This window comes from Streptomyces sp. SLBN-31 (assembly GCF_006715395.1).
Classification (GTDB): domain Bacteria; phylum Actinomycetota; class Actinomycetes; order Streptomycetales; family Streptomycetaceae; genus Streptomyces.
In genome coordinates, this window is record NZ_VFNC01000001.1 from 1,592,583 (window position 1) to 1,650,253 (window position 57,671).

Consider the following 57,671-nt stretch of genomic DNA (forward strand, 5'->3'; position numbering starts at 1 on the left):
CTGCCGGAGGGCGGCGCCCTGTGCTCCTACGGACGGGGACGGGTCAACCTGCGGGCCGTGGCCGAAGTGCTGGCGGGCGTCTGAGGGCGCCGCGCCAGGACAGCCGTACGGTCCTCGATGCCCCGCACCGCCAAGTGGCGCGTGTCGTCGGCCCGTCCGCCCGGCACCACCGCCGGACGCAACCACCATGGTCGGTGATGAACAGCGATGTGAACCAGGCAATCGGTGGATCGGGGTCGAGGTCGGGGCCGGGACCGGGATCGGATGTCGCTCCGGTGCCGGACCCGGCGCGAGAGCCGGGTGGGGGGCGAGGGCCGGTGACGGTGGTGGGGCTCGACGCCGGTGGCACCCGCACCCGCGCCGTGCTGGCCGACGCCGCCGACGGCGGCATCCTCGGCGAGGGCGCCGCCGGTCCGGGCAACGCCCTGACCGTCCCGCTGCCCCGGCTCACCGAGCACCTCGCGCAGGCCGTCGCCCGCGCGGTGCCGGAGTCCGCGCGGAGTGCCGTCGTGGCCGTGGCCGGAGGCTTCGCGGGCGCCACGGGCGGCGACGAGGACGACCCTGGGCGCCACAACGCCCTGACCGCCCTCACGGCCGCCCTGCGCCGTCTGGGGATCACCACCGGACGACTCACCGTGAGTAGTGACATCGAGGCCGCCTTCGCCTCCGCGCCCGGTGCCCCGGCCGACGGCCTGGCCCTGGTCGCCGGCACCGGAGCGGTCGCGATGCGCATCACCGGCCGCCGCCGCGCGTTCACGGTCGACGGCGACGGCTGGCTCCTCGGCGACGACGGCGGCGGCTTCTGGATCGGCCGCGAGGCGGTACGGGCCGCGCTGCGGATGGCCGACGGTCGGGGCCCGGCGACCGTACTGGCGGAAGCGGTGGGGCGGGCGCTGGGCCTGCCGGCACGGGTGCTGCCGGGGCCCGGTTCCGGCGCTCCCCACAATGCCGGCGTCGACGGTTCGTCCGCCTGTTCCGGGGCGGACGAACCGTCGTACTGCGGCTGGACGCGCGCCGGGCGGGAGGCCTACCGCGGGCATCTGCTGCCCGTCGTCATGGCCGAGCCGCCGACCCGGCTGGCCCGACTCGCCCCGCTGGTGGCCGACGCGGCCCGGGAGCGGGACACCGTCGCGCAGACGATCCTCGACCGGGCCGTCGATCAACTCACCGACACTGTGCGGGCGTTGGCGCCGCGGGCGGGGGAGCGGGTCGTCGCGACCGGTGGTCTGCTCGGCCCCGGCGGGCCGCTGACCGCTCCCCTCACCGCCCGCCTGGGCGCCCTCGGCCTCACCCTCGACCTGGTCGCCGACGGCTGCCCGGGTGCCGTGGCCCTCGCCCGTCTCTCCCTCTGACCGCACCCGTGAAGGAACCGCTCGCATGCTCAGGCGTGCGGGAGGGCTCACCTCGTCCGGCGTGACTTCACCGCGTGCTGCGGGGTGATGTGGTCGGTCAGCGCCAGGGAGGCGCTCGCGCGCTGGTAGGAGAGCTGGGCGACCCGGACGTACAGACAGTCGACGATCATCAGGACCGAGTGGCGGCCACCGATGCTGCCGGTGCGGAAGCTGGTCTCCGAGGTGGCCGAGATCAGCCGGATGCCGGCGGCCCGGGCCAGCGGCGAACGCGGGTCGGTGGTGATGGCGATCGTGGTGGCGCCGCGCTCGCGGGCCATCTCGAACGGCTCCAGGGTCTCGCGGGTCGCGCCGGAGTGGGAGATCCCCACGGCCACGTCGGCCGGGGTGAGCAGGGCCGCGGAGGTGGCCGCCCCGTGCACCTCGGTCCAGCCGCGCACCGCGCAGCCGATACGGAACAGCCGCGTCTCCGTCTCCTGCGCCACCGCGCCGCTGCCGCCGACGCCGTACACGTCGATACGGCGGGCCTTGGCCAGCGCCTGGGCCGCGCGTTCCAGCGCGTCCAGGTCGAGGCGGTCGACGGTCTGCTGGATCGCGCGCAGGTCCGCGCTGCCGACGATCTGGACGACCTTCTCCAGGCTGTCGTCGGGCGAGATCTCGGAGATGATCTCGGCGGAACCCCAGTCGGAGGCCTCGCCGCGGCCGCGCTCCTGCGCCAGCTCGATCAGCAGGTGCTGGTAGGAGTCGAGGCCGATCGCCCGGCAGAAACGGGTCACCGTGGCCTGCGAGGTTCCCGTTCGGCGGCCCAGCTCGGCGGCCGAGCAGTGGGTGACGCCGGCTGGGTCCGCCAGGATCAGCTCGCCGACCTTCCTCAGGGAGCCGGTCAGGCGCGGCAGCTCCGTGCGGATCAGTGTGGTGACGTCCGTGGAGGGCATGAGGAGAAGGTATCAGCCACCCTTGATGGCAAGATTTGAATACCAGGACCGGATCAAGGTGCGAGTCGTATGGCCCTTGCTGCCTCATTGTCCGCGAACTCGAGGCGTGTGATTTATTGATTCGCGAGTTGGGTACTACGGGGTGAATGAATCCACCACTGGGAATGAATCCACCACTGGGGAGTGTCGCGTGTCCGTCGAGTCCGTGAGCGCCGAGGGCTTCGCGCGAGAGGCGCTGGCCGTCCTGACGCAGATCACCGCCTCCGCGCGCGACGAGGTCGCGGGCGCCGCCGGGCTGATCGCCGACTGCGTGCGCTCCGACGGCGTCATCCAGGCCTTCGGCACCGGCCACTCCCAGGCCATCGTCCTCGAACTCGCGGGCCGCGCGGGCGGATTGGTGCCCACCAACCGCCTGAGCATCGCCGACCTCGTCCTCTACGGCGGCGAGGACCCCGCCGTCCTCGAGGACCCGCTCCTGGAGCGCCGGGCGGGGGTGGCCGAGCGGCTGTACGGCCTCGCCGCCCCACGCCCCCAGGACCTCTTCGTGATCGTCTCCAACTCGGGCGTGAACAACGTCGTCGTGGAGACGGCGCTGCTCGCCAAGGAGCACGGGCACCGGGTGCTGGCCATCACCTCGCTCGCCCACACCCGGTCCGTTCCGGCCGGACACGCCGGCGGGAAGAAGCTCGCCGACATCGCCGACGTCGTGCTCGACAACCGGGCGCCGCGCGGGGACGCGCTGCTGGAACTGCCCGGCGGCGGCTCGGTGTGCGCGCTGTCCACCCTGACCGGCGTAATGCTGGTGCAGATGGCGGTGGCAGAGGCGTCCAGGATGCTCCTCGACGCCGGTGAGCGGCCGCCGGTGTACGTCTCGGCCAATGTGCCCGGCGGGTACGAGGGCAACCTGGAGCTGGAGAAGCGCTACGCCGGACGGATCCGCCGCACGGCCGGTTGACTCCGCCGCCGGTGAGCGGTCCCGGGCCGGCTCCCGCGGGAGACCTCGCGCCACAGGTGTTCGGTGTTGTGGCGTGGGTCACACCGGGTCTAGGGTGAAACCGCTTGGAGGCCCCGCCGGGGGCGAGCCGATCGGCGGCGCGTCACCGGACCGGCTCCAGGCGAGGGAAGTGATCTCGTTGTCCGTCCCCTGGGACGACATCGGCGGGCTCGTCGATGCCCATGAACGATTCCTGACCGGTGCGCGCGTCGAGGCGGACGTACGGGGTCCGGTGCTCGACTCCTGGAAGCGGTGCCGCTCCGCCGGGCTCGAACCGGACCGGCTCCTGGTTCCCTACGCGCCCGGCCTGAGCCTGGACGAGCGGTTCCTGCGAGCGGCCGAGCCGGTGCTCGAGACGCTGACCGCCTCACTTGCCGAGGTGGGCATGGCCATCGCGCTGTGCGACGCGCGGGGCCGCATGGTGCGGCGGTTCGGCGGCGACCGGCAACTGCGCGACCGGCTCGACGCGGTGAGCTTCGCCCCCGGCTTCGACGCCTCCGAACCGGTCGTCGGCACCAACGGCGTCGGCACCGCCCTCGCCGAACGCGGCCCCGTCTACGTCGTCGGCCGCGAGCACTTCGCCGACTGCCTGCAGCCCTTCGCCTGCGCGGGCGCCCCCGTCCGCGATCCGCTCAGCGGGCGCATCGAGGCCGTCCTGGACCTGACCTGTCTGCGGGACGACGGCGACCCCACCATGCTGCGGCTCGTCCGCGAGGCCGCCCGCGACATCGAGGCCCGGTTGCTGGAGCAGGCGACACGACGCGAACGAGCGCTGCTCGCCGCGTACCGGCGGGCCGGGCCCCAGCCGGGCGGCGCGGGGCGAAGGGACGAGCGCGCTGCCACCGACGGCGAGGCCCTGGACCGCATCGACCTCGCCCTGCTGCGCGAACGCGCCGAGGAACTGCTCGCCTCCCCCCGCCGCACCCTGGACGAGGTCGCACTGCCCGACGGACGCGTGGCCACGCTGCTGCGACGCCTGGTCCGCAGCGCGGACGGGGAGTTGGGCGTGGCGGTCGAGGCACGTGTTTCCGGCGGGGCCCGTGTGACGGGACTGGGCGGAAAGGCGGTCGCGACGGACACGGGCGTCCGTGACGGGGTGCGCCCGCCGAAGCCGTCCGCCGTGTCCGCGCGCCTGGTCACCACGCCGGTATCCGCCGCTCCGGTCGCCACCGCGCCCCCGGAGACCGTCGGGGACATCCTCGGCGGTGACGGGAGCCGGCTGTTGCTGGTGGGGGAGCCCGGTGTCGGACGGCTGGCCGTGCTGGCGCGCAGGCGGCTGGAGCTGCTGCACGAGGCCGGGGTGCGCATCGGCACCACCCTCGACGTGGCGCGCACCGCCGAGGAGCTGACGGAGGTGACCTCCCCCGGATTCGCCGACTTCGTCGCCGTGGACCTGCCTGACGCGGTGCTGCGGGGCGAGGAGCCAGGACCGCTCGGCGCGCGGACTCGGCTGCGCCGGGTGGCCCTGGGCGCCGTACACGAGGAGTCGCATCTGTGGTCCGTGGGGGACCCCGTCGCGTACGTGGCGTCGACGCCGCAGGCCCGCTGCCTGGAGAGCGGACGGGCCGTGCTGGAACCCGTGCTCTCGGACGCGGGCGGCTGGAAGGCACAGGACCCCTCAAGGCTGGAGCGGACTCTCGCGGCCGGCATCCACTCCCTGATCACCGTGCCGCTGAGGGCCCGCGGCACGACCCTCGGCGTGGTCTCCTTCTACCGGTCCGAGAAACCCGCCCCCTTCGAGGACGACGACCTCTCCCTCGCCCAGGAACTGGCGAGCCGCGCCGCGATCTGCATCGACAACGCCCGCCGCTACACCCGCGAACACCACACCGCCCTCACCCTGCAGCGCAGCCTGCTGCCCAGGGGGCGGCCGGAACAGAGCGCCGTCGAGGTCGCCCACCGCTATCTGCCCGCCCAGGCGGGCGTGGGCGGCGACTGGTTCGACGTGATCCCGCTCTCCGGCGCGCGGGTGGCGCTGGTCGTCGGGGACGTGGTGGGGCACGGCCTGCACGCGGCCGCCACCATGGGCCGGCTGCGCACCGCCGTGCACAACTTCTGCGCCCTGGACCTGCCGCCCGACGAACTCCTCACCCACCTCGACGATCTCGCCGGGCGCCTGGACCGGGGTGAGGGCTGGGCGGTGGAGAGCGGCCTGGCCGACTCCGGCATCGTCGGGGCGACCTGCCTCTACGCCGTCTACGATCCGGTGTCCCGGCGCTGCACCCTCACCCGCGCCGGGCACCCCCTGCCCGCGGTGGTACGGCCGGACGGCACCGTCGAGTTCGTCGACCTGCCCGCCGGGGCGCCCCTGGGCCTGGGCGGCATGCCCTTCGAGACCGTCGAGCTGGAGCTGGCCGCGGGCAGCCAACTGGTGCTCTACACCGACGGGTTGGTCGAGGACCGGCTGCGGGACATCGACACCGGACTGGACCGGCTGCGCACCGTCCTGGCCGTTCCCGAACGGGCGCCGGAGGAGACCTGCGAGGCCGTCCTCGACGCCCTGCTGCCGGCCCGGCCGACGGACGACGTGGCCCTCCTCGTCGCCCGCACCCATGTCCTCGGCCCGGACCGGGTCGCCCAGTGGGACCTGCCCAGCGACCCCGCGGTCGTCTCCGCCGCCCGCGCCGCCGTCACCGAACAGCTCACCGCCTGGGGCCTGGACGACCTCGCCTTCACCACCGAACTGGTCGTCAGCGAACTGGTCACCAACGCCATCCGGCACGCCCACGGCCCCGTCCAGCTGCGCCTGTTGCGCGACCGGGCCCTGATCTGCGAGGTCTCCGACGGCTCCGGCACCTCCCCCCGCCTGCGCCGGGCCCGCACCGAGGACGAGGGCGGCCGCGGCCTGTTCCTGGCCGCCCGGCTCACCGAGCGGTGGGGCACCCGGTACACGCCGGAGGGCAAGGTGATCTGGACGGAACAGCCATTGCCGTGACCCTCACCAGCCCGTCAGCAGCAGGTGGTTGACGAGCAGGGCCAGCACCGCCTGGGCCGCGAGCCAGACGCGCGGGCGGGGCAGTGCCGCGCACGCCGGAAGCAGCCACACCGCGAACGGCAGCCAGATGCGCTCCGTCTCCGCCTTGCTCATCCCGGACACGTCGGCGACCAGCAGCGCGAGGAACGCGGCGGCCACGAGCGTCCCGAGGGCGTCGGCGCGCGACACCCGCGTCCGGCGCAGGCCCGCGACCGTCGCCGGACCGACGATGAACACCGTGCAGGCCAGGTTGGCCCACACCCAGTAGCCGTAGGGCCGTACGCCGCCCGCTCCTTGGCGGTAGCGGGTGACCAACAGGCGGTACGCCTCCCACCAGTCGAAGCCCAGCACGGTGAACACGACCGGGACGACGGCGAGTCCGGCGAGCAGGAACGGGAGGGGACGGGTGCGGTGCGCGCCGAGCAGGAGGACGGCCCCCGCGATCAGCGCGAAAAGCGTGAGGCCGTAGGACAGGTAGGCGGTCAGCCCGAAGAGGAGGCCCGAGGCGAAGCCGGCCGCGGCCGCACGGCGGCCGGTCACCGCCAGCGCCAGGAACGCCACCGCCCATGCGGCGACCGCGGTGAAGTACCCGTCGGCCGACGTGCCCACCCACACCGCGCCCGGCGTCAGCACCAGGAACGGCGCGGCGCGGCGGGCCCGGTGCTCGTCGGCGAGCGCGCGCACGGCGATCAGGACCGCCACCGCGGCCGTCGTACCGACCGTGATCACGAACGCGCCCGCCCAGCCGCCGCCGCGCAGGCCCGCGTGGTCCAGGAGGACGAAGGTGAGGGTGGCGCCCGGCGGGTGGCCCGCGACGTGGGCGGGCCAGTTGGCGGGCGCGTCGATCAGGATGTGCTGGTCGAAGTCCCGCAGCGCGCGCGGGATGTCGTGGAAGCGGTCGATCACCCGGAGGTACTCGTTGCGCGTCGTCAGCTGCTCGGCGACGCCCCGGTACCAGCCGTCGACGAGCGCGAGCGACCACGTCCAGGCCATCGACGCGCCCCAGACGGCCAGGAGCAGCGGACGCCAGGGGAGACGGGCGGCGAGCGCGGGGCCGTAGGCGATCGCCGCGACCGCCACGGCGATCGCGGCCGGGGTGCCGGGGCCCACATGCGGATCCCAGGTCGCCAGGAGCGGCGGCCACCCCACGCGGAGCGAGCCGTCACGGTGCTGGATCGCGGTGCCGATCGTCACCGCCGCCAGGACGAGGAGCACGGCCGCCGCGACGGCGTACAGATCACGGCGGGATGCGTGAGAAGGAGGTGGGGACACGCCGACGACGCTAGGGCGCGCAGCACCGCCCGGAGCGCTGACATGCGTGGACGTCAGAGTTTCGTCATGGTTCGCAAGCCCCTTCCCGGGGGCGCGCGGACCTACGGTCGGGGCATGGAACCGTCGCGTTTCTCTCCCTTCTCCCCCCGCTTCTGGCGCAGCCCGCTGCGGGGCCCCTGGCTCACCTCGGTGCTCGGTGTCGTCCTGCTCGTCGGGATCACCGCGCTCTTCGTGACCGGGCTGCTGTCCTACGCCGCGTACAACCCGGGCCTGGCCCCGGTGAACGACAAGACGCCCGACAAGGGCGTCCTCGGCTTCTACCTGTTCGCCTGGCCGACCCACCCGCACTGGCTGTACCGGCTCACCCAGGGCGTCCACGTCACCCTCGGGATCACCCTGATCCCCGTCCTGCTGGCCAAACTCTGGTCGGTGGTGCCCAGGCTGTTCACGCTGCCGCCGGCCCGCTCCCTGGCCCACGCCCTGGAACGGCTCTCCCTGCTGCTGCTCGTCGGCGGCGGCCTGTTCGAGTTCGTCACCGGCGTGCTCAACGTCCAGCTGGACTACGTCTTCCCCGGCTCCTTCTACCCGCTGCACTTCTACGGCGCCTGGATCTTCTTCGCCGCCTTCGTCGCCCACGCCGTGCTGAAGACGCCGGCCGCCTTGCGCAACCTGCGGCAAATGCGGGACGAGCGTGCGGAGCCGGCCGAGGTGACCGAGCGCGCCGAGCCCACCGGGCTGACCGCCCCGGACCCGGACCCGGCGACCGTCTCCCGGCGCGGCGCGCTCGGCCTGGTCGGCGGCGGCTCGCTGCTGCTGTTCGCCACCACGGCCGGGCAGAGCGTCGACGCGCTGCGCTGGACGGCGCTCTTCGCCCCGCACGGCCGCAGCGACCCGGGCGGCGGACCCGGCGGCTTCCAGATCAACAAGACCGCCGCCTACGCCGGGATCCGCCCCGCCGAGACCGGCGAGGACGCCTGGCGGCTGGTGGTGAAGGGGCGCGGCGGAACCGTCCGGCTCAGCCGCGCCGAGCTGCTGCAGATGCCCCTGCACAGTGCCGCGTTGCCCATCGCCTGCGTCGAGGGCTGGTCGACCTCCGACCAGTGGTGGCGTGGCGTACGGCTGCGGGACCTCGCCGCGCTCGTCGGCCACGACACCGATCCGCCCGACGTCCTCGTCGAGTCGCTGCAACGGCACGGCGCGTTCCGCCGGGCCGCCCTGCGGGCCAACCAGGTCGCCGATCCCCGTTCCCTGCTCGCCCTGTCCGTCAACGGCGAGGACCTCACCCCCGACCACGGCCACCCGGCGCGGATCATCGTGCCCGCGGCACCCGGTGTGCTCAACACCAAGTGGGTGGCCGCGCTGACCTTCGGAGACCTGTGATGCGCCCCAGGATCGTCATCGGCAGCCCGCTCCAACTCCTGCTGCTCGTCTGCTCGTTCGCGCTCGCGGTGTACGCGGGCGTGCGACTGCTGGACGGGGACTGGTTCGGCGTCGCACTGTGGTTCGTGGGCGCGGCGCTCCTGCACGACCTGGTGCTGCTTCCGCTGTACGCGGCGGCGGACCGCGCCCTGGTGAAGGGCGCCGGAGCGCGCGGGCGGCGGGCGGTGGCCTATGTGCGCGTGCCCGCCGCGCTCTCGCTGCTGCTCCTGCTCGTGTGGTTCCCGCTGATCAGCGGGCAGGTGGCAGGCCGTTACGGCCATGCCACCGGCCTGTCATCGGACGGCTATCCGGCCCGCTGGCTGCTGGTGAGCGCGGCATTGTTCGGCGGCTCGGCGCTGCTGTTCGTGCTGCGGGCGTCGCACCGGCGCAGGGCGACGAAGCAGCGGCCGCCGGCCGCCCACTGATCGACGGCACGCCAGCCCGCGCGCTCCGCGAGCCGCAGCAGGGCCGGCGTGCCGACCCGTGCCCAGGGAAAGGGGCTGCCGACGGCTCCCCGGGCGTCGGTGACCCGCACCCGCACCCGCTCGTCGACATCCGGACCGGGCACCGTCTCGGCAATCAACAAGCCGTTGGTGTCGAGGAGTTGGGCCGTCCGGTCGAGCAGCGCCTGCGGGTCGCCGCCGATGCCCACGTTGCCGTCGATCAACAGTGCGGTGCCCCAACGGCCCTCGCCGGGCAGGGACTCGAAGACAGAACGGCGCAGGGCCTGGCCGCCGAGCCGGTTCGTGCGCGCGACGGCCGCCGCGCTCACGTCGATGCCGAGCACCGGCCGGCCGAGGGCGCCCAGCGCGGCGACGAGCCGGCCCGGTCCGCAGCCGACGTCCAGCACGGCGCCCTCGCAGCGCCGCAGCACCGCCAGATCGACGGCGTCCGCCTCCGCACACCACCGCTCCACGTCCAACGGCAGCAGCCACCCGTCGGCCCGCTGCAGGAAGAGCGGACCCCGGCCGGTGCGCAGGGCGCGTGAGTAGGGGTCGTTTGACCAGCTGCCGGGGTCCGGGGCGGCGCCCGGTCCGGGTGCGGGGGTGTCGGGGCGCGGGACGGTGATGCGGGGACCGACGCCGCTGGTGCCCGTGATGCCCGTGCCCGGGGCGGCGGCCGTTGCGGCGGTGTCCGCCGGTCGCGGGCCGGGCAGGCGGGTGCGGGGACGTCGGGGTGGGGTGGCGGGGTCCGCCGGGCGGCCGATCCGAGCGGTGGCCTCCCGGGCGCCGCTCATCGGCGCACCGCCGCAAGGCGGGTGTGGGCGGCCGCGAAACGTCCGTCCGGTGCCGCTCTCGCGACCAGCTCCGCGTCGTCCGCCGTGTCCACGTCCCGCAACTCCGGCAGGTCCCGGACGCGCAGGCCGGTGAGGCGGGCGCGCTGGGCGGCGCCGGTGCGCGGCGTGGACATCGGAACGCCCCGCAGCAGGCCGGGGTCGGGTGCGGCCAGGCCGAGGGCCCAGAAGCCGCCGTCCGCCGCCGGACCGAAGTACGCGTCGCAGCCGGCGAAGTCGACGGTGAGGAGCGCGGGAGTGACCTGGGGGGTGTCCATGCCGATGAGCAGGGCCGGGCCGTCGCAGTGCGCGAAGGCGGCGGCCAGCCGTTCGTCCAGACCGCCCGCGCACTGCCGTACGACCTCGAAGCCGGGCGGCAGCCAGGGGCCGGGCGTGCCCTCCAGGACGAGCACCCGGCGGCGGGCCGGCGTACGCGCGACCACGTCCAGCGTGTCGGCGAGCGCCGCCTCGGCCAGCCCCGCGGCCTCCCGCGGGGTGAACGGCGGCGTCAGCCGGGTCTTGACCCGTCCGGGCCGGGGCTCCTTGGCGATGACGAGCAGGGTGACCGGTGACGTCACGGGCGGGCTCCTTCCGGTACGCGGGGTGCCACGGGCGGCTCGGCCAGCACCCGGCTCATGTCCCGCACCGCCTGCCAGGTGCCGCGCCAGGTGCCGGTCACCTTGGAGGCGCCGGTGCGCGGGAGGTAGGGGACGTCGTACTCGGCGACGCGCCAGCCGGCGTCGGCGGCGCGGACGACCATCTGCAGGGGGTAGCCGCTGCGCCGGTCGGTGAGGCCGAGGCCGAGCAGCTCCTCGCGCCGGGCGGCGCGCAGCGGGCCCAGGTCGTGCAGGCGGACGCCGGTGCGGCGGCGGAGCAGACGGGTGAGGGCGAGGTTGCCGGCGCGGGCGTGCGCGGGCCAGGCGCCGCGGCTCTCGGGGCGGCGCCGGCCGAGGACCAGGTCGGCCTCGCCCGCGGCGATCCGGTCGACGAAGGGCACCAGGTCGGCGGGGTCGAGGGAGGCGTCGCAGTCGCAGAAGCAGACGACGTCGGCCGTGGCGGCGGCCAGGCCCGCGTGGCAGGCGGCGCCGAAGCCGCGGCGTTCCTCGCGCACGACGCTCGCCCCGAGGGCGTGGGCGACGTCGGCCGAGCCGTCCGTGGAGCCGTTGTCGACCACGAGGGCACGCCAGCCGGGCGGGATGCGTTCCAGTACCCAGGGCAGGGCCTCGGCCTCGTCGAGACAGGGAAGGACGACGTCCACGGACGTCGTCGGGGGTGCGGAAGCGGATGGGCTCGTCACGGCTCTCACCCTACGATCACGAAACGGACGAAAAGGGCACCGGCTCCTTACGAAACGCGGACGTCGACAGGCGTGCGGCGGCGGCGAGTTGACCGCTCCGCGGGCTGCGGGGCCCGTCGGGCGGGGGGCGTCGGGCGGGTGTCCGGTCGCCCGAGCCGCGAGACCGTCGGCGGAGCGCGGATCCCCGGCGCGTGGGGGCATGGGCGAACGGCGGCCGGTCGGCTGCCTCGCGAGGCCGTTCGCGGGCCGGGGGTTCTTACGGAAGCCGGACGTTCGGGCGGTGGTGCGGCGGCTCGGGGCGGTGGATGCGAGGCTTGGCGGTATGGAGCTGCAGCAACACGGGCGGGGCGGGGCCCGGGTCCTCGTCGTCGACGACGACCCCACCGTCGCCGAGGTCGTCACCGGCTATCTCGACCGGGCCGGATACGTCGTCGACCGGGCCGGCGACGGCCCCGACGCCCTCGCCCGGGCCGAGGCCCACTGGCCCGACCTCGTCGTCCTCGACCTCATGCTGCCGGGCATGGACGGGCTGGAGGTGTGCCGGCGCATGCGCGGCCGCGGCCCCGTGCCGGTCATCATGCTCACCGCCCGCGGCGACGAGGACGACCGCATCCTCGGCCTGGAGGTCGGCGCCGACGACTACGTGACCAAGCCCTTCAGCCCCCGGGAACTGGTGCTGCGCGTGGAGTCCGTACTGCGCCGCACCCGCCCCTCCCAGCCCTCCGCCACCCTGCGCGCGGCCGGCCTCTCGGTCGACCCGTCGGCCCGCCGCGCCCTCAAGGACGGCACCGAACTCGCCCTCACCATCCGGGAGTTCGACCTCCTCGCCTTCTTCCTGCGGCACCCCGGGCAGGTCTTCAGCCGGGAGGACCTGATGCGCGAGGTGTGGGGCTGGGACTTCGGCGACCTGTCGACCGTCACCGTCCATGTGCGGCGGCTGCGCGGCAAGGTGGAGGACGATCCGGCGCGGCCGCGACTGATCCAGACCGTGTGGGGCGTCGGCTACCGCTTCGACGCCGCGGACCAGGGGGCCTGACCGTGCGCGCCAACCTGCTCATCGCCCTGTTCGCCTTCCTCGGCGCCGCCGTGGCCGGTCTGCTCGGCGCCGGTGTACTGCTGCTGATCCGGCGCCGCTCGCTCGCCCTGCACCTCGGCGTCGTCGCGGGCGTCGGCGTCGCCGCCATGTTCGCGGGCACGCTCGCGGTCGCCCAGGCCATGTTCCTGTCCGGGCACGACCTGAAGGTGGTCACGACCGTCGTCGCGATGGCCGCCGTGGTCTCCCTGGCCACCGCCGTGCTGCTCGGCCGCTGGGTCGCGGCCCGCAGCCGCGCCCTCACCCTCGCCGCCCGCTCCTTCGGCGACGGCGGCGACTTCACCTCGCCCGACGGGCCCGCCACCGCCGAACTCGCCGCGCTCAGCCGGGAGTTGGTGGCAACCAGCGCCAAGCTCGCCGAGTCCAGGGACCGCGAGCGCGCCCTGGAGTCCTCACGGCGCGAGCTGGTCGCCTGGATCTCCCACGACCTGCGTACCCCGCTGGCGGGCCTGCGCGCCATGTCCGAGGCCCTGGAGGACGGCGTCGCCGCCGACCCGCACCGCTATCTGAGGCAGATGCGCACCGAGGTCGAGCGCCTCAACGACATGGTCGGCGACCTCTTCGAGCTCTCCCGCATCCACGCGGGCGCGCTGGCGCTGAGCCCGAGCCGGATCTCCCTGTACGACCTCGTCGGCGACGCGCTAGCGGGCGCCGATCCGCTCGCCCGCGAGCACGGGGTACGGCTGGTCGGCGCCGGGGTGACGTCCGTGCCGGTCGAGGTGGACGGCAAGGAGATGAGCCGCGTCCTCGGCAACCTCCTGGTCAACGCGATCCGCCGGACGCCCGCCGACGGAACCGTCGCCGTCTCCTCGGAGCTGCGCGAGGACGGTGTCGTCGTGTCCGTCACCGACGGCTGCGGCGGCATCCCCGAGGAGGACCTGCCCCGGGTCTTCGACACCGGCTGGCGCGGCACCCACGCCCGGACGCCCCCAGCCGGCGCCGGGCTCGGCCTCGCCATCGTCCGCGGCATCGTGGAGGCCCACCAGGGCACGGCCACCGTACGCAACGTCCCCGGCGGCTGCCGCTTCGAGGTGGTGCTGCCCGCCGCCGCTTCCTGATTGACGGGCAACACCACCGGCTCGTGCGGGGCCCTCACGCCCCGCGAGGCGTCCACCCCCGGCGTCGGGCGCCGCTCGCCCGGCGAGGCTTCGCCCCCCGGCGTCCGGCGCCTTCCGCGTCAGGCGAGGCTTTCGGGCCCCCGGCGTCGAGTGCCGCTCGGCCCGGGAGGCTTTCGCCTTGGCGTACGGCGTGGATCGTCCCGTGGCGCTTCCGCCCCGGCGTCCGGCGCCTTCCGCGTCAGGCGAGGTTTTCGCTCCCGGGATCGGGTGCCGCTCGGCCCGGGAGGCTTTCGCCTTGGCGTACGGCGCGGATCGCCCCGTGGCGCTTCCGCCCCGGCGTCCGGCGCCTTCCGCGTCAGGCGAGGTTTTCGCTCCCGGGATCGGGTGCCGCTCGGCCCGGGAGGCTTTCGCCTTGGCGTACGGCGCGGATCGCCCCGTGGCGCTTCCGCCCCGGCGTCCGGCGCCTTCCGCGCCCCGCGGCGCTTCGGCCCCCGGTGCCCGGCGCCGCTCGCCCCGCGCTAGGACACGTCCCGCGCTAAGGCGCACCCCGGATCTGAGGCGCACCCCGGATCTGAGGCGCACCCCGGAGCTGAGGCGCCCCCCGCATCCCCGCCAGGGCGAACTCCTGCATGCCCTCCGTGAAGGAGACCTGTGCCTTCCAGCCCAGGTCCGCTCGCAGCCGTGCGGAGTCGGCCGTGATGTGGCGGACGTCGCCCAGGCGGTACTCGCCGGTGACGACCGGGTCGGGGCCGCCGTGGGCCGCGGCCAGGGCGTCGGCCATCTCGCCGACCGTGTGCGGTTCGCCGCTGCCCGTGTTGTACGCGGTCAGCGTGCCGCCGGCCGAATCCGCCTCCAGCGCCGCCACGTTGGCCGCCGCCACGTCCCGTACGTGCACGAAGTCCCGCCGCTGGCGTCCGTCCTCGTACACGGTGGGCGCCTCGCCGCGGGCCAGGGCCGAGCGGAAGAAGGAGGCCACCCCGGCGTACGGGGTGTCGCGGGGCATGCCCGGGCCGTACACGTTGTGGTAGCGCAGCGCCACCGCCGTGCCGCCGGTGGCGCGGGCCCAGGCGGCCGCCAGATGCTCCTGGGCCAGCTTGGTCGTCGCGTACACGTTGCGCGGATCGACCGGCGCGTCCTCGCCGACCAGCCCCGGCGCAAGCTCGGCGCCGCACACCGGGCACGGCGGTTCGAAGCGGCCCGCGTCGAGGTCGGCGACGGCACGCGGCCCGGGCCGCACGACGCCGTGCCGCGCGCACTCGTACCGCCCCTCGCCGTACACCACCATCGACCCGGCCAGCACCAGCCGCCGTACGCCCGCCTCGGCCATGGCGGTGAGCAGCACCGCCGTACCGAGGTCGTTGCGGGAGACGTACTCGGCCGCGTCCGCGAAGCCGGTGCCCAGACCGACCATGGCCGCCTGGTGGCAGACGGCGTCCACGCCGACGAGGGCGCGCTGCAGGGCGTAGGGATCCCGCACGTCGGACGGGGGCTCGGCGCGGGTGTCGTAGACGACGGGCTCGTGCCCGTGGGCCTCCAGCGCCGTCATGACATGGGACCCGATGAACCCGGCACCGCCGGTGACCAGTACACGCATGCGCTCAACGTAGGGCGGCGGGCGGCCCCGGCGGACCGGGCACGGCCGTCATGTCACCGCTCCGTAAGACCTTCCCCGTCCCCCGCCGGCAGCCGCACGGTGAACACCGTCGCCCCCGGCCCGCCGCGCAGCTCGATCGTGCCGCCGTGCGCGCGGACCAGCGCGCTCGCGACCGACAGGCCCAGGCCGCTGCCGCCGCGGTCACGGCTGCGGGCCTTGTCGACGCGGTAGAACCGGTCGAAGACCCGCTCCCGGTCCTCGGCCGGGATGCCGGGGCCGGCGTCCTCCACCCGGACCAGGGCCGAGTCACCCTCCAGTGCCACCTCCACCGACACCGGCGTACCGGCCGGGGTGTGCACGGCGGCGTTGGTGAGCAGGTTGTCCAGCACCTGCCGGACGCGGTGCGGGTCCAGGCGCAGCTTCAGCGGGCCCGGACCCATCCGCACGGTCAGCGGGCGGTCCGGACGGCTCGCCCGGAACGCGGCGGCCGCCTCCTCCACCAGGGCCACCAGGTCCGTGTCCTGCGGCCGCAGCGGAGCGTCCACCTCCGCCGCGTCCAGCCGGGCGAGCAGCAGCAGGTCGTCCAGGAGGACGCCCATGCGGGCCGCCTCGGCGCGCAGCCGGACCAGATGGCGGTCGCGATCCTCGGGGGCGTTGGCGGCGGCGTACTGGAAGAGGTCCGCGTAGCCCCGTACCGACATCAGGGGCGTGCGCAGCTCGTGCGAGGCGTCCGCGACGAACCGGCGCAGCCGCTGCTCCGCCTCCGCGCGCACCGCCAGCGAGTGGTCGATGTGCTCCAGCATGGTGTTGAAGGCGGTGCGCAGCTCCTCGACCTCCGGGCCACCGCCCCGCTCGTCCGCGCGCAGCGGCAGCCGCGCCGCCGACTCGGTCAGGTCGTGCGAGGCGATGCCGTGCGCGGTGTGCGCCATGTCGCTCAGCGGGTTCAGCCCGCGGCGCAGCATCCGCCGGCCGAACACCACCAGCGCCGCCAGCGCCAGCCCGAACGCCACCACCTGGACCGTGATCAGCCGCCGTACCGTCGCGTCGATGTCGTCCATCGGCGCCCCGCTGACCAGCACCACCCCCGGCTCGACCTCGCAGGCCCGCAGCCGGTACTCGCCCTGGCCCGCGAGGTTCGCGGTGCGCAGCCTCTCCGTCCTCGAGGTGGCCTGCGCCTCGGCCAGGGAAGTGAGGGGCGCGATGTCGGCGGGCAGGTCGCCGCTCTCCTCGGGCCTGCGCAGCACGGCCCGGCCGTCCGACACGTCGTACACCGCGTAGTACCAGCGGTAGTACTTCTTCCCGCCAGCGTGCCGTTCTCCGCGATGCTCTTGGACTGGGCGACCTGGGCGAGCCCCAGCTGGTCGTCGAGCTGGGCCGACAGATAGTCCCGCATGTACGTCGTCAGGGCTGTGCCGACCACCGCGAACACCACCAGCGCCAGCGCCCCGAGCCCGAGCGCCAGCCGGGTGCCGAGCCGCAGCCGCCGGTACGACCGCAGGAACCGGCCGATCACTCGGCCGCCTGCCGGACGACGTACCCGAATCCCCGTACCGTGTGGATCAGCGGCTCACCCGTGTCGTCCAGCTTGCGGCGCAGCCGGCTGACGACCAGCTCGACGACGTTCGAGCGGCCCCCGAAGCCGTACTCCCAAACGTGGTCCAGGATCTGCGCCTTCGTCATCACCGTCGGCGACTTGCGCATCAGGAAGCGCAGCACCTCGTACTCGGTGGGGGTCAGCGTCAGCAGCTTCTCGCCGCGGCGGACCTCCCGGGTGTCCTCGTCCATCGTCAGGTCCGCCACCCGCAGCACCGAGCGCTGGAAGCCGGGCCCGGCGCTGCGCCGCAGCACCGTCCGCAGCCGCGCCATCAGCTCCTCCACCGCGAACGGCTTGACCAGGTAGTCGTCCCCGCCGCGGGTCAGCCCCGCCACCCGGTCGGCGACCCCGTCCCGCGCTGTCAGGAACACCACCGGCACCATCGTGCCCGACCGCCGCAGCCGGTCCAGGACGCCGAAGCCGTCCAGGTCCGGCAGCATCAGATCGAGCACCACGATGTCCGGGTGGAACTCGCCGGCCAGCCTCAGCGCCTCCTCGCCGGAGTTCGCGGTGAGCGCGTCCCAGCCCTCGTAGCGGGCGACGGTCGCGACGAGATCGGCGATGGGCGGGTCGTCGTCGACGACGAGGAGACGTACTTTTTCCACCCGGTCATACTGCGGCACACCGCAGGTGGCCGGCTGCCCCGCGGCCGACGGTGAGCACATCGACAGGCACTTGTTAGGAGGCCGACAGGTTTTCGACAGCTCCCGCCAGCGAAGCTCGGGGCATCCGGATCACCGATCAAGGAGCTGCCGTTCCGTGACGACCGTCCAATCACCCCCTGCGCCCCCCACGGCGATACGCCCCAGGGTGGTGGCCCGCACGGGCCTGTACGCCGTGCTGGCCGCGAACGCGGCCGTGGTCGCCTACTTCTTCGCCCAGGCGGGCTTCGCCTCCAACGCGCTGATCGTCATCGGCCGCCTCGCCGGCCTCTACGGCGCCCTGGTCATGGCCTTTCAGCTGGTGCTGGTGGCCCGGCTGCCCTGGCTGGACCGCCGTATCGGCATGGACCGGCTGACGGCCTGGCACCGCTGGACCGGCTTCGCCCTGCTGTGGACGCTCCTCACGCACGCCGTCTTCATCTCCTTCGGATACGCCGACGGGGCCAGCGTCGGCCCGGTCACCGAACTCGTCGACCTCGCCGAGACCACCGAGGGTGTGCTGCGCGCGATCGTCGCGCTCGGCATCGTCCTCGCGGTCGGCGCGGTCTCCGCGCGCTGTGCCCGCCGCCGACTCGCCTACGAGACCTGGCACTTCATCCACCTCTACACCTACGTCGCGGTGGTCCTCGCCTTCACCCACCAGGTCGCGGTCGGTACGACGTTCACCTCGTCGTCCGCCGCGAAGACGTACTGGTACGGGGTGTGGGCCGTGGCGCTGGGCGCGGTGGCCCTGGGCCGCCTGGTGCTGCCGCTGTGGCGCAACACCCGCCACCGGTTCCGGGTGTCGGCGGTCGTCCCGGAGTCCGACAACGTCGTGTCGATCCACATCACCGGCAAGGACCTGGACAAACTGCCCGCGCGGGCCGGCCAGTTCTTCCTGTGGCGCTTCCTCACCCCCGACCGGTGGTGGCAGGCCAACCCCTTCTCCCTCTCCGCCGCCCCCGACGGCCACACCCTGCGCCTGACCGCGAAGGCGGCCGGCGCGGGCAGCGCCGCCCTGCGCCACGTGAAGGCCGGCACGCGCGTCTTCGCCGAGGGCCCCTACGGCGCCTTCACCACCCTGCACCGCACGAGGACCGAGTCCCTGCTCATCGCGGGCGGCGTCGGCGTCACCCCCATCCGGGCCATCCTGGAGGACATCGAGGGCCACGCGGTCGTCGTCTACCGCGTCGCCTCCGAACGCGACGCCGTCCTCTACGACGAACTGCGCGACCTCGCGCTCGCCAAGGGCGCCGAACTGCACCTGGTGACCGGGCCGCCGGTCCCCGACAAGCTCGCGCCGAGCGAACTGGCCCGGCTGGTGCCGGACATCGCCGAGCGGGACGTATTCCTGTGCGGACCGCCGCCGATGATGAACGCGGTGCTGCGCACCCTGGACGAGCTGGGCGTGCCCAAGCGGCAGGTCCACTTCGAGCGCTTCAGCCTGGCCGGATGAGGAAGACGGGAAAGACATCGTGAAGCGAGCCATACCTGTCGTCGTCCTGAGCATCGCGGGCCTGGTCCCGGTCTGGCGCTACGAGCCGTCGGCCGGCGCCCCGGCCACGACACCGTCCGCGTCCGCCTCCACGGGAAGCTCGTCGGGAACCTCGTCTGGGACCGTCGTCAAGGGGACGACGATCCGGACGGACAAGGGTCCGGTACAGGTCCAGGTCACCTTCGACGGCGACCGGATCACCGCCGTGCGCATGCTCCAGCAGCCGAACCACCCCCAGACGACGGCCGCCGTGCCGAAACTGGTCGCGGAGACGTTGCGGGCGCAGAGCGCGGACATCGACACGGTGTCCGGCGCGACGATCACCAGCGACGCCTACAAGGAGTCCCTGCAGGCCGCGATCGACGTGAGAGGCTGATCCGGTGCACCGGGTCGAACACGTCATGGGCTTTCCCGTCTCGCTGCGGGTGGACGACGAGGACGTACCCGAGCGGGCCGCGGACGAGGTCTTCGCGTGGCTGCGCGAGGTCGACGCCCGGTTCAGCCCCTACCGGCCCGACAGCGAGGTGTGCCGCCACGACCGCGGTGAACTGGAGCGGCACGAGCTCAGCGACGACCTCGTCGAGGTCCTCGACCTGTGCGAGCACTACCGCCGGGCGACCGGCGGCGCGTTCGACGCGCGGCTGCCGGGGCGGGGGCTCGACCCCAACGCGGTGGTCAAGGGCTGGTCCGTGCAGCGGGCTGCCGACCTGCTGCGGGCGGCCGGGGCACGACGGTTCGTGCTGAACGCCGGCGGTGACGTGGTCGCCGCCGGCGGGCCCTGGCGGGTGGGAGTACGGCACCCCGAGCACGCCGACAAACTGTGCGCGGTGCTGGAACTGACCGACGGCGCCGTCGCCACCTCCGCCCGCTACGAGCGCGGCGACCACATCGTCGACGGCCGGACCGGACGTCCGGCGACCGGGCTGCTGAGCCTGACGGTCGTCGCCCCCTCGCTCACCGAGGCGGACTCGGTGGCCACGGCCGCCTTCGCGATGGGCACCGAGGGCATCGGCTGGGCCGCCTCGCTCCCCGGGTGCGAGGTGTTCGCCGTGGACACCGGGGGCCAGGTGCTGCGCACGGAGGGCTTCCCCGTCGCGCGGGAGGATCCGGCACCCGGATGAGCCGAAGGGCGGGCCGCCGGCGGGGGAGTCCGGCGGCCCGCCCGCTCATGGGGTGGGGAAGAGGGTCAGGCGACGTCGGAGGCGTCCAGGCGGTACAGGCCGCTGTAGGCGCTCACCGCCGTTCCATGGGCCTTGACCCAGGTGGAGACAGCGGAGTCGGTGCCCTGGCCGCCGCCTTGGCTGCTGACGACGACGTAGTGCAGCTTGCCCGACTTCACCAGGCTCTTGAGCTTGGCCAGCGTCATCGCGTTGTCGCTGCCGGACCAGCCGCCCATGGAGATGACCGGCTGCCCCGACTCCAGAATGATCGAGGACGCGGTCTGGTCGGTGGCCACCGCCACCAGCCAGGTGGCGCCGTCCTGGTGCTTCTTCAGGTACGTGATCATCGCGGAGCTCACGCCACCGCCCATGCCGCCGCCCATGCCTTCAGCGCTACGTCCGGCCTGCGACCGGCTGCTGCTCCCGGTACCGGTCGGCGGCTGCCCCATGGACTGCCCTCCGCCGACGCCTGATCCGCTCGGCGCGCCGCCCATGCCGCCACCACCGGGGCCGCCGCCCATGCCGCCGCCGGTACTGGGGCCGGCCGTCGGGTTGGTGCCGTTGGTGCTCGCCGTCGTCGCCGTCGAGACCGAGTAGGCGGCAGGACCGGCGAGCAGGGCCACGACCGCCGCGAGCGAGGCGAGACCGATCAGCCTCCGCCGCCGCGTGAACCGCCCGGCCGCCAGCCCGAGCACCGCGGCCGCACCGGCGAGCGCGACCACGACCTCGGCGACCGTGTACACCGTGCCGGAGCCGGAGGCCCGTCGGAGCAGTACGACCGCCCAGACCGCGCTGACGGCGACCGCACCCGGCAGCACCCAGCCCCACCCGACCGCCGGCCGCTCCTTGAGGGCGCCGTACAGGATGACCCCGCCCGCACCCGACAGTGCCGCGATACCGGGGGCCATGGCGGTGACGTAGTAGGGGTGGAAGGTGCCCTCGGCGAGGGAGAAGGTCAGGTAGTGCAGGACGAACCAGCCGCCCCACAGCATCAGCGCCGCCCGCCGGGCGTCCGTGCGCGGCGCCCGGCCGCGCAGCACCAGAGCGCCGACGAGCGCGATCGCGGCGAACGGGATCAGCCAGGAGATCTGTCCGCCCATGATGTCGTTGAACATCCGGTAGATGCCCGAACTGCCGCCGAAGCTCGCGCCGTTGCCCTGCGAGCCGACCGACGAGCTCGCCCCGAGGATCCGGCCGAAGCCGTTGTAGCCGATGACCAGGTCCCAGACGGTGTTGTCGGTCGACCCGCCGATGTAGGGGCGGTCGGAGGCCGGGAGGAGGTCGACGATCACCATCCACCAGGCGCTGGAGACGACCAGTGCCACCGTGGCCACGGCGAGGTTGCGGATCCGCCTGCCCAACGAGGTGTTCGCGGCCCACAGGTAGACCACGAAGAACACGGGCAGGACGACGTACGCCTGCATCATCTTCGTGTTGAAGGCGAAGCCGATGGCGACCGCGGACCACACCAGCGGCATCGTCCGGCCGGAGCGCACGGCCTTCAGCAGGGCCGCCGCGCCGAGCAGCATCAGGAGGACGAGGACCGGGTCCGGGTTGGTGTCCCTGGTGATGGCGACCGTGATCGGGGTGAGCGTCAGTGTCAGCGCGGCGATCGTGCCCGCCACCGCTCCGAAGTCCCGCTTGACCAGCCGGTACAGCAGGGCCACGGAGCCGGTGCCCACGGCCACCATCGGCAGCGTCAACTGCCAGGTGCCGTAACCGAACACGCGGGCCGAAAGGCCCATCACCCACAGCGCGAACGGCGGTTTGTCAACGGTGATGAAACTGCCGGAGTCCAACGCGCCGAAGAAGAACGCCTTCCAGCTCCTGGTCCCGGAGTAGACGGCCGCGTTGTAGAAGGTGTTGCCGGTGACGGAGGACAGGTTCCAGGCGTACAGGACCGTCGCGAGGAGCAGGATCGCCCACAGGGCGGGGCGGGCCCAGCGCGGGTCCCCGGGGGCGCCGGTGAACAGCCTTCTCATCCGGGAGGCGGGCGGGGCGGCTGCCCGGTGCCTGCCCTCCTGGGCGGGCGCGGGAGGCGGGGCGAGGGTCGTCATGACACGTTCTCCAGGTGGGTGTTCGCCCCAACGGGCAGCTCGACGAGAGTGGTTCGCACGGCAACGATCGGCGCCCCGGCTGTGCGATCCCTGAGGGGGTACTGAGCGGAGAGTGAGAATCAGAGAACTCACAGGTCGACCACAGCGAACCGGCCATGATCCCGCAGAAGTGGCGAAACAATAGGGGTCTAGACTCGGCCTCCAACGGTCCAGACCCGAAGGGTATTCGGCGTTTTGATACGAATAGATTCAGTCACCAAGCGCTACCCGGACGGCACGGTGGCGGTCGACAACCTGTCGCTGGAAATACCCGATCGTGCGATCACGGTGTTCGTCGGACCGTCGGGCTGCGGCAAGACGACCACGCTGCGGATGATCAACCGGATGATCGAGCCGAGCACCGGCACGATCACCATCGACGGCAAGGACATCACCAAGCAGCCGGTGAACACGCTGCGCAGGTCCATGGGTTACGTCATCCAGAACGCCGGTCTCTTCCAGCACCGCACGATCGTGGACAACATCGCCACCGTGCCCCGGCTGCTCGGCTGGGACAAGACCAGGGCGCGGGCCCGGGCCCGGGAGTTGATGGAGCGGGTCGGGCTCGACGGCTCCCTCGCCAAGCGCTACCCCTACCAGCTCTCCGGCGGCCAGCAGCAGCGCGTCGGCGTCGCACGGGCGCTCGCCGCGGACCCGCCGGTGCTGCTGATGGACGAGCCGTTCTCCGCCGTCGACCCGGTGGTCCGCAAGGGCCTGCAGGACGAACTGCTGCGCATCCAGGACGAGTTGGGCAAGACCATCGTCTTCGTCACCCACGACATCGACGAGGCCGTCAAGATCGGCACCATGGTCGCCGTGATGCGCACCGGCGGCCACCTCGCCCAGTTCGCGCCGCCCGCCGAACTGCTGTCGGACCCCGCCGACGCCTTCGTCGAGGACTTCCTCGGCGCCGACCGCGGCATCAGGCGGCTGTCCTTCTTCTCCTCCGCCGGACTCGACCTGCTGACCGCCCCGGTCGTCGCGGTCGACGCCACCGCCGAGCAGATCGCCGCCCGCGTCTCGAAGGACGTGCCCTACCTCCTCGTCACCGACGTGGCCGGCCTGCCCCTCGGCTGGAGCGAGCCGGGGCGGCTGACCGCGGGCGCCGTGGACACCGCCCGACTCCTTCCGTACGGGCGGCCCTTCGTGCACGGCAAGGAGTCCCTGCGCGCCGCCCTCGACGGCGCCGTCCTGTCGCCGACCGGCTGGGCGGTCGCGGTGGACGCCGGCGGCCGGGTCACCGGCGTGGTGTCCCAGCAGGCCATCGGCGAGGCCATCCGCACCGCCCACGCCGAGGGCCGCAGCGACGAGAAGGTCGCCGGATGAGCGGCGGGCTGTTCGACATACCGAGCGACCTGCAGAACTCCTACTGGGGTCTGGTCGGACTGCATCTGCGCGAGGCGCTGATCCCGGTCGCCGTCGGACTGGTGGTGGCGCTGCCCATCGCCCAACTCTGCGTGCGGCTGCGCTGGTTGTACCCGCCGGTGCTGTGGGTGACGACCGTCCTCTACGCCATCCCCTCACTCGCCTTCTTCGTCGTGCTGATCGACTACACCGGGCAGACCGAGACGACCGTGATGATCCCGCTGGCCGTCTACAGCCTGGTGGTGTTCGTCCCCGCGATCGTCGACGGTGTGCGATCGGTGCCGCAGGAGACGCTCGACGCGGCCACCGCGATGGGCCTCGGGCCCGTACGCCGTTATTTCCAGGTCCAGTTGCCCATCGCCGCGCCCGCGATCATCGCCGGTCTGCGGATCGCGACGGTCTCCAGCATCTCCCTCGTCTCCGTCGGCATGCTGATCGGCAACCAGGGCGCGCTGGGCAACCTGCTCCACGACGGCCAGATCTACAACCAGCCCCGCCTGATCTGGCTGTCCGTCATCGGTACGGCCGTCCTCGCCGTCCTCGCCGACGCGCTCCTCGTCGTCGTACGCATCCTGGTGACACCGTGGATGCCGCGCGGCGGCCGTGCGCCACGCCCCGTGGACGAGCCCGAACCCCTCACGGCCGCCCTGGAGGACGCCGCCCGATGAACGTCCTTCACCTCGTCAACGCCTTCTTCAGCGACGGCGCCCACTGGCACGGCTACGACGGCATCCCCACCCGGCTGCGCGAGCACGTCCAGTACACGCTGATCGCGCTGGCCATCGCCGCCGCCATCGGCCTGCCGATCGGCCTGCTCACCGGCCACACCGGCCGCGGCGGCAACGCCCTCGCCCTGGTCGCCACCGCGGGGCGCGCCCTGCCCAGCTTCGGCCTGCTGGTGCTGATGTTCGTCCTGCTGGGACTCGGCCTGACCCCGGTGATGATCCCGCTGGTCGTCCTCGCCGTCCCCCCGATCCTGGTCACCACCTACGAGGCGGTGCGCTCCGTCGACCCCTCTCCGGTGGACGCGGCCCGGGGCATGGGCATGTCGGAGTCCCGCGTCCTTTTCCAGGTCGAACTCCCGGTCGCGCTGCCGCTGATCCTCAGCGGCCTGCGCTCGGCGGCCATCCAGATCGTCTCCACGGCGACGATCGCCGCGTACGTCTCCCTCGGCGGCCTCGGCCGGTACATCGTGGACGGTCTCTACCAGCTCAACTACCAGAAGGTGGTGGGCGGCGCGACCCTGGTGGCCGCCCTGGCGCTGCTGACGCTCGGGTTCTTCGGCCTGGTGGCGCGGCTCACGGTGTCACCGGGAGTGCGCCGCGGCAACTGACGCCCCGGGGCCCGGGGTCGGCGTTCCCGGGCCCGTCCGTCAGCCCTCCGTGCGCGCCAGCGCCAGCTCCAGTACGACGAGCAGCGCGTCCCGGACCGAGCCTCGCTCGCGGGCGTCGAACACCAGCACAGGGACGCGCTCGGCCACGTCGAGCGCCCAGCGCACCTCCTCCAGGGTGTGCTCGACCTTGCCGTCGAAGGCGTTGACGGCGACCGCGAACGGGATCTGCCGGTGCTCGAAGTAGTCGACGGCGGCGTAGCAGTCGTCGAGGCGGCGCGTGTCGACGATGACGAGGCCGCCGACGGCGCCCTCGACGATGTCGTCCCACATGAAGCCGAACCGCTCCTGCCCGGGCGTGCCGAACAGGTACAGCTTCAGGGTCGGGTCGATGGTGATGCAGCCGAAGTCCATCGCCACGGTGGTGGTGGTCTTGCTCGGGGTGTGGCTGAGGTCGTCCACGCCCGCCGCGACCTCCGTGATGGCGGCCTCGGTGGTCAGCGGCTCGATCTCGGAGATGGAGCCCACGGCGGTGGTCTTGCCCACGCCGAAGCCGCCCGCGATCACCATCTTGACCGGCAGCGGCGGTCGTACGGCGGCCACCGGAGCGGCCGCGACGGGGGCGGCCGGTTCAGTCGGAGTCACGCAGTACCCCTCGGGAGTCGGGGATGGCACGCAGGGCGTCGATGACCCTGCGCAGGACGGTGGCGTCGTGGATGACGCCGGTGTCGGGGACGTGCACCGCCAGGAGTCCGGCGGCGCGCAGGTCCTCGGCGAGGACCCGTACGACGTTGAGGTGCAGCCTGAGCCGGGCCGCGAGTTCGGCGACGGACTGCGGCTGCCGGCAGGCGGCGACGATGTCGTACTGCTCGAAGGTGAGGTCGTCGAGTTCGGCGAGACCCTCGGCGGTGGCCACCACCTGGGTCTCCACCGGCACCGGCCGGCCGGACGCGGTGGGCGCGACCCGGCCGGCGGTGACCAGGAACGGCCGTACGGCGGGGGCGGGACCGACCGGTTCCGGACCGTCCGGCGGTGGGGAGCCGTCCGGCATGGGGTGTCTTCTTCCTCCTCGACCGCGCCCTCGGCCGAGGGCTTCGGACCGGCGACCGGTCAGCGCGCGGACGCGGCGCCGACGCTGTTCTTGAGCTGGAGCACGAGCTGGGGACTGAGCGCGCTGCCGGCCCGGTTGGCGAACAGCGTCATCTCGTAGGCGATGTTGCCGAGCTTGGCCTCCTTGTCGGTGACGACGCCGAGGACGGCGCCGCTGCCGATGGCGGAGACCAGGACATGGCCGCCCTCCAGGTCGATGATGACCTTGTTGAGGCCGCCCAGGCCGTAGTTGCCGGAGGCGCCGGCGGCCAGGGACGTGATGCCGGAGACGATCGCGGCCAGCCGCTCGGAGTCGGCGTGCTCGCGCAGCTCGGACACCGCGATGAGCAGCCCGTCGGACGACACCGCGATGGCGTCGACGACGCCCGCGGTCTCGGTCGCGAAACGGTTGAGCAGCCAGGTGAAGTCGGCTGCGGCGGCCTGCAGTTCGGCCGGCGTGGTGGCTCCCGCGGGGGGAGTGTCACCTGTCGACGTACTCACTGCTCGGCTCCTTCCGGGAGGTGGTTCTGGTGGTGCGGGTCGGTGGTCGGACGCGGGGCGGATCCGCCGGGGCGGTCGTCGTCGTCCGGGGCACGGCTGTCGCGGTTGGCGCGTTCCACGGCCGCCTCGAACTCGTCGAGGGCGTCCCGGACGGCTGCCGCGTCGGCGGGGCGGGCGGGTTGCCGGGCCGCGTACTGGGCGGCGGCGTCGACGGTCGTACGCAGGGTGGCACCGCGCACGCGGCGGCGCAGAGGACGGGGGGAGTCGCCGGCCGACCGGTCGGACAGCGCTGTCTCGTCCGGCCTGACCTCGAAGGACGATACCGCCCGGCCTGCCTCGCCCGAGTGGGTGGGGGTGGTGTCCTCGGGCCGAGCGTGCACCACACCGGCCTCGGCTTCCCCACGGGCCCGCGGCACGAAGGGCCTCTCCTCGTCCTGCGCCGTGTCGGCGGACACCGAGTGGGCAATCGGAGCCGGTCCGGTTCCGGGCGTCGTGTCCGCGACGGGCTCCGGATCCGCGGGGTCCGGGTCCCTGCGGGGGACTCGGCGGGGGAGCGGGCCGGGGTGGCCGTCGCGCGTAGTGTTGTCCCGGGTGACGGCCGCCCGGCGCGGGCCGGCGGGCGTGCCGGGAAGCGGCGGTTCGGCGAACCCGCGGGCGGTGTCCGGGGCTTCGGCGACCGCCGTGCGGGCGGCGGCCGTCTCCGTCGGCGCCCCGGAAGCGGTGGCCCGGTCGACGGCTGCCGGTGTCCTCGCCGCACCGGCGGCGGTCCCCACCGGGCTCATCGCCAGCAGCAGCGAGGGCGGCACCGACACCTCCGCCGTCACACCGCCGCCCGGCGTGCGGGACAGGGCGACGCCGATGCCCCAGCGGCGGGCCAGCGTGCCCACCACGAACAGGCCGAGCACCTTCGTCGGCACCACGTCCAGCCGCTCACGGCGGATGAGACGGGCGTTCTCCTCGGCGAGCCGGTCGGCGCCCATGCCCAGGCCGTGGTCGGCGACCACGATCGTCGCGCCGCCCGCGGCCTCCGCCGCCGAGGTGTCACGGACGTACACCTCGACCGGGCTGCCGGCGGGCGAGAACGACACCGCGTTCTCCAGGAGTTCGGCCACCATCAGGGTGAGGTCGCCGATGATGTCGGGCTCCACCATGACCTCGGTGCGCGCGTGCAGCTGCACCCGCCGGAAGCCCTCGATCTGACCGAGCGCCGCGCGTACGACGTTGGTCAGCGCCGTCGGCCCCGAGTCGAGGACGGTCTCGCGGATGCCGGCCAGCAGCATCAGACTGTCCGCGTTGCGCCGCAGACGAACGGCGATGTGGTCGATGGAGTAGAGGCGTTCGAGCAGCGCCGGGTCCGTCTCGCCGCGCTCCACCGCGTCGATCAACGACAACTGACGTGCCGTCAGGTTGCTGACCCGGCGCCCGACGTTGCCGAACATCTCGGCCACGTTGCGCCTGCTGAGCACCTGCCGCTCCAGGAGCGCGATCGCGGTGGTCTGCACCCGGTTGAACACCTCGGCCAGCTCACCGATCTCGTCGTCCGCGGTGACCGGCATCTCGCGCAGCTTCGGCGGGCTGTCGTCCTCGTCGTCGTCGGCGACCCGGGCCAGTTCACGGCCGGCCACCTCGGCGACCTCCTGCGCGGCACCGGTGAGGGCCTGCACGGGCCGTACCACCGAGCGGCGCACGATGACGGAGAACACGATCCACAGTGCGAAGCCGAGCAGACCGATGTTCAGCAGCAGACCGGCCCGCCAGGCGGCGTCGCTGCGGGCGCCGTCGGCGCGGTCCGCGATCTGGCCGATCAGCGAAGAGGTGATCTTCAGCCGGGCCTCCGCCTGCCGCGGGTAGGCGGGGTAGTCGCCCAGGGCGTCCTGGAACGCCCTCCTGACCTCGGCCGGGGAACCGGCCTGCAACGTGCTGGGAGCGACCTGCAGTTCGGCGTACGCCTCGGCGATCTCCCGCATGGCGTCGGTGTGCTCGACGCCCGACAGCTCGTCGGCCTGCTCCGGGCCGGCGAACCGGGAGAACCGCTCGACCTGGTTGTTGTAGAGCTCGTAGGCGCCGACGGCGGTCGTGAACTCGATCTGGGCGTTCGTGTCACCGGTCGTCGCGGAGAACACGCCGGTCTCGAAGGAGCCGTGCGCGGCGTCGGCCCGCAGCAGGGAGTCGAGCAAATTGCCGGTGAAGGTGGCCGCGAGCTCGGAGTTGCGGTCCAGGCCGAGCCCGCCGATCACGGTCCTGGCGGCGTTGTTGTAGGCGGGGTCGATGTTGCTGGCGGGCAGGTAGCTCTGCTCGACCGTGCCGCGCAGACTGGTGAGGCCCTCGACCTCCTTCAGCGCCTGCGCCTCACCGTCCGGCAGCCCGTCGCCGAAGGCCTCGCGCACCTTCACGATCTGTGCGTCGACCTTGTCCTGCGCCTTGCGGTAGCCGGCGAGGGTGGACTCGACGCCCTTGCCGCCGGCCTCGTAGCGTACGGACAGCAGGATGGCCAGCTGGTGCTCGCTCTCCAGGTCGTTGACCAGCCCGGCCACCTGCTCGCTGTTGCGCACCAGGTCGGCCGCCGACGCCGCGTCCCTCGCCTGGCCCACCTGGTCGGCGATGAGGTAGGAGAGCAGGACGGCCACGACGGCCAGCGGGATGCCGACGAGCAGATTGAGCTTTCGCCGGAACGGCCACCGGTCGGCGAAGTGCCGGAGACGACCGCGCCTGAGCCGCGGCGGAGCCGACCGGGGCGGCGCGTCCACCTCGTTCGTGGACACCGAGCCTCCTTACAAGGGAATCCTCGGTCGCGCGAGACGCGCATGACCGATTCCGATCGATGCTGGATCGTGAAAGATGGTGCGGATGACACCGAAGCGGCCCCCGTATACCGCTGTGACCGACGCCAACTTCGGTGAGACTACCGCCTCTTCGAACGATCAAGCGTGTCGCCCTACGTCAAGAATCCGTTACAAAGCGCCTCCGATTCCACTGACGTCCGTTCACTCAGCCTTCACAACCAATCACTCATTGAGGCCAATTGGTGACCAGGGCGCTCTTGACTGAGTGAGAACAGGCTGGATTGGATCAGTTGCAGCGCTTGCTCCTCATCAATCCCCCGAGTCCGGAACGGGAATCGTGACTTCCAACGCCCCACGCAGCAGGTCCATCAAGAGCTACCCCGCGGCGGCCGTCGCGCTCGCCGCGACCACGGCCCTGCTGGCGGGATGTGGCTCCTCCGACGACAAGTCCTCCAACCCCCTCGACGGGGGCAAGTCCGACGGCAAGACGGTCGTCGTCGGCTCCAACAACTTCGCCGAGAGCATCCTGATCGCCGACATCTACGGCGAGGCCCTCAAGGCCAAGGGTGTCAAGGTCACCTACAAGCCGAACATCGGCAGCCGCGAGACCACCTACGGCCTGCTGAAGAACGGCTCCATCACCGTGCTGCCGGAGTACAACGGCGCACTGCTGGCCTACCTCGACCCGAAGGCGACGCCCAAGACGGTTCAGGCCACCACGGCGGCCATCGAGGCCAAGCTGGACTCCAAGCTGACGCTCCTCGACCCGTCCGCCGCGCAGGACAAGGACTCGGTGACGGTCAACAAGGCCACCGCCGACAAGTACAAGCTGACCTCCGAGTCCTCCATCGCGGACCTCAAGGCCGTCGCGAAGGACCTCGCCATCGGCGCCTCGCCGGAGTTCCAGACCCGGCAGCAGGGCCTGGTGGGCCTGAAGTCCGTGTACGGCGTGGAGTTCAAGTCGTTCAAGGCGCTGGACGCAGGCGGCCCGCTGACCCTGGCGGCGCTGAAGAAGAACACCGTGCAGGCCGCGGACATCTTCACCACGGACCCGAACATCACCAAGGAGAAGTTCGTGGTCCTGCAGGACCCGAAGAACCTCTTCGGGTTCGAGAACGTGCAGCCGCTCGTATACAAGAGCGGTCTGTCCTCGGCCGGCGTCTCCGCCCTGAACGCGGTCTCGGCCAAGCTCGACACCAAGACCCTGCTGGACCTGGACTCCCAGGTCCAGCTCGACAACAAGGACCCGCTGGACGTCGCCAAGGCGTGGCTGAAGTCGGCGGGGCTGGCCTCCTGATCCGTGCGGTGTGGGTGCCCTCCCCGGCGGAGGGCGCCCACAGCGCTCAGTACCCGACGCGGAAGGTCGCGTCCTGCTGGTCGGTGGCGCTGGAGATCGGGTCGATGCGCAGGACGAAGTCGGAGTGCCGGATGTAGCGGGTCGGGTAGTTGTACGACCGGAACGACGACCAGGACGAGTCGGCGAGGCCCGCCGTCCGGTAGAACGTGGCGTCCCCGGCGAACGCCGTTGTGCCGTCGTTGACGTCCAGCCGCAACTGGTAGTCGTAGTGCCGCAGGTAGCGCGTCGGGTAGTTGACCGACTGAAACGAGACCCCGGACGAGTCGGCGAGACCCGGCACCAGCTTCCACATCGAGTCGGTGTACGGGTCGAAGGCGTAGGCGTCGGTCCGCCCGACGTAGTCGGCGTGCCGGACGTAACGGGCCGGGTAGTTGTAGGACTTGAGCCGGTTCCAGGCCGGGGTGCCCCACCTGGCGACCAGGTTGTTGTACTCGGTCGCGGTGATCGGCTGGATGCCGCAGTGCTTGGAGTTGAGCGGCTGCGTGTACGCCTTCTGGTCGAGGGCGGTCCAGGTGCCGGCGGACAGACTGCTGGTCTGCCAGGCGTAGAAGACGCCGTTCGGTGACCAGGTGTCGCCCCACAGGTACCAGGTCGAGCCGGACGTCAGTGACTTGACGAGGGTGGGCGCCTCGGTGCCGCCGTGCGAGACGGCGGTGCTGAACTCGGTGAAGCTGCCCGGGTCCAACGAGGTGGACCTCGCGCCGACCAGTGTCGAGTTCTTCTTGAAGTAGAGGTAGTTGACGCCGTTCACGCCGACGGCCAGATCGCCGTCGATGACGTCGTAGCCGGGGTCGAAGAAGACCTGCGGGGCGCCGGCGGTCACGAAGTCACTCGTGTAGTTGACCATGATGACGTTGTGGCCGCTTGAGTTCACGGCCGAGTAGATCACGCCGTACTGGCCCCGCCCCGCGTCCCAGAAGGCCTCCGGCGCCCAGCTGTGGGTGTTCATGTCGTGCAGCTTCATCCGCCGGTAACCGGTGAAGGTGCGCAGGTCGCTGGAGTCCCAGACATGGATGTACTGGCTGACGTAGGTCCAGTCGGTGCCCTTGAGGTCGGTGGCGAGCACCACGAACGTGCCGTCCTGCTTGCGCAGGATGAAGGGGTCCCGCAGACCGGTGGAGCCCGCGGTCGGGGTGGCCACCGGGGCGTTCTGGTTCAGCGGGGTCCACTCCAGGCCGTCGGTGCTGACGGCCAGGTGCAGGCCGTAGTCGGCGGCGAGCATGTCCGGGGACTCGGTGAAGTAGCACATGACGTAAGCCGAGTCGGTGGCCGCGCGGGCGGTACCGGCGCCGAGCGCGAGGGCGCCGGTCGCCGCCAGCGGGACGGCCGCGGCCATGCCGAGGAAGTGGCGCCGGGAGGGGTGGGGGAGAGGGTGCGACGGTCTGGCGTTCATGGGCGCTCCGGTACGTGCGGTGGCGTTGGGGTGGCCAAGTGACGGTATTTCGAACGAGGTTCGGTAAACCGATCAGAAGGTAGGGATGTGACGCGTGTGCGTCAATCACACGGTCGCGCTTGGCCGGTTCTCGTCGGTCCGGACCTCCCGGACCGGACCCGACGAGTGAACTACGTTCTGAAAAGCGCTAGTTGACGGCGGCGGCGATCAACTGGTCCAGCAGGGCGATCAGTACGTCCCGGCACGAGCCGCGCTCCCGTGCGTCGCACAGCAGCACCTGGACGTCCTCCGGCAGGGCCAGGGCGTCCCGGATCTCCTCGGGTGGATAGGGGTGTTCGCCGTAGAAGCCGTTGACACCCACCACGAAGGGGATGCCCCGGCGCTCGAAGAAGTCGATCGCGGCGAAGCTGCTCTCCGGGCGACGGACGTCGATCAGGACGACCGCACCCAGCGCGCCCAGCGCGAGGTCGTTCCACATGAACCAGAACCGCTGCTGGCCCGGCGTACCGAAGAGATACAGGACCAGGTCGTCGCCGATGGTGATGCGGCCGAAGTCCAGGGCCACCGTCGTGGCCTTCTTCTCCTCGATGCCCTCGAGGTCGTCGACGCCCAGGCCGGCCTCGGTCAACGGTTCCTCGGTGCGCAGCGGAGCGATCTCGCTGACCGAGCCGACCATCGTGGTCTTGCCGACGCCGAAGCCGCCGGCGATCAGGATCTTCACCGTGTCGGGCGCGGCCCGGGTGACGGTGTCAGAGTCGGCCAAGGCCGTCCCTCACTTTCTGCAGCAGGTCCAGATCCGGGTTCTGGGACACCGGACGCGGCGGGCGGAGCGTGATCCGGCCCGCCTCCAGCAGATCGCACAGCATGATCACGATCACACTCACCGGCAGGTCCAGCAGAGCGGCGAGTTCGGCGACGGCGATCGGCTCGGCGCAGTGGCGCAGGATGCGCTGCTGCTCCGGCTGCGGTCGGGTGGCCCAGGTCGGCGGCGGGTCCACCGCGGTCACCGTCGTGATGAGCGTGAAGTCGGCACGGCTCGGCCGGGTGCGTCCGCCGGTCAGCGCGAACGGTCGTACGAGACGGCCTGCCGTGTCGCCTCCGGCCACCTCACGCGCCGGAGTCGACGGTGGGGCCGATGCCGGCCCGCGGCGCCGCGCTGAGGTGCTCACCGATCTTCTTGACCAGCATGTTCATCTGGTACGCCACCACGCCCACGTCGGCGCCCGCGCTGGTCAGAACGACCAGGTGGGCGCCGGGGCCGGCCGAGGTGAGGATCAGGAAGCTGTTGGCCATCTCGATCAGCGCCTGGCGGACCGGACCGCCGCGGAAGTCCATGCTGACGCCCTTGCTGAGGCTCATCAGCCCGGAGGCGGTGGCGGCGAGCCGCTCGGCGTCGTCGCGCAGGAACCCCGTGGACTTGCTGACGACGAGGCCGTCCTCGGAGAGCACCACGGCGTGGTTCACCTCGGCGACCCGCTCCACCAGTCCGGTGAGCAACTGGTCGAGCTGGGTGTGGGTGGCGGGGATGGGGCGTGTCATGACGTGTCCTTCGTCAGCGGTCGGCGGGCGGGGGCGTATGAGTGCCGGCGCCTGTGTCGGCGGGCCCGGCGTCCGGTTCTGCCTGGTCCTGCGGTACGGGGTTCTCCTCCCGGTCGTCGTGGGCCCCGGCGTCGTCGTCACGCGCCCGGAGCGTGCCGCGCTGGAAGCCGCCGAGCGAGGAGGCGGCGCGTTCCGCGGTGAACTCACCGGCCTGCCCCTCCTCTTCGCCCGACAGGTCCTCACGCAACTCGGCGGCCAGACTGGACTGCGGGACACGGCGGGGCAAGGGGGCGAGCCCCGGACGCCGCCCCGAACCCCCCGGCCAGCCGGGCCGACGGCCCCCTCCGGCCTCACCGCCCCGCGCGGGAGCGCCTGCGCCCGGGCCTCCGTCCGCGCCGGCCGTGCGCCAGGAATCGCTGCCGTCGGTTCCGCCCGCGCTCGGGGTGTCGGCCCCTCGGCCCGGGTCGCCCGCTTCCGTCCGGCCGGGACCCGACGCCGCCCAGCCGTCCCTGGCCCGGGTGTCCCTCGCCCAGACGGCTTCCTCGATCCGTCTGGTCCTCGCCAGCCGGTTGCTGTACGCCGTGAGTCTGTCCAGACGCCCGCGGTCGGGCACTTCCGCGTCCGGCCCGGGATCGGTGTCCGTGTCGTGCGCGCCCTGCGTTCCGCGCTCGGCGCGGTCGGCCACGCCGTCCGGGCCGCCGAATGTAGGGAGGTCACCGAGGTCTCCGAGGTCACCGAGGTCGCCGAAACGCCCGCGCCCGGTATCTGCCTGCCCGCGCTCGCCGTCCGCCCCGCCGTCGGCGTTCCCCGAACGCGCGGCGCCCGCCGGGCGTTCGGCCGTGCCCGTGTGCTCGGGGTCTCCGGCGTGCCAGGAGTCTTCCGCGTTGCGGGTGGCCTGTGCGGGCCAGGTGCTCCCCGTCTGTCCGGCGCCCGCCGGGCGTTCGGCCGTGCCCGTCTGCTCGGAGTCCCGGGCGTGCCATGCGCCTTCCGTGTATCCGGTGGCCTCGGCGGGCGAGGCGTCCTCCCTGTATCCGGTGGTGTCGGCCGCCCGGATGCCCGTGTCCGTCGTCTCGGCCGGGCGGGCGGTGCCCGGGGACGGGGGCGCCGTGTGGTCCGGCTCGGCCGACGGGCCGGTTTCGGCCGCGCGGGTGTGTTCCCCGTCCGCGAAGCCGGCCGTGTCGTACGCCGTGTCGGTCCCGGCGCTCCCGTGGCGCGCGCGGCCGGGGGCCGCGTCCGAGGTGCCGGGCTCCGGCGCTTCCCGTACGACGACGTCGTGCGGAATCAGGACGATCGCCGTCGTGCCGCCGTACGGCGACGGGCGCAGGGTGACGGCGATGCCGTGGCGGGTGGCGAGGCGGGCGATGACGAACATGCCCAGACGCAGGTCGTCCGCGAGCGCGACGACGTCGAACTGGGGCTCCACCGCCAGCTGTTCGTTGAAGGAGGCGTAGTCCTCCTCGGACATGCCGAGCCCGCGGTCCTCGATCTCCACGGCGAGCCCCTTGGCGACCAGCGCCGCCCGCACGGACACCGGCGCCGGCGCGGGGGAGTACGCGGTCGCGTTGTCGATCAGCTCGGCCAGCAGATGGATCACGTCGGCCACGGCCGGCGGCGCCAGGTACACGTCCTCGTCGGTGTGCACCTCCACGCGCGCGTACTCGGCGACCTCGCCGACCGCGCTGCGCATGATGTCGATCAGCGCGACCGGCTCCCGCCAGCTGCGCCGCGGCTGCTCACCGCTGATGATGACCAGGTTCTCCTCGTACCGCCGCAACTGGCTGGCCGTGGAGTCCAGTTCGTACAGACCCTTGAGGACGTCGGGGTCGGTGTGCTCCCGCTCCAGCGTGTCCAGCTTGGTGAGCTGGAGGTTGACCAGGTTCTGCGACTGCCGCGCGATACCGAGGATGACCTTCTGGAACCCGCGCCGGGTGTCGGCGAGTTCGACGGCGGTGTGCACCGCGGTCCGCTGTGCCTTGTTGAACGCCCGCGCCACCTGGCCGAGTTCGTCCCGTCCGTAGTCCAGCGGCGGTGTCGCCTCGTCCGCGTCGACCTTCTCCCCCCGGTCCAGCCGCGCCACCACGTCCGGCAGCCGCTCCTCGGCCAGGCTGAGGGTGGCCTCCCGCAGGCCCCGCAGCCGCCGCGACAGCGAGCGGGTGATCCGCCAGGACATGCCGACGCACAGCAGCAGCGCGATCAGTCCGCCCGCGCTCAGTGAGGCGGCGGTCAGCAGCAGGTTGTGCGCCTTGTCGGCGCTGCGGTCGAGCAGGACCGACGTCTGCGACCGGATCATCCGCCCGTACTCGTCGCCGACCGTGGCGAAGGCGGCCGCCCACCTGTCCCGCGCGTCGGGCAGCGCGGCCCTGCCGTCGGCGCCGGGCCGGGCGGCGAGCACCTGGTCCTCGATGTCCTGCACGCTCCGCCACTCCGGGCTCTGCAGGATCCGCTCGGTCTCGGTCTTCGCGCCGCCCTGCAGCGAGGGCACGATCTGGTCCTCCACCAGCCAGCGCCGGGTGGCGACCAGCTGGGAGAACGCCGCCCACTGCTTCTCCGTCAGCTTCCCCGTCGGCCAGGCCAGGGTGAGCTGCGCGTCCTCCTGCGCGACCACCTCCGCCGCGTGCTCCAGCGCGACCAGCGGGCCGGCCTGCGAGGTGAGGTCGCCGTCGTCGACCTGGGACAGTTCCTGGAAGGCGTGGATCTGGTCGTCGATGATCGAGCCGTACTGGCCGAGCGCCTGCGCGGAGGTGATGTCGGTCGGCTTGTCCACCTGCCCCCGGTAGTACTCGAGGCTGCCGACCGAGCCGAGCACCGAGTACAGCCGGTCCGAGATGCGCGCGGGCGCCTTGTTGATCGCGTCGGACTGGCCGACCAGCTTGGCGACCGCCTTGTCCGTGGCCCGGCGCTGCGCCTCCAGGGCGGCCCGGGAGCCGCGCGGGTCGCCGGCCAGCCAGGCCGCCGACAGGCTGCGCTCCCGCTGCAGCGCGAGTGTGGCCTCGGTGCCCATGGCGCCGGTGGACCGGCTCAGCTGGGTCTGTCCGCGCAGCCGCAGGCCCTCGGTGAACATCTGCGTCGTCGTCACGCCCCACATGGCGGCGAGCGTGACGCTGGGCACCAGGGCCAGCAGGATCAGGGAGAGACGTATGGAGCCGAGACGGCGGGGCCGGGCACCTGTCCGTGGAGACATCGTCGTCCTAGGCGATCAGCGGGAGCGGAGAGGAGAGCGGGCTACGGGGGTGGCCGTGAGCGGGGGAGAGAAGGGGTGCACAGGATGCTATCCGTACAAGTGACCGCATGAGCCACGGGCCCGAAGAATCTTTCGGGACAATGAGCCGTGAAGTGTCGCGCGGCGGCCCCTCAGCGGGTGCCGCCCGCCGCGAACTTGGCGACCGTCGCCACGTTCGCCTTCGTCACGAACGCCGGTCCGGTGAGCACGGGGGAGACACCGCCGCCGCTGATGTTGCCGTTGGTCCGGTACAGCCACAGCCCGTCCACCGCGAGGTAGCCCTGCAGATACGGCTGCTGGTCCACGGCGAACTGGACGCTGCCCTTCTGGACGGCCTCGACCAGGTCCTTGTTGAGGTCGAAGGTGGCGACTTTGGCCCGGCTCCCCGACGCCCGCACCGACTTGACGGCGAGCAGCGAGAACTGGGCGCCGTTGGTGACCACTTCGTCGATCGTCGGGTCCTGCCGCAGCCGGGCGGTGATCACGGCGGTGGTCGCGGTGGCGTCGGTGCCCTCCACATAGAGGTTCTCGGTCCGGCCGCCGAAGGTCTTCTTCACGCCGGCGCAGCGGGCCTCCAGGGCGACGTTGCCGCGCTCGTGGATGACGCACAGGGCGTGCTTGACCTTCAGGGCGTCCAGCTTGTTGCCGACGGCCTGGCCGGCCACGCTCTCGTCCTGGCCGAAGTACTCCAGCAGCCCCTCGGACTGCCAGGAGTCGATACCGGAGTTGATGCCGACCACGGGTATGTCCGCCGCCCGGGCCGCGGCGATCGGCGCCTTCATCGCCTGCGGCTTGGCCAGGGTCACGGCGATGCCGTCGGCCTTGTTGCGGACCGCGTCGCGCACCAGTTCGGCCTGGCCGGCCGTGTCGGGGTCACTGGCGTAGGTCAGGTCCACGCCGTCCTTGGCCGCGGCCGCCTCGGCGCCCCTGCGCACCAGGTCCCAGAAGGCGTCGCCCTTCGCGCCGTGCGTGACCATGGTGATCTTGATACGGGAGCTGCCGCCCGCCTTGCCGACGGAGTCGGCGGTGGATTCCGACCGGTCGCCGGAGGCTGAACAGCCCGCCACGAGCAGCCCGGCGACCACGGCCAGGGCCGCGAGGCGAACCGGTCTGTGGGAGGCAGACGGTGGGGGAGGAGTCTTCATCGAAGTGCGGCACCTCGCTGTGCGGCCGAGCTGGAGGAACAGCGCGAGCACGGCTTTGGACGACGTCCGAGGGGTCGTAGACCGTCCAGGCGACTCTCGCTGGCCGGAGCCAATCGCGTGTGACCGCCGGTAGTCAAGTGAGCAGCCACTTTCAGTGAGTTACTGCTCCCGCTTCGTGATGTTTGCTTACCGCGTCAGACCGTTTGCAGTCGAATGCCATCCGGCCGGAGCGGTTTCCGGCCATCGCCGAGGGCCGGTGGGCGGGGGCGCGGCGCCTAAACTGGTGCGGTTCGTACGACAGGGACCCGGACAGGAGAGCGACGACGTGGCGGCAGCCGGCAGTGGCTTCGAGGACCCCTCCGCCGACGTGCTCGACCGCGCGGCCGCGGCCTTCGGGCTGCTGGCCTCGCCCGCCCGGCTGCACATCGTGTGGGCGCTGGCGCAGGGCGAGAGCGATGTGACCGGGCTCGCCGAGCGGGTCGGCGGCGCGCTGCCCGCGGTCAGCCAGCACCTGACCAAGCTCAAGCTGGCCGGTCTGGTCCGTGCCCGCCGCGAGGGCCGGCGCCAGGTGTACCTGGTCGACGACCCGGACGTCGTGGACGTCGTACGGCTCATGGTGGACCGGCTCGCCGGCCGGGAGGGCGACATCCCGGTGCCCCGCCTCCGTGGCCTCTGAGCCCGCCGCCGGCACCCGGCTGCAGGTGCTGCGGCACCTGGAGACCGGCCCGCGCGGGCTGACCGACGCCGAGGCCGCGGCCCGGCTGGCCGAGGTCGGCGAGAACACGCTGCCCGAACTGCGCGCACCCTCCTGGGCGCGCCGGTGCGCGCGCGGTCTGCGGGACCCCTTCACCGCCGTACTGCTCGTCCTCGGCCTGGTGTCAGCCGCCGTCGCCTCCTGGGGCACCGCCGCCGTCATCCTCGCCCTGGTCGCCGTCAGCTGTGTGCTACGGGCGAGCGGCGAGCACCGGGCCGACCGGTCGATGGCCGCGCTGCGCGGCTTGGTCGCCGGCACCGCCACCGTGCTGCGGCGCGGCGAGGGCGGACCGGCGGCCCGCGAGACACCCGTCACCGAACTGGTCCCGGGCGATGTGATCCGGCTCGGTCCCGGCGACCTCGTCCCCGCGGACGTACGGCTGCTGCGCTCCCGTGGTCTCACCGTGCACCAGGCCGCGCTCACCGGAGAGAGCACGCCGGTCGCCAAGTCCGCCACCGAGACACCCGCCGCTGCGGCCGACGGCCCCTTCGACGAGCCCCACCTGTGCTACCAGGGCAGCGGCGTCGCGACGGGCAGCGCCACCGCCGTCGTCCTCGAGACCGGTCCGCGCACCCGGCTGGGTGCCGCCCACGACGCCGGACCGCGGGCGGCACCGCGACGGCGCGCCGGCCGCTCCGGTGGGACGGTGCCGCCGGAGGCCGGCTCCTTCGACCGTTCCGTGCACGGCATCTCCTGGGTGCTGATCCGGTTCATGCTGCTGACGCCGCCGCTGGTGCTCATGGCGGGCGCCGCCCTGCGCGGGCGGGGGCTGGAGACGCTGCCGTTCGCCGTCGCGGTGGCCGTCGGGCTCACGCCCGAGATGCTGCCCGTGATCGTCACCACCTGCCTGGCCCGCGGGGCGGCGTTGCTCGCCCGCCGCCACGACGTGATCGTCAAACGCCTGCCCGCGCTGCACGACCTGGGCGCGGTCGACGTCCTGTGCGTCGACAAGACCGGCACGCTCACCCAGGACCGGCCGGTCGTCGTACGCTCCCTCGGCCCGGCCGGCCACGACGACCCCGACGTCCTGCGCTGGGCGGCCGTGGGCGCCTGGTGGGGCCTGCAGCTCGCCGATCTCCCCGCCCCGGACACCCTCGACGAGGCGCTGCTGCGGGCGGCGGGCGCGGCCGGCGAGGAGTACGACGGGGTGGGCGCCGTCCCCTTCGACCCGGTACGGCGCCTGGCCACCGCGGTCGTACGGGGTCCCGGCCCCGGCACTCACACCGTCGTGGTCAAGGGCGCCGTGGAGGCCGTGCTCGACCGGTGCGCCACGGCCCCCGGGGAGCGCGACCGGGTGCTCGCCCTCGCCGCCCGCGAGGCCGAGTCGGGGCTACGACTGCTCGCCGTCGCCACCAGGCAGCGCCCCGTCCGTCCCCGCGACCGCACGCCCGCCGACGAACGGGACCTGGACTTCCGCGGTTTCGTGACCTTCCGCGACGCCCTCGCCCCGAGCGCGGCCGAGGCAGTGCGCGACCTGGCCGCCCGAGGCGTCGCCGTACACATCCTGACGGGCGACCACCCCGCGACGACGACCCGCGTCTGCCGGGACCTGGGCCTGAACCCGGGGCGGGTACACATCGCGACGGACGTCCTGGACCCGTCCGCCGAAAACGCCGGCGTGGTGTCAGCCGTCTTCGGAGCGGGCCCCGGGGAAACGGCGGTGGCCGCGGACGGGTCGGGACCGGCCGCCGGGGCGGCCTGTGTGGTCGCGGACGTCCCGGGAGCGGCCGCAGGGGACGCCGCCGTGGCCCGGAACGTCTTCGGGGCGGCCGCCGACGGCACCGCCCCCGGGACCCGAGAACCCCTGCGGGCCGCAGAACGCGTGTCAGCCGCCGTCGGGGCCCTCGGGACCCGAGAACCCCTGCGGGCCGCAGAACGCGTGTCAGCCGCCGTCGGGGCCCTCGGGACCCGAGAACCCCTGCGGGCCGCAGAACGCGTGTCAGCCGCCGTCGGCGAGAAGTCCCCCGGGTGCTCCACCGTCGTGGTCGCCCGTTGCACCCCCGCCGACAAGGCCCGTGTCGTCGCCGGGCTGCGGGCCGCCGGGCACACCGTCGGGTTTCTCGGGGACGGCGTCAACGACGTGCCCGCGCTGCGGGCGGCGGACGTCGGGATCGCGCCGCGGGACGCCGTGGCCGTCGCCCGGGAGAGCGCCGACGTCGTGCTCGCGGCGAAGGACTTCACGGCGATCGGGCACGCGGTCACCGCGGGCCGCTACAGCAGCGGCAACATCGCCTCGTACCTGCGTGTGACGCTCTCCTCCAACCTCGGCAACGTCCTGGCGATGCTCGCGGCAGGCCTGCTGCTGCCGTTCCTGCCGATGCTCCCGGCCCAGGTGCTGGTGCAGAACCTCTGCTTCGACGCCGCCCAGCTCGCCTTCGCCCACGACCGCCCCGGCCCCGCCGCCCTGCGCCGCCCGGCCGGCCTCCGACCCCGGGCCTTCCTGAGGTTCATCACCGGCTTCGGCGTTCTCAACGCCGTCGCCGACCTCGCAACCTTCGCCGTCCTCGCACTCGCCCTGCCCGGTACCGAGGCGGTGGACGACGCCCCCGTCTTCCAGTCGGCCTGGTTCACCGAGAACCTCCTCACCCAGGCCCTGGTGATGCTCCTGCTGCGCACCGGCCGGCGTCTCGCCGAGGGCCGCGCGCCCGGTCCGATCGGCTGGTCCGCCACCGGCCTCGCGGCCGTGGGCCTGCTGCTGCCGCTCAGCCCGCTCGGCGCGGCCCTCGGCCTGACGGCCCTGCCCGCCGCCTACCACGTCCTGCTCACCGTCGTACTCGCCCTGTACGCGCTGGCCCTGCTCGCGGCCAGGGCCTGGTACGAGCGACGGCACGGCTGAGAGGGAGGCTCGGCGCACCCGCCCCATGGTTGTACAGTTGCGCAAAGTGGCAACCGTTGACGGGTGTGCGGGCAACGCCGACCGTCCTTCGCCGACGTTGACGTAGTTGAGGAAAGGGAGGGTGCGGCATGCTCCGCAACGGACTGGAACCCTGGCACCTGCTGATCGTGGCCATCGTCGTGATCGTGCTCTTCGGCTCGAAGAAGCTGCCCGACACCGCCCGCGCCCTGGGCAAGTCGATGCGCATCCTCAAGAGCGAGGCGAAGGCGATGAAGGACGAGAGCCCCGCCGCGGCACCCGCGCAGACGCTCGTGGAGCCGACGGAGGTCGGCAAGGGGGCCGCGGCCTCCTGAGCCGCCGCCCGCTCACACGCACACGTGCAGGCCGACCCGGTACACGACTCCGGGTCGGCCTGCACGTGTGTCCTACGGCTGTTCGGCGGCGGTTCCGCGGCCCTGCTACGGCACCTGGACCGCCTCCGCGGTCGCCCCCGATTCCGTGGCGGCCGCCGTGTCCTTCCGGCACTGCCGGCGGCTGCGGCGCGGTTCCTGGTCGGGCAGCCAGCCGAAGACCAGGCAGCTGCCCACCCCACCCAGGAGCAGGCCGATGAAGAAGCCGCCCAGGTTCGAGGTGAGCCACGTGCCCAGCGAGGACATGACGCCGATGATCGAGTAGAACAGGCGCTGACCGGGGCTGAGCAGCGCCAGCAGCCCGCACAGCACCATCACGACCGGCAGCAGATAGCCGGCCAGACCCTGCATGCCGATGTGCATGATGACCTTCAGCGAGGCCTTCTCGGTGAGCAGGATCTCCGCCCCGCCCAGGGTGAGCAGCAGCCCGCCCCAGAACGGCCGGCCCGCCCTCCAGCGACGGAAGGCGGGACCGAACCCTTGCTTCGGGGAGCCCGACATCAGCAACCCGAGTCGCTGAACCGGAGCTTGAGGCCCGGAAGCTTGAACACACCGGCGGTGGTGGCGTAGTTGGTCTGCCGCAGGTTGTCGATGTGAACGGTGTCGGCCTGCTGGCTGAAGACGCCCGCCGGACCCTTGACCCCGGCCTTGGTGAGGGTGCTCGCGTCGTTGCCGATCTCGATGTTGTTGAACGAGGCGTCACCGGTCAGCTGCGTCGAGTCGGTGGTCAGGTTGCTCGCCTGCACCTTCGAGGAGCCGCTGCCCGCCGTGATGAGCAGGTTCGTGCCGCCCAGGTCCACGCTCTGGCAGAGGCTGTCCAGCGTCGCGTTCTTGATCGCGGAGGTCACGACCAGGACCTGACCGCCGGTGTCGCCCGCGTTCGGGCTGTTGTCGATCATGCTGTCGAGCGCGCCGAACTGCTCGAAGCCGGTGCCGTCCAGCGACTTGGCGGTGACGGTGAAGGGCATGCCGGAAATCGAGAACGACACCCCCAGGGCGCCCTGGGCGGTGAGGATGCCGAGGCCGGCGAGGGCGGCGACGGCGGGCACCGCCATCACCGCGGCGCGGCGGGCGCGAACCCGGCCGCGTCTGGCGGGCTCGGACGAGGAACCGCTTTCGGGGTTCTCGGGGGTGAGGTCGGCGGACGAGGTGACGTCCGGGGACGAGGCCATTTCTGCTCCCATGTGCATAGTCAGTGCGGGTTGGGCGTCAGCGGCGCGTTGTCCTGGCGCGGACAGCCTGCGGACGCACGGCACCTCCCAACTCCCGGCGGGTGGAAGGGCTTTCTCGTACTCCGCAGTAGCCAGCGAGGAAGTTACCCGTGGTTACTTTCGAGGGTCAAGGCAGTTGTGAAAAAAGGGTGTCGATTGTGGGTCGCGCGTGGGTCGTGACTCGACCGGTCTCCCTCTCTTCTTGTGCGGCCTATTAGAACGATCGTCAACTCCCTTGTGCATGCTTGACGTTGACTGAGTATCAGGTCTACAACTGCCCCTGGCTTCCCCCGGATCCGTGGCGCCGGATCCCGCCACGCGGCATCGTCCGCGTCTCCCGGACCCCTGTTGTCCAGTGCGGGCTCTTCATCGCCCGACACAAACCCTCCATGGCCCGGCACGGGCACTTCCCCCCTGGTCCACGCCGGGCCGACTTCCCGGCCGGCCCGGTCGACGGCCCTCCCCACGGGTCTGCGGCCGACCGCCGGCCGGTCGCCGTCGCCGGCCCGTGACGCAAGGAGAAGGCGTCACGGGCCGGCAACGGCGGACGCGGACTCGCGCCCGCTGTCTCCAGCGACCCCCCACGTCCCACCCACCCTCGAAAAACCCCCACTTCGAAAGAGGCACTGACGCATGCGCACTCGCACCCTTCTGACCCTCGTCGGCACCGTCGCGGCGCTCTCCCTGCCCGCCGTCGCCCCCGCCTCGGCGGCCGACACCGCGGTTCTCACCACCGGCTCCGCGGGCGGCTCCGCCGTCGCGGTCGGAGACACCCTCACCGCCCCGCTGGCCAGTGGCACCAGCGCCACCCTGTACTCGAGCGCGACCGGCACGAGCGGTGTGTCGTGCACGTCCTCGACCTTCAGTGCCACCGTCACGGACAACCCCTCGGCGCCCGGCACGGCCACCGAGTCGGTCAGCGGGCAGACCTTCGACAGCAGCAGCTGCACCAGCAACGTCCTCGGCGTGACGGGCGTCAGCAGCATCACGGTGGACAACCTGCCGTACACCACCACCGTCGCCTCCGACGGCACCCTCACGGTCAGCCCGGCGAGCGGCTCCACCATCCAGACCACGGTCAAGCTCAAGACGCTGCTGGGCAGCATCACCTGCGTCTACCAGGCCGCCGCCCTGACCGGCACGGCCGACAACGCCGACAACAGCATCAACTTCACCAACCAGCAGTTCACCAAGGTGTCCGGCTCGTCGCTCTGCTTCAGCAGCGGCTTCTTCACCGCCAAGTACGCCCCGGTGACCGACAACGGCGCGCCGGTCTACGTCAACTGACGCACACAGGGCCGAGATTCAGCGTCGACGCAGACGCAGGGCCAGGGCGGCGCCGCCGGTGAGCACCAGCACCGCGGCGGCGCCGCCCGCCAGCAGGGGCGCGGACGGACCTGAGTCCGCGGTCCCGGTGGAGGCGACGGGGGTGCTGTCGGGACTCGACGGCGCCGGCGTCGCCTCCGTGTTCTGCGCGGGAACGGTCCGCGTACGGCGCTTTTCGGCCGTCGGGGACGGTGAGCCGCTGTTCGTGCGCACGGCAGTCGGAGTGCTGCCCCTCGTCTGCCCGGCGGCCGGGGTGCCGGCGCCCCCGGCCGCCGGGAACACCACGTCGGAGCACGAGTAATAGGTGTCCGTCGTGCTGCTGTTCTGCCAGATCGTGTAGAGCACCTGCCGTCCCGTCCGATCGGACGGCAGCTTGGCGGTGATGCGGTAGGCACCGTCCGTCAGCGCCGGGTCCTTGACCGTGGCGAATGGCCGGTCGGGCAGCTCCGACCAGGTCAGCGGCTTCGTCGGGTCGTAGCCCTGCTCGGTCAGATAGAGCTTGAACGTGCCGGTGTGCGGGATCGTCGAGGCGTACTTCATGGTGAGCGTCGCGCCCGGCTTCAGCCGCGTCGCCGGCCAGTCAGTGCGGGCAAGGTCCAGGCCCTTGTAGTCGGACAGGCCTCCGCTGCACAGCTTTCCGTCCGGAATGGTCTGCCGGTCCCGCCCGTTCACGTCCGCCACGCGCAGGTTGTCCCAGAAGGTGAAGGGGGCGCCGTTCGCGGCCACGGCCGCTCGGCAGGCCGCCGACTTCGCGTTCGCCCCGCCGTCCGGGGAGCAGGCGTAGGCCCGGCTGACCGGGTCCGTGGGCGCGCCGTGCGCCTGCGCCGGGCCCGCCGCCCACAGCGGCAGCAGGAACGGGGTCACGAAGGCGGCCGCCAGGGCGGTGCGGTGTGCGGTCATCCGGGGCATCCGGATCGTCTCCTCGGCCGGCGCGGGAACGGGCTGCTCCCGTGGAGTACGGCGAGCCGGCCCCGTGCGTTCACCCGGTGACGTCCGTGGGGTGGGCACTCTTCGATCCTCTGAAAACCAACCGGTCGCCCTGTACTCTGCCGGCCGCCCGCCCCGGTGTGCGCCTTCGAGTCCTCATCCGTTTTCGCGGGGTCCCCGCAGGGAATGCCTCAACAGACCCTGGCGGCCCACCGGTTTGCGGAAGCGCAGGGTTACACGTGTCGTCGGGAGCCGCCCGAGCGGCGCGGTGGGCCAACTCCACGGCAGCTAAGGTGAGTCGACGGTCCTGAAAGGGCACCGTCCGTGCCGTCGCACGGTGAGATATCGTGTACGCGGAGTAAGAAACAAACGGCACGCCCCGTTCTTTCCAGTCCCGGGAGGGTTCAAGTCTTTCCCAGGAGTGTTCGGTTCCGGTCCCAGGAGAGTTCAGTCGATGGCGAGGCAGTTACGCGCCGAGCAGACCCGCGCGACGATCATCACAGCCGCAGCAGAACTGTTCGACCGTCGCGGTTACGAATCGACCAGCCTGAGCGACATCGTCGAGCACGCCCAAGTCACCAAGGGCGCGCTGTACTTCCACTTCGCGGCGAAGGAGGACCTGGCCCACGCCATCATGGAGCTCCAGTCCAAAGCCTCGCGCGAGGTGGCGAACGAGGTGGAGAGCCGGGGCTACTCCTCCCTGGAGACGCTGATGCGCATCACGTTCGGCATCTCCCGCATGTCCGTCGAGGGTCCGATACAGCGGGCCGGACTCCGTCTCGCGACCGGTCCGGTCGAGGTGCGCCCGCCGCTCGCCCATCCCTTCACCGAATGGCGCGATCTGGCCTCCCGCAAACTCCACGGTGCCGTCAAGGAGTCCGACATCCACCCGGACATCGATATCGAGGCCACCGCGCATGCGCTGGTCAGCTGGTTCGTCGGCACCCGTGTCGTGGGCCGTACCCTCGAACCCGTCGCCCGCCAGCCCCGCCGGGTCGCCGAGATGTGGCAGGTCATGATCCGCGGCCTGGTTCCGGTCACCCGCCGCGCCCGCTACCTGAGCCTGGCCGCGCGCCTGGAGCGGGAGCCGAGAACCGTCTGAGCCGCCCCAGTTATGTGGAGCGGGAGCCGAGAACCGTCCGGGCCGCGCCACTCGTCCGGAGTGGGAGCCGAGAAGCGTCCGGGCCGCGCCACTCGTTCGGAACGGCAGACGAGTAGCGTCCGGGTCGTGCCACTCGTCCGGAGTGGGAGCCGAGAAGCGTCCGGGCCGCGCCGCGCGTCCGGAGCGGGAGCCGAGGACCGTCTGAGCTGCGCCAGTTCTGTGGAGCGGGAGCCGAGTAGCGTCCGAGCCGTGCCACTCGCCTGGAGCGGGAGCCGAGAAGCGTCCGGGCCGCGCTGCGCGTCTGACCCCCGCCGTGCGTCTGGAGCGGCAGCCCGGGGCCGTCCGAGCCGCGCGATACGGTGAGCCGCATGCCCCACGCCCCGTCCGCGCCCGTGATCCTCGGCAACGAGCCGGGTTCCTTCCCGCGCAGCGTCCTCGCCGAGCGCCACCCCGCGATCATCCGGCAGGTGCGCGAAGCCTTCCCGTACGACCCCGCGACGCATCGCGCCCTCGACGCGCTCCTCGACAGCTGCACCAAGGGCGCGATCGAACCGCTCCCGGCGGCCGCGAGCGACCGGGACCGCTGGGAGTCCTGGGGCCTCGCCGAGTATGCGGGCCGTTCCTGGTACGACGTGCCGTGGCTGTGGTCGGAGAGCTATTTCTACCGTCAACTCCTCGATGCCGTTGGCTACTTCGAGCCAGGCCCCTGGCAGGGCATCGATCCGTTCCGCCCCTTCAAGCTCGCCGAACTCCACGCCCCGGAGACGGACGAGGAACTCGCCGCCCTGGACGGCCTGTCCGCGCGGGACACGGGCCCGGCCCTGCTCCACGGCTCCCTCTGGGGCAACCGCGCCGACCTCGGCTTCCGGCTCTCCGACGCCAGTGCCGGCACGGCGGCGGCCGTCCCCGGACTGGTGGCCGACGACAGCGACACCCTGTGGTCCCTGCTCCCGCCCTCCGGTACCGGCACGCTGTCCCTGATCGCCGACAACGCGGGTCGCGAACTGGTCCCCGACCTGGTGCTGATCGCCCACCTCCTCGACGGCGGACGCGTGGAGCGGGCGGTGCTGCACGTGAAGCCATATCCCTACTACGTCTCCGACGCCACCCCGGCGGACGTCCTCGACGCGGTCCGGCGGCTGGTCGACGCGCCGGGTGCGGCGGCCGCGTACGGCCGTACGCTCTGGTCGGCGATGACCGACGGCCGTCTCACCGTCCGCGCCCACCCCTTCTCCTGCGCTCCGCTGCCGTACGAGGACATGCCGGACGACCTGCGCCGGGAACTCGCCGGTGCCACGCTGACCGTGGTCAAGGGCGACCTCAACTACCGCCGTCTGGTGGGCGATCGCCGGTGGCCTCCGACGACCCCGTTCGCCGAGGTCACCGCCCATTTCCCGGGCCCGGTGGCCGCCCTGCGCACCCTGAAGTCGGATGTGATCACCGGCCTCGACGCCGACACTGAGGCCGCGTTGGTGGCGGCGGAGGGACAGCGGTGGCGGACCAGCGGAACGCACGCCCTGGTGCAGGTGCGCGCGTAGGCGTCGTCAAGCCACCGACACCGGAAGCGACTTGATCCCGTTGATGAAGTTGGAGGTCAGCCGCCGGGCCGGTCCCGCCGTCCGCAGGACCGGCACCTCCCGCAGGATCTCCTCGTACAGCACCCGCAGTTGCAGTCGGGCGAAGTGCGCGCCGAGGCAGACGTGCGGGCCGTCGCCGAAGGAGACGTGCGGGTTCGGTGTGCGGGCGAGGTCGAGGAGGTCGGGGGAGGCGAAGACCCGTTCGTCGCGGTTGGCGGAGGCGTGGAAGACGACCACCTTGTCCCCGGCGCGGATGCGCCGGCCGGCCAGCTCGGTGTCCTGGGCGGCGGTGCGGCGGAAGGTGAGCACGGGTGGATGCCACCGAAGCAACTCCTCCACAGCGGAGGAGAGTTCGAACCTTCCGGCATGAAGTCCCTCGTATCCCGACGGGTGTTCGGCCAGTGCCAGCAGTCCGCCGGGTGCCGCGCTGCGGACCGTGTCGTTGCCCGCGACGGTGAGCAGGAAGAAGAACATCTCCAGCTCCGCGTCGGCCAGTTCGGGATCGTGGGCGAGGGTGGTCAGCACGTCGTCGGCCGGGTGGCGGCGCTTGTCCGCGGCCAGCCGCTGCGCGTAGTCGAACATGTCCCGCAGGGCCGCGGGGGAGCGCGGGTTCACCGGCCTGCCCGCCGCGTCCAGCAGGGGCGGGCCCGCTTCGTCCGGGTCCTGGTAGCCGATGATCCGCTTAGTCCAGTGCAGCAGCAGTCCGCGGTCGACGGCCGGGACGCCGAGCAGGTCGGCGAGGTTGAGGAGGGCGTATTCGTCGGTCACGGCGGTGACCAGATCGACCGTGCCGTCGGCCGCGCGGGCCGCCCGCAGTGCCTCGGCGAGCAGGGTGCGGGCCCGTTCCCGGGCGACGGCCGTGAAGCGGTCGACCCGGCCGGGCGTGAAGGCGCGGCTCACCAGGCGTCTGAGTCTGCCGTGCCCCGGCGGGTCCTGGTTGAGCATCATGCGCCGGATGAAGGGCAGGTCGTCGGGATCGGGGTCGCGGATCTGCGTCGCCCCCACGTACGAGGAGTACGTCGCCGAGTCCTTCAGCACCCGCACCACGTCCGCGTGCCGGGTCACCGCCCAGAATCCGGGCCCGGCCGGCCAGCCCAGCACCTCCGACTCCGCCTGCCAGGCCACGGGGTGATGATCGCGCAGGACGCGATAGGCGTCGTACGGCACCTCGACGGCGTACTGCCGGGGATCGAAGACGTCCGGAACGGGCGGGGCCTCACGTGCGCTCATGGGACCACGGTGACGTGGCGGCCGGTGCCCGGCAAGGCACCGGAAGCCGAGGGCCCCCTGGGGTGCGACGAGCGGATCGCGGCGGGAACACTTCCATGCTCTTCGAAGAGCACCGGTTCCAGCGATCGATCTGTGGTGATCATGACAGAACCCTGATAGGCATGCCCGCATGGCGTTACATCGATTGCGGGTGGGAAGCCGAGTGCGCCCAGGGCGTCGGTCCGGGGCCACGGGAACCCGGAGGCCGGCGGCCGCTCTGGCCGCTCTGGTCCTGCTCCTCGCGGGCTGCGGGGAGGGTGGCGGCTCCGGCTCCGCCGACGGCGACGGACTGACCCACATCACGGTCGCCGCACTGCCGTTGACCGACTCGGCCGCGCTCTACCTCGCCCGGGACCGCGGGCTGTTCGAGAAGGAGGGGCTGAGTGTCCGGATCCAGCCCGTCCAGCAGAGCATCCAGGCGCTGCCGGCCCTGTCCAAGGGACAGGTCGACGTGATCGCGAGCGCGAACTACGTGACGTTCCTGCAGGCCCACGAGAAGGGCACCCTGGACCTGCGCATCCTCGCCGAAGGCGTTCGTACGGCGCCGCACATGATGGACGTCCTCGTGCCCCGGGACTCCGGCATCAAGAGCGTCGCCGACCTCGCCGGCAAGAAGGTCGCCGTCAACATCCTCAACAACATCCAGTCCCTCACCCTCGACGCGATCCTCGACCGGCAGGGCGTCGGCCGGCCCGTGTACCGGCAGATCGCGTTCCCGCAGATGGGGCCGGCGCTGGAGCGGAACCAGGTCGACGCCGTCCATGCCGTGGAACCCTTCGACAGCGCGATACAGGGGCAGTTGAAGGCGAGGGTGCTGCTGGACGGGGCGACGGCGCCGGTACGGTCGCTGCCCATCAGTGGCTACGTCACCACGGGGAAGTTCGCGACCGGTCACGCCAAGGCCGCGGCCTCGTTCCGGCGGGCCATCGAGGCCGCCTCGAAGATCGCCTCCACCGACCCGTCGGCGGTACGGGCCGAGCTGCCCGAGTACACCAAGGTGACCGCGGAGCAGGCCAGGACCATCCACCTGCCGTCCTACCCCGCGACCGCGGACGCGGCCCAGTTGCGCCGGCTCGCCCAACTGATGAAGAAACAGGGGCTGTTGCAGAAGGACATCGACCCGGCGACGCTGTTGGTGAAGTGACGCGGGGTGAACGGGCGGACGGGACGACGTCGGGAGCCGTGGCTGGGTCCGGCCGGAGTGCTGATCGCCTTCGGGATCTGCGAGGTCGTCGGGCGCGTCGGCCTCGTGCGGCGGAGCTACCTCCCGCCCGCCTCCGAAGTCCTCACCCGTGCGGTGCAGTTGGCGGCCGACCGGGCCTTCCTGAACGGCGTCGGCGCCACCCTGCGTGCGTGGGCGCTCGGACTCGGGCTCGCCGTCGCGATCGCCGTACCGCTCGGGCTGCTGCTCGGCAGCCTGCCGGTCGTCGACTCCGCCGTACGCGTGATCGTCGAGTTCCTGCGGCCGCTGCCGTCCGTCGCACTCATCCCCCTGGTGTCCCTGCTGCTGGGCGCCGGCACCGGGACCGAGGTCGCCCTGATCGCGTATGCCTCCCTCTGGCCGGTCCTGTTCAACACGGTCTACGGCCTCGGTGAGACAGACCCGCTCGCCAAGGACACCCTGCGCGCCTTCGGCTTCGGCCGGCTCTCGGTCCTGCTGCGCGTCGAACTGCCCGGCACGGCACCCTTCATCGCCGCCGGCGTCCGGATCTCCGCGGCCTTCGCCCTCATCCTCGCCGTCGCCACCGAACTCCTCTCCGGCTTCGGCGAGGGCCTCGGCATCTTCATCGCCCAGGCCGGACTGGCCACCGACGGAACCCGCGACGTCCTCGCCGGCGTGGTCTGGGCCGGCACCCTGGGGCTCGCCGTCAACGGCGCGCTGGTGTGGGGGGAACACCGTCTGTTCCCCTGGACACCGGACCGGCAGGCGACGACCGCCCGGCGGGTGGGGGCATGAACGGGGAGAGGGGGCGTACGTCCCCCACGTCCCGCCGCGCCCTCCTGCTGCGCCTCCTGGTCCTCCTGCTCACCCTGGCCGTCTGGCAGTCGGTCGCGCGAGCCCACGGCAGCGTCTACTTCCCGCCCCCGAGCCGTATCGCGCGTCGCGCCCACGACCTGTGGTTCTCCGGGCCCGCGCGGCACCTCTTCCTCACCGACGCGGCCGTGGGGAACGTCCTGCCGAGCCTGGGGCGGATGGCGGCCGGATTCGGGATCGCCGCCGCCTGCGGGATCGGCCTCGGCGTGGCGGTCGGGCGGTCCCGGTGGGCGTACGCGCTGTGCAACCCGGTGCTGCAGTTCGCCCGCGCCGTGCCACCGCCGGCCCTGGTGCCCGTCTTCGTCGTGGTCCTTGACTTCGGCACCCCCATGCAGATCACGGCGATCGCCTTCAGTGCCGTATGGCCGGTGCTGATCAACACGGCGGAAGGGGTGCGCAACACCGACCCGCTCCGGCTGGACGTCGCCGCCGTCCTCCGCCTCAACCCCGTCGAACGGCTCGGTTTCCTGCTCCTCCCGTCGGCCCTGCCCCGCATCTTCGCCGGCCTCCGCCTCAGCCTCTCCCTCTCGCTGATCCTCATGGTCTTCTCCGAACTCCTGCCCGGCACCGCCGACGGCATCGGCTACACCCTCACCGACGCTCAGTCCCGCTCCGACCTGCTCACCGTCTGGGCGGCCCTGCTCCTGCTCGGCGTCCTCGGCCACCTCCTCAACACCGCTTTGCTCGCGGTCGAACGACGGCTGCTCGGACAGGGAAGGACGACGGCATGACCCTCCGCCTCGACGCCCTCGGCCAGCGCTACGGCGACCACCCCGTCCTGCGCGACGTCACCCTCACCGTCCCCGACGGCCAACTCCTGTGCGTCGTCGGCCCGTCGGGATGCGGCAAGTCCACACTCCTGCGCACCGTCGCGGGGCTGCGGCCCGCCCACGAGGGCACGGTCACCCTCGACGGCACGCCCGTCACCGGCGTACCCGACCACCTCGCCGTCGTCTTCCAGGACTACGGCCGCTCCCTCTTCCCCTGGCTCACCGTCCGCGACAACGTCGCCCTGCCACTGCGCCGCCGCGGCCTGGCGCGTGCCGAGCGGCGGGCCGAGGCCGAGCGCATCCTGGAACGCGTCGGCCTCGACGGCGCGGGCCGCCGGCACCCCTGGCAGCTGTCCGGCGGCATGCAGCAGCGCGTCGCCATCGCCCGCGCCCTGGTCTGCCGCCCCTCGCTGCTGCTCATGGACGAACCCTTCGGCTCGCTGGACGCCCAGACCCGCGAGGACCTCGAAGACCTCCTCCTGGAAGTGCACCGCACCGAGAACACCACCATCCTCCTCGTCACCCACGACATCGACGAGAGCGTCTACGTCGGCGACCGCGTCGTCGTCCTCTCCCCCGGCCCCGGCGCCCGCGTCGTCCTCGACCTCCCCGTCGAACTGCCCGGCAGGCGCGACCAGATCGGCACCCGCGGCCTGCCGGAGTTCGTCGCGCTCAGGTCGCGGGTGGGGCGGGCCGTACGGGGCGCCTGAGAAGACGCCGGCCGGACCGTCCGAAGCGTGAACGCCCCAAGACGCCGCGGACGCTCCCGGATCGGCCCCCGTTCACGCGATGGTGTGATCATGTCCCGCTCCGCGGATGCCGCCGCGGGGCCACGGGTAGGGCCCGGCCATGACGCAGCAGCCCTTCGAACTCCCGCACTTCTACATGCCGTATCCCGCGCGGCTGAACCCGCACGTCGACGAGGCGCGCGCCCACTCGACCGAGTGGGCGCGCGAGATGGGCATGCTGGAGGGCTCCGGGATCTGGGAGCAGTCGGACCTCGACGCGCACGACTACGGACTGCTCTGCGCCTACACCCACCCCGACTGCGGCGGCCCGGCGCTGTCGCTGATCACCGACTGGTACGTGTGGGTCTTCTTCTTCGACGACCACTTCCTGGAGACCTTCAAGCGCACCCAGGACCGGGCCGGCGGCAAGGCCTACCTGGACCGGCTCCCGCTCTTCATGCCGCTCGACCTCGCGACCGCCGTGCCCGAGCCGCGGAACCCGGTCGAGGCCGGGCTCGCCGACCTGTGGGCGCGCACGGTGCCGTCGATGTCCGCCGACTGGCGCCGCCGCTTCGCCGTGGCCACCGAGCACCTGCTCAACGAGTCCCTGTGGGAACTGTCCAACATCAACGAGGGACGGATCGCCAACCCCGTCGAGTACATCGAGATGCGCCGCAAGGTCGGCGGCGCGCCATGGTCGGCGGGGCTGGTGGAGTACGCGACGGCCGAAGTGCCCGCGTCCGTCGCCGGATCCAGGCCGCTCAGGGTGCTGATGGAGACGTTCTCCGACGCCGTCCACCTGCGCAACGACCTGTTCTCCTACCAGCGAGAGGTCGAGGACGAGGGCGAGAACAGCAACGGCGTCCTCGTCCTGGAGACCTTCTTCGGCTGCACCACCCAGGAAGCCGCCGACACCGTCAACGACGTGCTGACCTCGCGCCTCCACCAGTTCGAGCACACCGCGCTCACCGAGGTGCCCGCGCTCGCCCTGGACCGGGCCCTGACCGCGGCCGAGGTCGCGGCCGTCGCCAAGTACACGCAGGGCCTGCAGGACTGGCAGTCCGGCGGCCACGAGTGGCACATGCGCTCCAGCCGCTACATGAACGCCCGCGCGCGTGCCACCAGTCCCTGGCACGGTCCGACCGGCCCCGGCACCTCCGCGGCCGACGTCGGCGCCCTGCTCGCGTCGGCAGGCGCCGAGCGGCTGCGCGCGTACACGCACGTGCCGTACCAGAAGGTCGGCCCCTCGCTGCTGCCCGACTTCCACATGCCCTTCCAGGTGGAGCTGAGTCCCCACTTGGACGGCGCCCGCACCCGGCTCGCCGCCTGGACGCACACCATGGGCATCCTGCACGAGGGCGTCTGGGACGAGGACAAGCTGGCCGCCTACGACCTCCCGCTCTGCTCCGCCGGCCTCGACCCCGACGCGGCACCCGAAGCCCTCGATCTCAGTGCCGCGTGGCTCGCCTGGGGCACCTACGGGGACGACTACTACCCGCTCGTCTTCGGCCACCGGCGCGACCTGGCCGCCGCCCGCCTCACCACGCGGCGCCTGTCGGAGTGCATGCCCCTGGACGGCGCGCAGGCCCTCGTCCCGGTCAACGCCATGGAGCGCGGCCTGACCGACCTGTGGGCGCGTACGACGGCGCTGATGACCCCGGACCAGCGGCGCATCCTGAAGGACGCCGTGGACGTGATGACCGAGAGCTGGGTGTGGGAACTGTCCAACCAGCTGCAGAACCGCATCCCTGACCCGGTCGACTACCTGGAGATGCGCCGTGCCACCTTCGGCGCGGACCTGACCATGAGCCTGTGCCGCATGGGTCACGGCCCCGCGGTCCCGCCCGAGGTCTACCGCAGCGGTCCGGTCCGCTCCCTGGAGAACGCCGCCGTCGACTACGCCTGCCTGGTCAACGACGTCTTCTCGTACCAGAAGGAGATCGAGTACGAGGGCGAGATCCACAACGCGATCCTGGTGGTCCAGCACTTCTTCGGCGTCGACTACCCGACCGCGCTGCGCGTCGTCGACGATCTGATGACCCGGCGCATGGAGCAGTTCGAGCACGTCGCGGCGAACGAACTCCCCGTCGTCTACGACGACTTCGACCTCTGCGACGAGGCCCGGGAGATCATGCGGGGCTATGTGGAAGACCTGCAGAACTGGCTGTCGGGCATCCTCAACTGGCATCGCGAGGTCGACCGTTACAAGGCCGGCTATCTGGCCCGCCGCACCCACGGCTTCCTGCCGGACCTGCCGGCCGCCGTACCCGTTCACTGACGTACCGAGAGTTTTTCGCCATTTTGTGCGGAATACGGTATTCCGGGGAACTTCGCCGAGGCGCCACGAGTCCAGTGAGGTGAGAGAACAAGACCACAGAACACACGGGGGTGTTCGACCTTGACCGACATCATCGAGAGGATCGCCGGCGACGGCACGGGGGAAGCGGCACCGGCTCCGGACGAACTGGCGCCGTACGTCACGCCGTTGCCGGTCCCGCCCGTCCTGCGCCCCGGCACTGGTGACGTGCTGCGCGAGACCGAGATCGCGGTGCGCCCCACCTGGGTCCGCCTGCATCCGCAGCTTCCGCCGACCCTGATGTGGGGCTACGACGGGCAGGTACCGGGGCCGACCATCGAGGTCCGGCGCGGGCAGCGCGTGCGCATCGCCTGGACCAACCGGATTCCCAGGGGCAGCGAGTACCCGGTCACCTCGGTGGAGGTGCCCGCCCGCACGCCCGGCACCCCGCCGCCCAGCACCGAGCCGGGCCGCGAGGGAGCGGAGCCGAACAAGGACGTCGCCGCCCTGCCCGCGTGGACGGTGACGCACCTGCACGGAGCGCAGACGGGCGGCGGCAACGACGGCTGGGCGGACAACGCCGTCGGATTCGGCGACGCCCAGCTGTCCGAGTACCCGAACGACCACCAGGCGGTGCAGTGGTGGTACCACGACCACGCCATGAACATCACCCGGTGGAACGTGCACACGGGCCTGTACGGCACCTACCTCGTCCGTGACGAAGAGGAGGACGCCCTGCAACTCCCGTCCGGCCACCGCGAGATACCGCTGCTGCTCGCCGACCGCAACCTCGACACCGACGAGGACGGACGGCTCAACGGCAGGCTGCTGCACAAGACGGTGATCGTCCAGCAGCGGAACCCGGAGACCGGCAAGCCGGTCTCCATCCCGTTCACCGGCCCGTACACGACGGTCAACGGCCGCATCTGGCCGTACGCCGACGTGGACGCCGCCTGGTACCGCTTCCGGCTCGTCAACGCGTCGAACGCGCGCATCTACGAGCTCGCCCTGGTCGACGAGGACGGCAACCCGGTGCCGGGCGTCGTCCATCAGATCGGCAGCGACGGCGGACTGCTGCCCCGGCCGGTACCGGTCGACTTCGACGGCGCGCTGCCGACCCTGACCGTGGCGCCGGCCGAGCGCTTCGACCTGCTGGTCGACTTCCGCGGTCTGGCCGGCAGGAGGCTGCGGCTGGTCAACAAGGGACGCAACCAGCCGCCCGGCGTGCCCGACCCGGCGGGTGACGTGCGCTACCCGGCGGTGATGGAGTTCCGCGTGGGCGAGGACGGCTGCGAGGACACCTTCGAACTGCCCGAGGTGCTCTCCGGTTCCTTCCGCCGCCTCACCCACGACATTCCGCACGGCCACCGTCTGATCGTGCTGACCGTGCCCGGCACCAAGGGCTCCGGCGGGCACCCGGAGATCTGGGAGATGGCCGAGGCCGACGACCCCGGCGACCTCCGGATCCCCTCGGACGGCGTCATCCAGCTCACCGGCGCCGACGGCTCGACGAAGACGTACCGGCGCATCTCCCGGACGTTCAACGACGGCCTCGGCTTCACCATCGCCGAGGGCTCCTACGAACAGTGGAGCTTCCTGAACCTCGCGCCGATCGTCCACCCGATGCACATCCACCTGGCCGACTTCCAGCTGATGGGCCGTGACGCCTACGACGTCTCGGGCTTCGACCCGGCGGTGGGCGGCACGCGCACACCGATCGCCTTCGACCCGGCGAAACCGCTCCCCCTGGCGCCCAACGAACTCGGCCACAAGGACGTCTTCCGGGTGCCGGGCGGTCAGATCCTGCGCGTCATGGGGAGGTTCGACGGCGCGTACGGCCGGTTCATGTACCACTGCCACCTCCTCGAACACGAGGACATGGGCATGATGCGGCCCTTCGTCGTGATGCCCGAGGAGGCGATGAGGTTCGACCACGGCGGGGCACACGGCGGCCACGGAGAAGGTCACACGGGCTGACGCACGCGCCCCGGGCCGGTCCTTCACCCTTGGGCGGCGGGCAGTCTCACTCGTTCGTGGCTCGTCGTGCGCCGGCGCGCAGGGTAGGGCTCCTGCCGGAGGCGAGACATGGAACAGACTGCGTTGCGTCCCAAGCCGATGCCCGGCCAGGACCCCGGCGGCGGTGCCGCGCCCGAGGCGCGCGTGCGTCGGCCGCACGCCGTGCGACGGAGGGGCCGGCGGCTCAGGACCGCGCTGTTGGCGCTGTTCACCGGCACCCTCCTGGTGTTGTCCGGAGTCGGCCTCGGCGCCGTCGGTGTCACGGCGATCGGCATGGGCAGGCTGGCCGACCTGCAACGTCAGGCGCACATCCCGGGCGACCCGGCGGGCGCGGCCCATCCCGTGCCCTCGTCGCGGCCCGCACCGGGGACCGCGTCCCCCGCGCCCCCGGCGGCGACCCTCGGTCTGGAGGCCGTCGACGCGGACAAGGCCGGCGCCCTGGTCGTCG

General features: G+C 72.5%; 49 protein-coding genes and 1 pseudogene (2 of these 50 cut by a window edge). 27 read left to right on the forward strand and 23 right to left on the reverse strand.

What is annotated here, in order from left to right; genetic code table 11:
• Together nagZ and FBY22_RS07315 are read left to right on the forward strand one after the other, a co-directional pair.
• On the forward strand, positions 1–84 hold the end of the coding sequence (gene nagZ, locus FBY22_RS07310) for a beta-N-acetylhexosaminidase (RefSeq protein ID WP_260844733.1). 1,407 nt of this gene lie to the left of the window's left edge; only the last 84 of its 1,491 coding nucleotides appear in the window; its start codon lies off the left edge, out of view; its stop codon occupies positions 82–84.
• 233 nt (positions 85–317) lie between these two features.
• Positions 318–1,352, forward strand: a complete 1,035-nt coding sequence (locus FBY22_RS07315; RefSeq protein WP_142143390.1) for a BadF/BadG/BcrA/BcrD ATPase family protein — start codon at positions 318–320, stop codon at positions 1,350–1,352.
• 47 nt (positions 1,353–1,399) lie between these two features.
• On the opposite strand, the gene FBY22_RS07320 is transcribed toward FBY22_RS07315, so the two are convergent.
• Entirely contained in the window at positions 1,400–2,284 is an 885-nt protein-coding gene (locus tag FBY22_RS07320; protein WP_142143392.1) for a MurR/RpiR family transcriptional regulator, read from the reverse strand.
• Between the two features lie 190 nt (positions 2,285–2,474).
• On the opposite strand from FBY22_RS07320, the gene FBY22_RS07325 reads away from it, so the two are divergent.
• Both FBY22_RS07325 and FBY22_RS07330 read left to right on the forward strand, forming a co-directional pair.
• Entirely contained in the window at positions 2,475–3,239 is a 765-nt protein-coding gene (locus FBY22_RS07325; RefSeq protein ID WP_142143393.1) for a sugar isomerase domain-containing protein, read from the forward strand.
• Between the two features lie 169 nt (positions 3,240–3,408).
• Complete coding sequence (locus FBY22_RS07330; protein ID WP_399210666.1) at positions 3,409–6,213, forward strand: SpoIIE family protein phosphatase; 2,805 nt, start codon at positions 3,409–3,411, stop codon at positions 6,211–6,213.
• 3 nt (positions 6,214–6,216) lie between these two features.
• On the opposite strand, the gene FBY22_RS07335 is transcribed toward FBY22_RS07330, so the two are convergent.
• On the reverse strand, positions 6,217–7,524 hold the full coding sequence (locus FBY22_RS07335) for a hypothetical protein (protein ID WP_142143394.1): 1,308 nt from the start codon (positions 7,522–7,524) through the stop codon (positions 6,217–6,219).
• Between the two features lie 114 nt (positions 7,525–7,638).
• Here FBY22_RS07335 and FBY22_RS07340 point away from each other — a divergent pair, with 114 nt between their 5' ends.
• Positions 7,639–8,904 carry a molybdopterin-dependent oxidoreductase gene (locus FBY22_RS07340; protein WP_174267105.1) on the forward strand — a complete coding sequence of 422 codons (1,266 nt, stop codon included), beginning with the start codon at positions 7,639–7,641 and terminating at the stop codon, positions 8,902–8,904.
• 343 nt (positions 8,905–9,247) lie between these two features.
• On the opposite strand, the gene FBY22_RS07350 is transcribed toward FBY22_RS07340, so the two are convergent.
• From FBY22_RS07350 to FBY22_RS07360, 3 genes are read right to left on the reverse strand one after another with little or no spacing between them, the layout of a single operon-like run.
• A complete protein-coding gene (locus FBY22_RS07350) occupies positions 9,248–10,180 on the reverse strand; it encodes a bifunctional 2-polyprenyl-6-hydroxyphenol methylase/3-demethylubiquinol 3-O-methyltransferase UbiG (RefSeq protein ID WP_260844734.1) in 933 nt (310 codons plus the stop codon).
• Positions 10,177–10,794 (reverse strand): DUF2064 domain-containing protein, encoded by a 618-nt coding sequence (locus FBY22_RS07355; protein ID WP_142143398.1) that lies wholly within the window; start codon positions 10,792–10,794, stop codon positions 10,177–10,179. The genes FBY22_RS07350 and FBY22_RS07355 overlap by 4 nt, the downstream gene beginning before the upstream one ends.
• Positions 10,791–11,522: a glycosyltransferase family 2 protein gene (locus FBY22_RS07360; protein WP_260844735.1), complete on the reverse strand. Its 732-nt coding sequence runs from the start codon at positions 11,520–11,522 to the stop codon at positions 10,791–10,793. Before FBY22_RS07360 ends, FBY22_RS07355 begins: the two co-directional genes overlap by 4 nt.
• Positions 11,523–11,835: 313 nt before the next feature.
• Between FBY22_RS07360 and FBY22_RS07365 the strand changes: the two genes are divergently transcribed.
• The gene (locus FBY22_RS07365) at positions 11,836–12,549 is read left to right on the forward strand and encodes a response regulator transcription factor (protein ID WP_142143400.1); all 714 of its coding nucleotides are present in this window, start codon (positions 11,836–11,838) and stop codon (positions 12,547–12,549) included.
• 2 nt (positions 12,550–12,551) lie between these two features.
• Positions 12,552–13,664 carry a sensor histidine kinase KdpD gene (locus FBY22_RS07370; RefSeq protein ID WP_142143402.1) on the forward strand — a complete coding sequence of 371 codons (1,113 nt, stop codon included), beginning with the start codon at positions 12,552–12,554 and terminating at the stop codon, positions 13,662–13,664.
• 535 nt (positions 13,665–14,199) lie between these two features.
• Here FBY22_RS07370 and FBY22_RS07375 read toward each other — a convergent pair.
• From FBY22_RS07375 to FBY22_RS07385, 3 genes and pseudogenes are all read right to left on the reverse strand, one after another.
• A complete protein-coding gene (locus FBY22_RS07375) occupies positions 14,200–15,258 on the reverse strand; it encodes an NAD(P)-dependent oxidoreductase (protein WP_142143404.1) in 1,059 nt (352 codons plus the stop codon).
• 53 nt (positions 15,259–15,311) lie between these two features.
• Positions 15,312–16,771, reverse strand: a pseudogene (locus tag FBY22_RS07380) (sensor histidine kinase).
• The gene (locus tag FBY22_RS07385) at positions 16,768–17,457 is read right to left on the reverse strand and encodes a response regulator transcription factor (protein ID WP_142143406.1); all 690 of its coding nucleotides are present in this window, start codon (positions 17,455–17,457) and stop codon (positions 16,768–16,770) included. Before FBY22_RS07385 ends, FBY22_RS07380 begins: the two are co-directional and overlap by 4 nt.
• A 154-nt stretch (positions 17,458–17,611) precedes the next feature.
• Here FBY22_RS07385 and FBY22_RS07390 point away from each other — a divergent pair, with 154 nt between their 5' ends.
• The 3 genes from FBY22_RS07390 to FBY22_RS07400 are packed head-to-tail and all read left to right on the forward strand — an operon-like array spanning position 17,612 to position 20,109.
• On the forward strand, positions 17,612–18,949 hold the full coding sequence (locus FBY22_RS07390; protein ID WP_142143407.1) for a ferric reductase-like transmembrane domain-containing protein: 1,338 nt from the start codon (positions 17,612–17,614) through the stop codon (positions 18,947–18,949).
• A 19-nt stretch (positions 18,950–18,968) separates the two neighbouring features.
• On the forward strand, positions 18,969–19,364 hold the full coding sequence (locus FBY22_RS07395) for an FMN-binding protein (RefSeq protein ID WP_142143409.1): 396 nt from the start codon (positions 18,969–18,971) through the stop codon (positions 19,362–19,364).
• Positions 19,365–19,389: 25 nt separating this feature from the next.
• The gene (locus FBY22_RS07400) at positions 19,390–20,109 is read left to right on the forward strand and encodes an FAD:protein FMN transferase (protein WP_142147426.1); all 720 of its coding nucleotides are present in this window, start codon (positions 19,390–19,392) and stop codon (positions 20,107–20,109) included.
• A 65-nt stretch (positions 20,110–20,174) separates the two neighbouring features.
• Here FBY22_RS07400 and FBY22_RS07405 read toward each other — a convergent pair whose 3' ends face one another.
• The gene (locus FBY22_RS07405; RefSeq protein WP_142143411.1) at positions 20,175–22,205 is read right to left on the reverse strand and encodes a glycosyltransferase family 39 protein; all 2,031 of its coding nucleotides are present in this window, start codon (positions 22,203–22,205) and stop codon (positions 20,175–20,177) included.
• Positions 22,206–22,439: 234 nt separating this feature from the next.
• Between FBY22_RS07405 and FBY22_RS07410 the strand changes: the two genes are divergently transcribed.
• From FBY22_RS07410 to FBY22_RS07420, 3 genes are read left to right on the forward strand one after another with little or no spacing between them, the layout of a single operon-like run.
• On the forward strand, positions 22,440–23,570 hold the full coding sequence (locus FBY22_RS07410) for an ABC transporter ATP-binding protein (protein WP_142143413.1): 1,131 nt from the start codon (positions 22,440–22,442) through the stop codon (positions 23,568–23,570).
• Positions 23,567–24,277, forward strand: coding sequence for an ABC transporter permease (locus FBY22_RS07415; RefSeq protein WP_142143415.1), 711 nt, complete (start codon positions 23,567–23,569; stop codon positions 24,275–24,277). Before FBY22_RS07410 ends, FBY22_RS07415 begins: the two co-directional genes overlap by 4 nt.
• Complete coding sequence (locus FBY22_RS07420) at positions 24,274–24,942, forward strand: ABC transporter permease (protein ID WP_142143417.1); 669 nt, start codon at positions 24,274–24,276, stop codon at positions 24,940–24,942. Before FBY22_RS07415 ends, FBY22_RS07420 begins: the two co-directional genes overlap by 4 nt.
• A gap of 39 nt (positions 24,943–24,981) precedes the next feature.
• On the opposite strand, the gene FBY22_RS07425 is transcribed toward FBY22_RS07420, so the two are convergent.
• The 4 genes from FBY22_RS07425 to FBY22_RS07440 are packed head-to-tail and all read right to left on the reverse strand — an operon-like array spanning position 24,982 to position 29,291.
• Positions 24,982–25,584 carry an ATP/GTP-binding protein gene (locus tag FBY22_RS07425; protein ID WP_142143418.1) on the reverse strand — a complete coding sequence of 201 codons (603 nt, stop codon included), beginning with the start codon at positions 25,582–25,584 and terminating at the stop codon, positions 24,982–24,984.
• Positions 25,571–25,990 carry a DUF742 domain-containing protein gene (locus FBY22_RS07430; protein WP_142143420.1) on the reverse strand — a complete coding sequence of 140 codons (420 nt, stop codon included), beginning with the start codon at positions 25,988–25,990 and terminating at the stop codon, positions 25,571–25,573. Before FBY22_RS07430 ends, FBY22_RS07425 begins: the two co-directional genes overlap by 14 nt.
• 59 nt (positions 25,991–26,049) lie before the next feature.
• Positions 26,050–26,529 carry a roadblock/LC7 domain-containing protein gene (locus FBY22_RS07435; protein WP_058922384.1) on the reverse strand — a complete coding sequence of 160 codons (480 nt, stop codon included), beginning with the start codon at positions 26,527–26,529 and terminating at the stop codon, positions 26,050–26,052.
• Positions 26,526–29,291, reverse strand: coding sequence for an ATP-binding protein (locus FBY22_RS07440; protein WP_142143422.1), 2,766 nt, complete (start codon positions 29,289–29,291; stop codon positions 26,526–26,528). The genes FBY22_RS07435 and FBY22_RS07440 overlap by 4 nt, the downstream gene beginning before the upstream one ends.
• Before the next feature lie 358 nt (positions 29,292–29,649).
• Here FBY22_RS07440 and FBY22_RS07445 point away from each other — a divergent pair, with 358 nt between their 5' ends.
• Positions 29,650–30,609 carry an ABC transporter substrate-binding protein gene (locus FBY22_RS07445; RefSeq protein ID WP_142143424.1) on the forward strand — a complete coding sequence of 320 codons (960 nt, stop codon included), beginning with the start codon at positions 29,650–29,652 and terminating at the stop codon, positions 30,607–30,609.
• Between the two features lie 46 nt (positions 30,610–30,655).
• Here FBY22_RS07445 and FBY22_RS07450 read toward each other — a convergent pair whose 3' ends face one another.
• From FBY22_RS07450 to FBY22_RS07475, 6 genes are all read right to left on the reverse strand, one after another.
• Entirely contained in the window at positions 30,656–32,062 is a 1,407-nt protein-coding gene (locus tag FBY22_RS07450; RefSeq protein ID WP_142143425.1) for a glycoside hydrolase family 43 protein, read from the reverse strand.
• Positions 32,063–32,249: 187 nt separating this feature from the next.
• Positions 32,250–32,825, reverse strand: a complete 576-nt coding sequence (locus FBY22_RS07455; protein WP_142143427.1) for an ATP/GTP-binding protein — start codon at positions 32,823–32,825, stop codon at positions 32,250–32,252.
• The gene (locus FBY22_RS07460) at positions 32,812–33,168 is read right to left on the reverse strand and encodes a DUF742 domain-containing protein (protein WP_142143429.1); all 357 of its coding nucleotides are present in this window, start codon (positions 33,166–33,168) and stop codon (positions 32,812–32,814) included. Before FBY22_RS07460 ends, FBY22_RS07455 begins: the two co-directional genes overlap by 14 nt.
• Position 33,169: 1 nt before the next feature.
• Positions 33,170–33,601, reverse strand: coding sequence for a roadblock/LC7 domain-containing protein (locus FBY22_RS07465; protein WP_142143431.1), 432 nt, complete (start codon positions 33,599–33,601; stop codon positions 33,170–33,172).
• Between the two features lie 13 nt (positions 33,602–33,614).
• On the reverse strand, positions 33,615–36,782 hold the full coding sequence (locus FBY22_RS44715) for a nitrate- and nitrite sensing domain-containing protein (protein WP_260844737.1): 3,168 nt from the start codon (positions 36,780–36,782) through the stop codon (positions 33,615–33,617).
• Positions 36,783–36,952: 170 nt separating this feature from the next.
• Complete coding sequence (locus FBY22_RS07475) at positions 36,953–37,966, reverse strand: substrate-binding domain-containing protein (protein WP_142143433.1); 1,014 nt, start codon at positions 37,964–37,966, stop codon at positions 36,953–36,955.
• A gap of 325 nt (positions 37,967–38,291) precedes the next feature.
• Here FBY22_RS07475 and FBY22_RS07480 point away from each other — a divergent pair, with 325 nt between their 5' ends.
• From FBY22_RS07480 to tatA, 3 genes are all read left to right on the forward strand, one after another.
• Positions 38,292–38,642, forward strand: coding sequence for a metalloregulator ArsR/SmtB family transcription factor (locus FBY22_RS07480; RefSeq protein ID WP_142143435.1), 351 nt, complete (start codon positions 38,292–38,294; stop codon positions 38,640–38,642).
• A complete protein-coding gene (locus FBY22_RS44720; RefSeq protein ID WP_260844738.1) occupies positions 38,632–41,556 on the forward strand; it encodes an HAD-IC family P-type ATPase in 2,925 nt (974 codons plus the stop codon). Before FBY22_RS07480 ends, FBY22_RS44720 begins: the two co-directional genes overlap by 11 nt.
• Before the next feature lie 128 nt (positions 41,557–41,684).
• The gene (gene tatA / locus FBY22_RS07495) at positions 41,685–41,909 is read left to right on the forward strand and encodes a Sec-independent protein translocase subunit TatA (protein WP_142143437.1); all 225 of its coding nucleotides are present in this window, start codon (positions 41,685–41,687) and stop codon (positions 41,907–41,909) included.
• 105 nt (positions 41,910–42,014) lie between these two features.
• Here tatA and FBY22_RS07500 read toward each other — a convergent pair whose 3' ends face one another.
• Together FBY22_RS07500 and FBY22_RS07505 are read right to left on the reverse strand one after the other, a co-directional pair.
• Positions 42,015–42,467 (reverse strand): DUF6114 domain-containing protein, encoded by a 453-nt coding sequence (locus FBY22_RS07500; protein WP_142143439.1) that lies wholly within the window; start codon positions 42,465–42,467, stop codon positions 42,015–42,017.
• Positions 42,467–43,138, reverse strand: a complete 672-nt coding sequence (locus tag FBY22_RS07505) for a DUF6230 family protein (RefSeq protein ID WP_142143441.1) — start codon at positions 43,136–43,138, stop codon at positions 42,467–42,469. Before FBY22_RS07505 ends, FBY22_RS07500 begins: the two co-directional genes overlap by 1 nt.
• 672 nt (positions 43,139–43,810) lie before the next feature.
• Between FBY22_RS07505 and FBY22_RS07510 the strand changes: the two genes are divergently transcribed.
• Positions 43,811–44,464: a Tat pathway signal sequence domain protein gene (locus FBY22_RS07510; protein WP_142143443.1), complete on the forward strand. Its 654-nt coding sequence runs from the start codon at positions 43,811–43,813 to the stop codon at positions 44,462–44,464.
• 18 nt (positions 44,465–44,482) lie between these two features.
• On the opposite strand, the gene FBY22_RS07515 is transcribed toward FBY22_RS07510, so the two are convergent.
• Positions 44,483–45,412 (reverse strand): lytic polysaccharide monooxygenase, encoded by a 930-nt coding sequence (locus FBY22_RS07515; protein WP_142143445.1) that lies wholly within the window; start codon positions 45,410–45,412, stop codon positions 44,483–44,485.
• Positions 45,413–45,884: 472 nt separating this feature from the next.
• On the opposite strand from FBY22_RS07515, the gene FBY22_RS07520 reads away from it, so the two are divergent.
• Both FBY22_RS07520 and FBY22_RS07525 read left to right on the forward strand, forming a co-directional pair.
• Positions 45,885–46,532 carry a ScbR family autoregulator-binding transcription factor gene (locus FBY22_RS07520; RefSeq protein WP_142143446.1) on the forward strand — a complete coding sequence of 216 codons (648 nt, stop codon included), beginning with the start codon at positions 45,885–45,887 and terminating at the stop codon, positions 46,530–46,532.
• A 368-nt stretch (positions 46,533–46,900) separates the two neighbouring features.
• A complete protein-coding gene (locus FBY22_RS07525; RefSeq protein WP_142143448.1) occupies positions 46,901–48,070 on the forward strand; it encodes a damage-control phosphatase ARMT1 family protein in 1,170 nt (389 codons plus the stop codon).
• A 6-nt stretch (positions 48,071–48,076) separates the two neighbouring features.
• On the opposite strand, the gene FBY22_RS07530 is transcribed toward FBY22_RS07525, so the two are convergent.
• Entirely contained in the window at positions 48,077–49,339 is a 1,263-nt protein-coding gene (locus FBY22_RS07530) for a cytochrome P450 (RefSeq protein WP_142143450.1), read from the reverse strand.
• Between the two features lie 202 nt (positions 49,340–49,541).
• Here FBY22_RS07530 and FBY22_RS07535 point away from each other — a divergent pair, with 202 nt between their 5' ends.
• The 7 genes from FBY22_RS07535 to FBY22_RS07565 all read left to right on the forward strand — a co-directional run.
• Positions 49,542–50,522 carry an ABC transporter substrate-binding protein gene (locus FBY22_RS07535; RefSeq protein ID WP_260844739.1) on the forward strand — a complete coding sequence of 327 codons (981 nt, stop codon included), beginning with the start codon at positions 49,542–49,544 and terminating at the stop codon, positions 50,520–50,522.
• Positions 50,523–50,528: 6 nt separating this feature from the next.
• Positions 50,529–51,335 carry an ABC transporter permease gene (locus FBY22_RS07540; RefSeq protein WP_142143454.1) on the forward strand — a complete coding sequence of 269 codons (807 nt, stop codon included), beginning with the start codon at positions 50,529–50,531 and terminating at the stop codon, positions 51,333–51,335.
• Positions 51,332–52,144: an ABC transporter permease gene (locus FBY22_RS07545; RefSeq protein WP_142143456.1), complete on the forward strand. Its 813-nt coding sequence runs from the start codon at positions 51,332–51,334 to the stop codon at positions 52,142–52,144. Before FBY22_RS07540 ends, FBY22_RS07545 begins: the two co-directional genes overlap by 4 nt.
• Entirely contained in the window at positions 52,141–52,893 is a 753-nt protein-coding gene (locus FBY22_RS07550) for an ABC transporter ATP-binding protein (RefSeq protein WP_142143457.1), read from the forward strand. The genes FBY22_RS07545 and FBY22_RS07550 overlap by 4 nt, the downstream gene beginning before the upstream one ends.
• Positions 52,894–53,032: 139 nt before the next feature.
• Positions 53,033–55,189 carry a germacradienol/geosmin synthase Cyc2 gene (gene cyc2, locus FBY22_RS07555; protein WP_142143459.1) on the forward strand — a complete coding sequence of 719 codons (2,157 nt, stop codon included), beginning with the start codon at positions 53,033–53,035 and terminating at the stop codon, positions 55,187–55,189.
• A 120-nt stretch (positions 55,190–55,309) separates the two neighbouring features.
• Positions 55,310–57,184 (forward strand): O-aminophenol oxidase PhsA, encoded by a 1,875-nt coding sequence (phsA, locus tag FBY22_RS07560; protein ID WP_142143461.1) that lies wholly within the window; start codon positions 55,310–55,312, stop codon positions 57,182–57,184.
• 108 nt (positions 57,185–57,292) lie between these two features.
• On the forward strand, positions 57,293–57,671 hold the 5' portion of the coding sequence (locus FBY22_RS07565) for a PDZ domain-containing protein (protein WP_142143462.1). Its footprint extends 206 nt past the window's final position; only the first 379 of its 585 coding nucleotides appear in the window; the start codon lies at positions 57,293–57,295; its stop codon lies off the right edge, out of view.

Bases quoted from the DNA above. Each gene is read 5' to 3' on its own strand.
- FBY22_RS07320 (WP_142143392.1), bottom strand. From the start codon at position 2,284: ATGCCCTCCACGGACGTCACCACACTGATCCGCACGGAGCTGCCGCGC.
- FBY22_RS07340 (WP_174267105.1), top strand. From the start codon at position 7,639: ATGGAACCGTCGCGTTTCTCTCCCTTCTCCCCCCGCTTCTGGCGCAGC.
- FBY22_RS07350 (WP_260844734.1), bottom strand. From the start codon at position 10,180: ATGAGCGGCGCCCGGGAGGCCACCGCTCGGATCGGCCGCCCGGCGGAC.
- FBY22_RS07365 (WP_142143400.1), top strand. From the start codon at position 11,836: ATGGAGCTGCAGCAACACGGGCGGGGCGGGGCCCGGGTCCTCGTCGTC.
- FBY22_RS07375 (WP_142143404.1), bottom strand. From the start codon at position 15,258: ATGCGTGTACTGGTCACCGGCGGTGCCGGGTTCATCGGGTCCCATGTC.
- FBY22_RS07400 (WP_142147426.1), top strand. From the start codon at position 19,390: ATGGGCTTTCCCGTCTCGCTGCGGGTGGACGACGAGGACGTACCCGAG.
- FBY22_RS07405 (WP_142143411.1), bottom strand. From the start codon at position 22,205: ATGACGACCCTCGCCCCGCCTCCCGCGCCCGCCCAGGAGGGCAGGCAC.
- FBY22_RS07415 (WP_142143415.1), top strand. From the start codon at position 23,567: ATGAGCGGCGGGCTGTTCGACATACCGAGCGACCTGCAGAACTCCTAC.
- FBY22_RS07420 (WP_142143417.1), top strand. From the start codon at position 24,274: ATGAACGTCCTTCACCTCGTCAACGCCTTCTTCAGCGACGGCGCCCAC.
- FBY22_RS07430 (WP_142143420.1), bottom strand. From the start codon at position 25,990: ATGCCGGACGGCTCCCCACCGCCGGACGGTCCGGAACCGGTCGGTCCC.
- FBY22_RS07450 (WP_142143425.1), bottom strand. From the start codon at position 32,062: ATGAACGCCAGACCGTCGCACCCTCTCCCCCACCCCTCCCGGCGCCAC.
- FBY22_RS07465 (WP_142143431.1), bottom strand. From the start codon at position 33,601: ATGACACGCCCCATCCCCGCCACCCACACCCAGCTCGACCAGTTGCTC.
- FBY22_RS44715 (WP_260844737.1), bottom strand. From the start codon at position 36,782: ATGTCTCCACGGACAGGTGCCCGGCCCCGCCGTCTCGGCTCCATACGT.
- FBY22_RS07475 (WP_142143433.1), bottom strand. From the start codon at position 37,966: ATGAAGACTCCTCCCCCACCGTCTGCCTCCCACAGACCGGTTCGCCTC.
- tatA (WP_142143437.1), top strand. From the start codon at position 41,685: ATGCTCCGCAACGGACTGGAACCCTGGCACCTGCTGATCGTGGCCATC.
- FBY22_RS07500 (WP_142143439.1), bottom strand. From the start codon at position 42,467: ATGTCGGGCTCCCCGAAGCAAGGGTTCGGTCCCGCCTTCCGTCGCTGG.
- FBY22_RS07505 (WP_142143441.1), bottom strand. From the start codon at position 43,138: ATGGCCTCGTCCCCGGACGTCACCTCGTCCGCCGACCTCACCCCCGAG.
- FBY22_RS07510 (WP_142143443.1), top strand. From the start codon at position 43,811: ATGCGCACTCGCACCCTTCTGACCCTCGTCGGCACCGTCGCGGCGCTC.
- FBY22_RS07515 (WP_142143445.1), bottom strand. From the start codon at position 45,412: ATGCCCCGGATGACCGCACACCGCACCGCCCTGGCGGCCGCCTTCGTG.
- FBY22_RS07520 (WP_142143446.1), top strand. From the start codon at position 45,885: ATGGCGAGGCAGTTACGCGCCGAGCAGACCCGCGCGACGATCATCACA.
- FBY22_RS07525 (WP_142143448.1), top strand. From the start codon at position 46,901: ATGCCCCACGCCCCGTCCGCGCCCGTGATCCTCGGCAACGAGCCGGGT.
- FBY22_RS07530 (WP_142143450.1), bottom strand. From the start codon at position 49,339: ATGAGCGCACGTGAGGCCCCGCCCGTTCCGGACGTCTTCGATCCCCGG.
- FBY22_RS07545 (WP_142143456.1), top strand. From the start codon at position 51,332: ATGAACGGGGAGAGGGGGCGTACGTCCCCCACGTCCCGCCGCGCCCTC.
- FBY22_RS07550 (WP_142143457.1), top strand. From the start codon at position 52,141: ATGACCCTCCGCCTCGACGCCCTCGGCCAGCGCTACGGCGACCACCCC.
- cyc2 (WP_142143459.1), top strand. From the start codon at position 53,033: ATGACGCAGCAGCCCTTCGAACTCCCGCACTTCTACATGCCGTATCCC.